The 49,648-nt window shown below is 56.2% G+C and carries 32 protein-coding genes and 2 pseudogenes (1 of these 34 running past the window's edge); 19 read left to right on the forward strand and 15 right to left on the reverse strand.

The features are described 5' to 3' along the window. Window positions 1-472 carry the 5' portion of a phosphonate ABC transporter ATP-binding protein gene (gene phnC / locus ACR0MP_RS19075; protein WP_170422930.1) on the reverse strand. The gene continues 344 nt to the left of window position 1, outside the view, so the window shows 472 of its 816 coding nt (coding positions 1-472); its start codon is at window positions 470-472; its stop codon lies off the left edge, out of view. 284 nt (window positions 473-756) lie between these two features. Here phnC and ACR0MP_RS19080 point away from each other — a divergent pair, with 284 nt between their 5' ends. Continuing rightward, window positions 757-984 carry a hypothetical protein gene (locus ACR0MP_RS19080; protein ID WP_170509507.1) on the forward strand — a complete coding sequence of 76 codons (228 nt, stop codon included), beginning with the start codon at window positions 757-759 and terminating at the stop codon, window positions 982-984. A gap of 86 nt (window positions 985-1,070) precedes the next feature. Here ACR0MP_RS19080 and ACR0MP_RS19085 read toward each other — a convergent pair whose 3' ends face one another. Together ACR0MP_RS19085 and ACR0MP_RS19090 are read right to left on the reverse strand one after the other, a co-directional pair. Further along, on the reverse strand, window positions 1,071-1,457 hold the full coding sequence (locus tag ACR0MP_RS19085; RefSeq protein WP_480436495.1) for a carboxymuconolactone decarboxylase family protein: 387 nt from the start codon (window positions 1,455-1,457) through the stop codon (window positions 1,071-1,073). A gap of 198 nt (window positions 1,458-1,655) precedes the next feature. After that, window positions 1,656-2,747: an aromatic ring-hydroxylating oxygenase subunit alpha gene (locus tag ACR0MP_RS19090; protein WP_170394282.1), complete on the reverse strand. Its 1,092-nt coding sequence runs from the start codon at window positions 2,745-2,747 to the stop codon at window positions 1,656-1,658. Window positions 2,748-2,961: 214 nt separating this feature from the next. On the opposite strand from ACR0MP_RS19090, the gene ACR0MP_RS19095 reads away from it, so the two are divergent. From ACR0MP_RS19095 to ACR0MP_RS19110, 4 genes are read left to right on the forward strand one after another with little or no spacing between them, the layout of a single operon-like run. Further along, complete coding sequence (locus tag ACR0MP_RS19095) at window positions 2,962-5,436, forward strand: FAD-dependent oxidoreductase (RefSeq protein WP_480887583.1); 2,475 nt, start codon at window positions 2,962-2,964, stop codon at window positions 5,434-5,436. A gap of 47 nt (window positions 5,437-5,483) precedes the next feature. Continuing rightward, entirely contained in the window at window positions 5,484-6,599 is a 1,116-nt protein-coding gene (locus ACR0MP_RS19100; RefSeq protein WP_170407635.1) for a mandelate racemase/muconate lactonizing enzyme family protein, read from the forward strand. A gap of 13 nt (window positions 6,600-6,612) precedes the next feature. Continuing rightward, window positions 6,613-7,716: a mandelate racemase/muconate lactonizing enzyme family protein gene (locus tag ACR0MP_RS19105; protein ID WP_170407633.1), complete on the forward strand. Its 1,104-nt coding sequence runs from the start codon at window positions 6,613-6,615 to the stop codon at window positions 7,714-7,716. A 29-nt stretch (window positions 7,717-7,745) separates the two neighbouring features. Beyond that, window positions 7,746-9,107, forward strand: a complete 1,362-nt coding sequence (locus ACR0MP_RS19110; RefSeq protein ID WP_480760872.1) for an aminotransferase class III-fold pyridoxal phosphate-dependent enzyme — start codon at window positions 7,746-7,748, stop codon at window positions 9,105-9,107. A 173-nt stretch (window positions 9,108-9,280) separates the two neighbouring features. Here the strand turns inward: ACR0MP_RS19110 and ACR0MP_RS19115 are convergent, their stop codons facing one another. The 3 genes from ACR0MP_RS19115 to ACR0MP_RS19125 are packed head-to-tail and all read right to left on the reverse strand — an operon-like array spanning window position 9,281 to window position 23,103. Beyond that, the gene (locus tag ACR0MP_RS19115; protein ID WP_170407630.1) at window positions 9,281-9,760 is read right to left on the reverse strand and encodes an invasion associated locus B family protein; all 480 of its coding nucleotides are present in this window, start codon (window positions 9,758-9,760) and stop codon (window positions 9,281-9,283) included. 18 nt (window positions 9,761-9,778) lie between these two features. Beyond that, on the reverse strand, window positions 9,779-18,205 hold the full coding sequence (locus ACR0MP_RS19120) for a hypothetical protein (protein ID WP_480887585.1): 8,427 nt from the start codon (window positions 18,203-18,205) through the stop codon (window positions 9,779-9,781). Beyond that, entirely contained in the window at window positions 18,202-23,103 is a 4,902-nt protein-coding gene (locus ACR0MP_RS19125) for a beta strand repeat-containing protein (RefSeq protein WP_480893854.1), read from the reverse strand. The genes ACR0MP_RS19120 and ACR0MP_RS19125 overlap by 4 nt, the downstream gene beginning before the upstream one ends. A gap of 271 nt (window positions 23,104-23,374) precedes the next feature. Between ACR0MP_RS19125 and ACR0MP_RS19130 the strand changes: the two genes are divergently transcribed. Further along, window positions 23,375-24,412: a zinc-dependent alcohol dehydrogenase family protein gene (locus ACR0MP_RS19130; RefSeq protein WP_480887603.1), complete on the forward strand. Its 1,038-nt coding sequence runs from the start codon at window positions 23,375-23,377 to the stop codon at window positions 24,410-24,412. A 65-nt stretch (window positions 24,413-24,477) separates the two neighbouring features. Here ACR0MP_RS19130 and ACR0MP_RS19135 read toward each other — a convergent pair whose 3' ends face one another. Next, window positions 24,478-25,281 (reverse strand): helix-turn-helix domain-containing protein, encoded by an 804-nt coding sequence (locus tag ACR0MP_RS19135; protein WP_170407624.1) that lies wholly within the window; start codon window positions 25,279-25,281, stop codon window positions 24,478-24,480. Between the two features lie 131 nt (window positions 25,282-25,412). On the opposite strand from ACR0MP_RS19135, the gene ACR0MP_RS19140 reads away from it, so the two are divergent. From ACR0MP_RS19140 to ACR0MP_RS19185, 10 genes are all read left to right on the forward strand, one after another. Beyond that, window positions 25,413-27,389 (forward strand): CocE/NonD family hydrolase, encoded by a 1,977-nt coding sequence (locus ACR0MP_RS19140; RefSeq protein WP_480887589.1) that lies wholly within the window; start codon window positions 25,413-25,415, stop codon window positions 27,387-27,389. A gap of 25 nt (window positions 27,390-27,414) precedes the next feature. Then, complete coding sequence (locus ACR0MP_RS19145) at window positions 27,415-28,980, forward strand: ABC transporter substrate-binding protein (RefSeq protein WP_480887590.1); 1,566 nt, start codon at window positions 27,415-27,417, stop codon at window positions 28,978-28,980. Window positions 28,981-29,066: 86 nt separating this feature from the next. Continuing rightward, the gene (locus ACR0MP_RS19150) at window positions 29,067-30,005 is read left to right on the forward strand and encodes an ABC transporter permease (RefSeq protein WP_480887592.1); all 939 of its coding nucleotides are present in this window, start codon (window positions 29,067-29,069) and stop codon (window positions 30,003-30,005) included. Window positions 30,006-30,016: 11 nt separating this feature from the next. Then, a complete protein-coding gene (locus tag ACR0MP_RS19155) occupies window positions 30,017-30,874 on the forward strand; it encodes an ABC transporter permease (RefSeq protein WP_170394253.1) in 858 nt (285 codons plus the stop codon). Continuing rightward, window positions 30,871-31,851, forward strand: a complete 981-nt coding sequence (locus tag ACR0MP_RS19160) for an ABC transporter ATP-binding protein (protein WP_480735386.1) — start codon at window positions 30,871-30,873, stop codon at window positions 31,849-31,851. Before ACR0MP_RS19155 ends, ACR0MP_RS19160 begins: the two co-directional genes overlap by 4 nt. Then, complete coding sequence (locus ACR0MP_RS19165; RefSeq protein WP_480887593.1) at window positions 31,848-32,792, forward strand: oligopeptide/dipeptide ABC transporter ATP-binding protein; 945 nt, start codon at window positions 31,848-31,850, stop codon at window positions 32,790-32,792. The genes ACR0MP_RS19160 and ACR0MP_RS19165 overlap by 4 nt, the downstream gene beginning before the upstream one ends. A gap of 3 nt (window positions 32,793-32,795) precedes the next feature. Continuing rightward, complete coding sequence (locus tag ACR0MP_RS19170; RefSeq protein WP_170735972.1) at window positions 32,796-34,439, forward strand: amidohydrolase; 1,644 nt, start codon at window positions 32,796-32,798, stop codon at window positions 34,437-34,439. Between the two features lies 1 nt (window position 34,440). Continuing rightward, window positions 34,441-35,946, forward strand: coding sequence for a M81 family metallopeptidase (locus tag ACR0MP_RS19175; RefSeq protein WP_170407603.1), 1,506 nt, complete (start codon window positions 34,441-34,443; stop codon window positions 35,944-35,946). A gap of 262 nt (window positions 35,947-36,208) precedes the next feature. Beyond that, the gene (locus ACR0MP_RS19180; RefSeq protein ID WP_480893856.1) at window positions 36,209-36,949 is read left to right on the forward strand and encodes an acetyltransferase; all 741 of its coding nucleotides are present in this window, start codon (window positions 36,209-36,211) and stop codon (window positions 36,947-36,949) included. 150 nt (window positions 36,950-37,099) lie between these two features. Continuing rightward, entirely contained in the window at window positions 37,100-38,806 is a 1,707-nt protein-coding gene (locus tag ACR0MP_RS19185) for a hypothetical protein (protein ID WP_480893858.1), read from the forward strand. Here the strand turns inward: ACR0MP_RS19185 and ACR0MP_RS19190 are convergent. The 6 genes and pseudogenes from ACR0MP_RS19190 to neuC form a co-directional block, all read right to left on the reverse strand. Continuing rightward, window positions 38,791-39,810, reverse strand: coding sequence for a Gfo/Idh/MocA family protein (locus ACR0MP_RS19190; protein ID WP_170407594.1), 1,020 nt, complete (start codon window positions 39,808-39,810; stop codon window positions 38,791-38,793). The genes ACR0MP_RS19185 and ACR0MP_RS19190 overlap by 16 nt on opposite strands. A 2-nt stretch (window positions 39,811-39,812) precedes the next feature. After that, a complete protein-coding gene (locus tag ACR0MP_RS19195; RefSeq protein WP_480790500.1) occupies window positions 39,813-40,604 on the reverse strand; it encodes a nucleotidyltransferase family protein in 792 nt (263 codons plus the stop codon). Between the two features lie 114 nt (window positions 40,605-40,718). Further along, a pseudogene (locus ACR0MP_RS19200) lies at window positions 40,719-40,862 on the reverse strand (CBS domain-containing protein); the annotation flags it as partial. Continuing rightward, a complete protein-coding gene (locus tag ACR0MP_RS19205; protein WP_170407588.1) occupies window positions 40,859-41,605 on the reverse strand; it encodes an acylneuraminate cytidylyltransferase family protein in 747 nt (248 codons plus the stop codon). The pseudogene ACR0MP_RS19200 and the gene ACR0MP_RS19205, both read right to left, overlap by 4 nt. Then, a complete protein-coding gene (neuB, locus tag ACR0MP_RS19210; protein WP_480887600.1) occupies window positions 41,598-42,683 on the reverse strand; it encodes an N-acetylneuraminate synthase in 1,086 nt (361 codons plus the stop codon). Before neuB ends, ACR0MP_RS19205 begins: the two co-directional genes overlap by 8 nt. Before the next feature lie 12 nt (window positions 42,684-42,695). After that, on the reverse strand, window positions 42,696-43,862 hold the full coding sequence (neuC, locus tag ACR0MP_RS19215; RefSeq protein WP_170407582.1) for a UDP-N-acetylglucosamine 2-epimerase: 1,167 nt from the start codon (window positions 43,860-43,862) through the stop codon (window positions 42,696-42,698). A 142-nt stretch (window positions 43,863-44,004) separates the two neighbouring features. Between neuC and ACR0MP_RS19220 the strand changes: the two genes are divergently transcribed. Genes ACR0MP_RS19220 through ACR0MP_RS19230 form a run of 3 tightly spaced genes read left to right on the forward strand, consistent with a single transcriptional unit; the run spans window position 44,005 to window position 47,917 of the window. Beyond that, window positions 44,005-45,237 carry a polysaccharide biosynthesis protein gene (locus ACR0MP_RS19220; RefSeq protein ID WP_170407579.1) on the forward strand — a complete coding sequence of 411 codons (1,233 nt, stop codon included), beginning with the start codon at window positions 44,005-44,007 and terminating at the stop codon, window positions 45,235-45,237. A 2-nt stretch (window positions 45,238-45,239) separates the two neighbouring features. Continuing rightward, entirely contained in the window at window positions 45,240-46,394 is a 1,155-nt protein-coding gene (locus ACR0MP_RS19225; protein ID WP_170407576.1) for an aminotransferase class I/II-fold pyridoxal phosphate-dependent enzyme, read from the forward strand. Between the two features lie 5 nt (window positions 46,395-46,399). After that, on the forward strand, window positions 46,400-47,917 hold the full coding sequence (locus tag ACR0MP_RS19230) for a hypothetical protein (RefSeq protein ID WP_170735981.1): 1,518 nt from the start codon (window positions 46,400-46,402) through the stop codon (window positions 47,915-47,917). A gap of 29 nt (window positions 47,918-47,946) precedes the next feature. Here ACR0MP_RS19230 and ACR0MP_RS19235 read toward each other — a convergent pair whose 3' ends face one another. Next, window positions 47,947-48,903, reverse strand: a complete 957-nt coding sequence (locus ACR0MP_RS19235) for a Gfo/Idh/MocA family oxidoreductase (RefSeq protein WP_170407569.1) — start codon at window positions 48,901-48,903, stop codon at window positions 47,947-47,949. Between the two features lie 153 nt (window positions 48,904-49,056). Then, a pseudogene (locus ACR0MP_RS19240) lies at window positions 49,057-49,648 on the reverse strand (IS5 family transposase); the annotation flags it as partial.

The following is a 49,648-nucleotide window of genomic DNA, read 5'->3' on the forward strand; positions in this document are numbered from 1 at the left end:
CGCGGGCGATGGCGACGCGTTGCTGCTGGCCGCCTGATAAGGCTTCGGCTCGCTTGGGTGCTTGCTCGGCAATGCCTAGCCGATCCAGAATTTCAATCGCCTTATGAATATCCGACCGCGGGTACAGGTTGAACATCGTCGAAAAGGTCGATTGCCTGTTCAGCGTGCCATGCAAAACGTTCGAGACGACATCCATGCGCGGTACAAGATTGAACTGCTGAAAGATCATCGCACAGCGCGATTGCCATTCGCGTTTGGCAGCACCGCGAAGCGCAGAAATCTCTTCGCCTTCAAAAGTAATTGTGCCGGTCGTTGCATCGCTCAGACGGTTGACCATGCGCAAAAGCGTGGATTTTCCAGCCCCGGAGCTGCCTATAATCCCGATCATGGTTGGCTTGTTGACGACGATATTCGCCGAATCCACGGCCCGTTTGTCACCAAACTTTTTGGTCAGCTTTTCAATTCTCAGCATATCGCCCCCATCGTTGCGAGGCGGATAGAACGTCAAAACAAAAGCTTCGTGACGCTTTTGAATCGTTTCGTTTACATCTACGCGAAAGATTTGTGACAGGCGCGATGATTGCCTGGTTCTGCAGTGTGTGGCGTTTCTCGCAGGACTCTGCGCGAGTTTTATCTACAGGGCGTCATAAAACTGTTACGCTTGAGCGCAGAAAGAACTAACCTTCACCTATGACCCGTCTTCATGCCAGCCTTCTTCTTCTATGCCTTGCGGTGCCTTCTACTGCGCAGTCTAAAATGGCGGATGTCAGCTGTGATGACAGCGCACGGATGGCACAGACACTGAAACAGGTTCTGGGAGCCGAACGTCAGGGCATGGGTTTGCGCGATCCCGAAACAATGCTGGAGGTTTGGGTCAAACGCACAAGCGGAGACTGGATGATCGTTCAGAACTACGCCAACGGTACTTCATGCATCGTCGCGATGGGGGACCATTGGCAAGGTGAGGTGCCAGACCCGGCTTAGGCAGGTGTCAGCAGACCGCGCGAACTGCAGACGCGCAATCTCGCTGATTGTGTCGTTCCTTCTGAAGATCTCGCGAAGGGATCAGGTCAGTCCAGCAGCCCACGTTCGGTCAGGACTTTGCGCGCGACACGGAAGCATTCAAGAGATTGCGGGACGCCACAATAAATGCCAATCACATGAATGATTGATCGGATTTCCTCTTTGGTGACACCATTGTTCAATGCGCCGTTACAGTGGATTTCCCATTCATGCATCTTGCCGAGTGCCCCAATCATAGCGAGGTTCATCATCGAACGGGTCTTGTGATCGATCGTGTCATCCCCCCAGCCGAAGCCCCAGCACCAAGCAGTCATGTTCTCTTGGAATGAGCGGGTAAAATCATCCGCCGCTGCCAGGTTCTTCTCAACATACTCGGCGCCCAGCGTCGACTTGCGCTGCTTCAGGCCATGTTCAAACAGGTTATCGTCCATCATTCTCTCCTCAGGTGAAACTACCGATCTGCAACTTAGTCGGTCCTGGCTCGATATACCGCTAAAGCCGCCGCCCCTGTCTTACAACCAGCCCCACCACCGAAGGCAAGGGGCTCGATCGCGTCGTTCTGGTCGGGTGTGCCCTTTGGCACAGCGTTGGCTTCGGTGATGTCTTATCTGGCCCATCCACAGCACGTAACGTTATTCAATCGCCTCGCGCATCCATTGTTGAAGCTTCGCAACGGAATGCTCGCTCATGACGCCACAGGCCGGATCAAGCACCAGCGGTCCCGGTTTGTACCCTTTGGATTTCAGGCCGCGGTGAACGGATTCCACTAACCGAATATCCTCGGCCACAGTTGTTTCGCGATCCTGAGTGGCAAGGCCACGGATCACGTCGCTTTCATGACCGCCTTCTGTGTACCACCCGCGCCAGACGGTACAGCTGTCCACTGTATTTGCCCGCCAATGATAGGTGTTCAGAACATTTCCCGGATAGCATTGGAACGAGAACATCGGCCACAGGAACCAGCTTTGATAGTCGCCCGCGTGCTTGTTGCTTTCCAGATCAATCGGATAGGTCATCTTTTCGAGGCTTTGGCACTCGGTCGTGTGACGCAGCACGTAACCTCCCGACACATCGGGCTGAATGTCATAGGTTTCCGGTTTGATCACGCCTTCGGCAAAGGTCGGGTGATTAGTTGGGCAGTGATAGCATTCCGAGTAATTCTCGATCGAAACCTTCCAATTGCAGTTTTCGGGAATTTCCACCCACTCTAAGGGGGCCAGAGCGTTAGTGTTCGGCACGAACTCAGACAACTCGTCCCGGACACCGGGATACCATTCGTCCATCGTTGCCGCGTTATCGTCCAAATTGACAAAGATGAACCCAAGGAAGTCTTCGGTCCGTACTTCGGTCAGACAGATTTTCGCGCGATCAAAACCGGGAACTTTCTTGATGTTCGGCCCAGACCGCAGGCCGCCGGTAAGCTCATAGGTCCACTGATGATAGGGACAAACCACTACACGGGTATTCCCAGTTCCGGTCACCATTTCATGCGCACGATGCTGGCACACGTTGTAGAAAGTCCTGACAAGATTGTCGCGTCCGCGAATGGCAAAAAGGTTCTGACCAGCGATTTCGAACGCAAAGTAATCGCCTACATTTGGGATATCTGCCGCATGACCAGCGTATTGCCAAGTTCTGCACAACAGGCCGTTCATCTCTTTGTCGAATATGTCAGGATCCGTATAGTACCGGGCCTCGAGCGAGTGGGTTGGCAGGACAGTCATATTTTTTCTCCTGATACAAGCCGAGCTGGTGTTTCAGTCAAAAAGATCGCGTCAGGATTCGTAACATCCGTACGCGTCAGAATACCACTTGAAACATCTGTACCGCACATTGCTTACCTCGGTATGTACATTTGTGCCATTTTTAATTGACAGTGGTACATATGTAGCAATAGGAAGTCCACAGAATTCCATGTCTCGGAAACAGGAAGTTGCGATGTCTAAAAAGGAACTGCCTGCACGCGCAAAGGTCGTCATTGTCGGCGGTGGCGTCATGGGTTGCGGACTGGCGTATCACCTGGGCCATGAAGGTTGGGGCGAAGACACGGTGCTGTTGGAAAAGGCCGAGTTAACTTCGGGCTCCACCTGGCATGCCGCTGGTCAGATTACTCACTCCACCAGTTCCTACGGGCTGGGCAAATTGGTCGACTATAACATTGGCCTTTATTCCAAGACACTTGAGGAAGAAACCGGTCAGGCGGTTACATGGCATGGCTGCGGTTCATTCCGTCTGGCCTATACCGAGGATGAGATGGACTGGCTGCGCCACACATTATCAGTTGGCCGAGCGCTGGGATTCAACATCGAGTTGGTAGGGCCTGATTTTATAGCTGAAAAGCACCCCTACTATAACCTCGACGGTGTCATTGGCGCGCTTTACACGCCAGATGACGGTCACGTTGATCCTTCCAACGTGACTATGGCGATGGCAGCTGGGGCCCGTCAGAAAGGTGTGAAGATTTTCCGCCACTGTCGCGCGACCAACATCACCCAGAACGATGCAGGTGAATGGGTGGTGGAAACCGAACAAGGCACCATCACCTGCGAACACGTCGTTAATGCAGGCGGCACCTATGCCCGTCAGATGGGCGAATGGTCGAACCTGCAATTACCCATGACCTCGATGACCCATCATTATTTTGTCACTGAAGATGTGCCTGAATTCAAAGACCTGAAGACCGAGCTGCCGGTGATCCGCGATGACAAGATGGTCTCGGGCTATATCCGCATGGAACAGAAGAAGGGCCTGATCGGGATCTACGAAAAAGAGAAGGCAAACTCTGTCTGGCACGATGAATGCCCTTGGGAATACGAAAACTGGCTGTTCGAGGCGGATTATGACCGTGTCATGCCATGGCTGGAAAACTCATTAGAACGGATGCCGATCTTTTCTGAACTGGGCATCACCCGCGAAGTCCATGGTGCAATCAGCCACCCGCCAGATGGCAACCCGTTGGTCGGCCCCGCGCCGGGCGTCAAGAATTACTGGTGTTCCTGTGGCACGCAGATCGGCATCGGTTGGGGGCCTGGTCTGACCCGTGAACTAGCAAAATGGATGGTACACGGTGCTGCCGATATCAACATGCGTGACTATGATCCGCGCCGCTTTGGCAGCTATGCCAAGAAAGACTGGCAGGTCATCAAGGCGCATGAGGATTACAAGTTACGGCACGAGATCCCCTTTCCGCATTTCAATCGTCTTGAAGGGCGTCCGATCAAACCCTCGCCGCTTTTTGAAATCCTCAAGGAAAAGGGCGCGGTCTATGAAGAGGTTTTCGGCCACGAACGCCCGCGATGGTTCGCGCGCAATGGTGTTGAACAGCGTGACCACTATTCGTTCCGCCGCAACGAGGTATTCGACATGGTGGCGCTGGAATGCCAGGCCGTGCGCGAGCGGGTCGGCATCATGGACGTGACCGCATTCACCAAGGTCGAGGTCTCAGGCCCGGATGCCTACGCCTATCTTGACCGCCTGACTGCCAACAGGATGCCGCAGAAAGACGGCTCGATCACGCTGACCCATTTTCTGAACCGTCGGGGCCGGATTGAGCTTGAGACGACTATCGTTCGCATGGTCGAAGATCGCTTTTACCTTGTATGTGCCGCCTTCTTTGAACAACGCCTTGTCGATCACTTGAACCAGAACCTCACGGGAGAGACAGTCTTTGTCAAAACGCTCTCCGAAGATTGGTCGGCTTTGTCCCTGAACGGGCCAAATTCCCGCGAGGTGCTGGCCAGATGCACCGACGCGGACCTGTCCAACGCCGGGTTCCGCTGGCTGTCGGCTCAGGAAATCACCATCGCGGGGCACAAGGTCTGGGCCTTTCGCATGTCCTATGCGGGCGAGTTGGGTTGGGAATTCCAAATGCCGGATGAAGCCTGCGTTGACGTCTACAACGCACTGTGGGCTGCCGGCGAGGAATTTGGCATCGAAAACTACGGCTCGTTTGCGATGAACAGCCTGCGCATGGAAAAAGCATTCCCCGGTGCTGGAGAACTGACCAACGAGGTCACGCTGCCAGAGGCCAATGTCAGCCGGTTCTTCAAGCTGGACAAAGAGTATCTGGGTGTCGAAGCAACGCGCGCCAGCGCCGCTCAGTCTGAGGCGGGCGAGATGCCTTGGATTTGCGCCTATTTGGAGATCGAACCGGATGGGGTCGAAGATGGTCATGGGGGCGAGGCTATTCGGATCAACGGCGAGGTTGTCGGTGCAACAGCCTCGGTCGCCTATGGCCACAGCGTCGGCAAAATCCTCGCCTTTGCTTACGTCAAGCCACACGTGAATGTTCCGGGCACAGAGATCGAAGTAGTTATCGCTGGTGTACCCCGCAAAGGGCGTGTCCTCGGCGAAGCAGCCTATGATCCGAAATCCGAACGCCCACGCACGGACGCAGTTCGTGAACTGGCGTGATCTGAAAACCAGAGCATCGGCCATCGCGGAAGCCCTATGGTGACGCCATGAAGATAACCCGTATCCGTGTGTTCAAAACTCCCCTGCCCTATGTCGGCGGATCATACGGCTGGGGCGCGGGCAACGCGATCACAACGTCGATGTCTTCGGTAGTGTTGATCGACACGGATGCGGGTCTACAGGGCTGCGGCGAGTTTGCCCCATGCGGCGAGAACTACATGATCGCCCATTCCGAAGGCGTCGAGGCCTTTGCCCGCCTCGTCGCCCCGCGCTTGCTGGGGGAAGATCCCCGCCAGCTGTCCAAGATCGAACGGTTGATGGATGGCACGGTCCAAGGTCACGGCTACGCCAAAGCGCCCTTTGATGCAGCGTGTTGGGATATTCTGGGACGGTCCACCGGACAACCTGTTTGGATGCTGATGGGCGGCAAACTCACCGATGGTGCGCCGATGTACCGGGTTGTGCCGCAAAGGCCTGTCTTGGAAGAAACCATCGCCGAGATGGAGCAGCACCGCGCAGCGGGATACCGGCAGTTCCAGATCAAGGTAGGTGGCGACTGGGTGACCGATATCGACCGTATCCGCGAAGGCGTGCCCCTGCTGAAACCCGGTGAAAAGGCGATGGCAGACGCCAATCAGGGTTGGCGCGTTGACAACGCCATCCGTGTGGCCCGGGCAACCCGAGATCTGGACTTTATCCTTGAACAACCCTGCCACAGCTATGACGAATGCCAGCAGGTGCGCCGCGTAGCCGAGCAACCGATGAAGCTGGATGAATGTGTGACCGGGATCGACATGGCCCGGCGTATTGTAAACGATCGGGGTGCCGAAATTTGCTGTCTGAAGATTTCAAACCTTGGTGGGCTGTCCAAAGCCCGCCGGGTGCGTGATTTCCTGATTGATCACGGTATTCCGGTTGTCTCCGAGGACACATGGGGCGGGCAGATCACCACCGCTGCGGTCGGCCATTTTGCGGCCTCAACACCCCAAGAGATGCTGATCAATTCAACCGATCTGATGAACTACAACACCCGTAACACCGGGATTGGCGGCCCCACAGTAAGGGATGGTAAACTCTATGCCACAGATACTCCGGGGCTTGGGGTGACGCCGGACTTTGACAGCCTTGGCCCACCTGTCGCAACCTACGAATCCTGCGCCTGATGGAAACCGCCTGATGAAGATAACCCGCATCACCGCCTGGGAAGTCCCGCTGACCTCGCATGACACCTATTACATGGCCGAGGGCAAGACCTGCGATACGACGGTTTCAGTGGTCGTCCGCCTGGATACCGGCACCGGCGCATCGGGCTGGGGAGAGGTTTGTCCGATCCCGCATTATTTACCCGCCTATGCCACGGGCGTGGTTCCAGCGCTTGAAGAGATGGCACCCGTTCTCATCGGCGCTAACCCGGTTGGTCCCGAAGCGCTGATGGAGCGCCTTAATAAGCATCTGATCGGGCATGGCTACGCCAAGTCAGCCATTGATACAGCGCTTTGGGATCTGACCGCACAGGCAGCGGGACTACCGCTATATGCTTTGCTCGGTGGGCGCGCCGTTGCCGATATGCCGCTGTATCATTCAATCACCTGTATCGCACCGGAAGAAATGGCGCGCATGGCGCGCAATGCCTTTGATCAGGGCATGCGACAGTTTCAGGTGAAGCTGGGTGCAGATAACAACTGGGAAGCCGACGTTGCTCGTTTGATTCAAGTGCGCGAGGCTGTTGGTGATGGCCCGTTGGTTTATGGAGACTGGAATTGCGGGTCAGATACGCTGACCGCCACACGAGTTGGCCGCGCTGTCTCGCATCTGGACATAATGCTGGAACAACCTTGCGCCACGATCGAGGAATGCGCCCATGTCCGCGCCGCGACTGGTCTGCCGATGAAGCTGGACGAAAGCGCCTGTGACATTCATTCGGTTCTGGCAGGACACCGCGCTGGCTGCATGGATGCTGCTGCGCTGAAACTGTCGAAGATGGGCGGCCTTTCGGCAATGCGCCAAATCCGCGATCTCTGCCTTTCACTAGGCACGCAGATGTGCATCGAGGATACTTGGGGCAGCGATGTTACGACGGCCGCCTCGCTGCATCTTGCGGCCTCAACCCCAGCGCACGGCATCATGAATACATGCGATCTGTCCCACTATGTCAAACCGCGTCTCGATCCGAATGCACCTAGCCGCCGGAACGGTCGCATCGCCCCACCCGAAGGCCCCGGCCTTGGCGTCACGCCTGATGCAGACGCTTTGGGCCAGCCAGTAACCATCATCGATTAATCCCAACCCCGCACGCCAAGAGGCCTGTCATGGAAGACTTCAGCAACGCCTACCCCTCACACGATCCCGAGTGGGTCAAAGACATGCATGCGGACCATTACCTGCAAAGCTGGTCAAAGCAGGGCAGCCGCCCGCGCGTCATAACAGGTGCTCAGGGCAGTTGGTTCTGGGACAGCGACGGCAAACGCTACCTCGATTTTCAAAGCCAGCTGGTGAACGCCAATATGGGTCATCAGCACCCCAAGATCGTACAAGCGATTAAGGATCAGGCGGACAAGCTTTGTTATATCGGCCCGGCCATGGGCTCGGATGTTCGATCAGAACTCGCGGCAATCATGACCGAGATCACACCTGCCAACATCTCATCAACCTTTTTTACAACAGGAGGGTCCGCCGCCAATGAAACCGCGATCCGTTTGGCGCGGCATTACACCGGTCGGACAAAGATCATTGCCCGCTACCGTTCCTACCACGGGGCAACCGGTGGCACGCTATCGCTGACTGGCGACCCGCGCCACCATCTGACCCGCGCCGATATGCCGGGCATCGTGCGGATGCTTGATCCTTACGTCTATCGGTTACCAACAGGCCACAAAGACCCGGCCCAGTGCCCGGTCGCCCAAGGCGGGCCGCATCTGGAAGAAATCCTGATGTATGAAAACCCCAACACCGTGGCCGCTGTCATTCTGGAACCTATTGTCGGCACAAACGGGATCATCGTGCCACCCAACGGATATCTGCAATCTATTAAGGCAACCTGCGAGAAATATGGCATCCTACTGATCGCGGATGAGGTCATGGCCGGGTTTGGCCGGACCGGGAAATGGTTCGCTGTGGATCACTGGGGTGTTCAACCGGACATCATCACCTCGGCCAAAGGCATTAACTCGGGCTACGTCCCGCTTGGCACAATGTCCGTCAGTACCGAATTGCATGATTGGCTGCGCGACACCCCGCTACCCGGGGGTCTGACCTATGCTGGCCATCCCCTTGCCTGCGCCTCAGGCGTCGCCGCGATCCGTGCCATGCAGGAAGAAGGCACGCTGGACCATGCCACTGCGATGGGTGAAAAGATGCGCGCAGAGCTGCGCAAGCTGGCAAAGAAACACCCCTCGATCGGGGATATTCGCGGCAAGGGCATGTTCAACGGCATCGAACTGGTCAAGAACCGCGACACTCGCGAACCGCTGGTGCCATTTGCCGCCAAAGGCGAAGACGCCAGACCCATGAGCGAGATGATGAGCTTTGCGATGAACGAAGGCCTCTACCTGTCATTCTTCTCGAACGTGATCCGCCTGACCCCACCGCTCAACATCAGTGAAGACGACCTGATTACAGGGCTGGCGATTCTGGACCGCACCCTCGACATCGCCGACCGGGAGTGTCTCTGAGAACTAGTCGGCGCGAACGCTCGCATCTCGGAAATCCAAAGCCATCACATAGCCCTACGCCGCAGCCTCCGCTCGTTGCGAGTGCAATCACAAAATGAACGCTCTGGTCAGACCCTTCTACGCGTTGCTAACCAAGAAGGCCTGTGCGGCCTTCTGGAAGGAAGGCCAGGCAATCACGGCAGCATATCGGATATTCTGCTAAATCCCGCCAGATCGAAACCAAAGGAAATCGGATCGCCGACCCGGTTTACGCTTTCAATACTCAACAGATTGCCAGCGCGCATCTTTGACATCCAGTCCTGAGAAACAGGAGAACGGGCAAAACAACCCTGTGCTTCGCAGGTTAGAAAATCCAGCCGCGCGATCTCGGCATCATCCACTTTAGCAATCAGCCCTTCAGAGAACAGCAGGCCAAATGGCAGTGTCAGCACCGCTTCGATCTCGTCTCTGCCGGCAGGTTTGACGAACGCAATCGAGGCAAGCCTTTGATTGTTCTCGGTTAAGATAATGGTCTGGGTCATTTCACAAATCAATTCAGTTCCGTTGACCTGATTGCTGCAGTTGACCGACCACAATGGCGCTTCGTTTTCCTGTGCGCCAAGTTGAGTTGTCAAACCGAACGACGCCACCAAAGCGTAGATCCAAGTTTTCATACTGCTGTTCCTCATAAACTAGAGTTGTATCCCAAGGCCAATGCCAACCTGCAGGGCTTCGGTTGAGTCTCCAAACATATGGTCCAGGCTCAGGTTGATAAAGCTGCTGTCATCCAAAGCAAACAATCCCAACCGCGCGGACACGACGCCGTGGGCGTCACCGATATAGCTGGTATTCACGAACCCTCCGTCGGCGGCGCTGGCCCCACTGAAGCCAGCGGTTACCGACACCGTGTCGTCAGACGAGAGGATGGCACCGGCGCGCAGGCTCGCACGCAGTTTCTGCGAGGCGCTCAGGATCTGCTCGGTCCCGATCTCAATCGACGGCGTCAGCGAATAGATCATCTCGTTGTCGTCCTGCAAGACGATACCTGACAAAGTGGCATCGCCATTGCTTTCCGTCGCCAACCGCGTCGCATCGATGGCCAGTTCGGGGCGCAGGTACGCTCCACCAGCGCCAAGTCTTTGATCATACGCCAGGCTGAGCCGCAGGTTCTGGTGGTTCATCTTGTGCTTGATCTCGCTGACACCAACGGTGTCCACAATTGTGCCATTGGGCAAAACGCCCCGGATCCCACCTGCACGGCTTGTATCGTAGTTTGACCAACCTGCCGACAGCATGGCCGCAAACTCCCACGCGCCTGTGTATTTGGTCAGCGATGCACCCAGATTGAACCGATCGCCAGATGCATTGTATTGCGATCCGTTCTGCAGGCTGATCTGGTCGTAGCCCAGGGCAAACCCTGCATACAACTCATCCCCCACCGGTAGACGGACACCCGCCGACCAATTGGTGTTATTGACGTTCAGATCGTTGTAAATCCCGGTCTGCTCGCGGTCGAAGAAATAGCGGCCGCCGGTAAACCAGATACAGTTACGCGGATCATCCCCGGCTTGATAATTGGTGTAGCGTTCGCAGTTTTGCAGCGTATCCGCGAATACCCGCGTGCCAAAATACGCATCCACCGCATCTGCGGCGTAGTCCGCTGTCGACAAGCTCTCAATGGCCGCGATCACATCGGCCTCGGATTGCATGTTCCCGATCAGCGCCAAAAGCTCGCCCTGTTCGGACGTTCCCCGCCCGTTCAGGACATCATTGATATAGTCACCGATCGCGGTCTGGTTGGAGTTCATCCTAGGCGTCGAATAGTCTGGTGTGATCACCAGATCGATCGAACTGCCGTCCGACGTCGCCCCGTTCAAACCAATGGAGTAATCAAGAACCACAGTGTCCTGGATGGTCGTGCCAGCATCTGCGGCCGTTCCATCGGGATTGATGATGACAAGCGGCAATGCGCGTTCGAGCGTGTTCAACCGCGGCACCAATGTACCACCAATGGTGGCATCCCCGGTGACATTGATCAGATCGCTGTCTCCACCCGATATGCCAGTGGTTCGGAAATACACGTCGAACGTTGAAGTCGCAGTGCCGCCAAAGGCCAGACTTCCGGTCACGTTCGTGGTCTGGCTGACATTTTCGGTGAAGGAAAAATCATCCGCTTGAACAGAAGCCGTCAGGCCTCCGTCGACGCCCCAATTTGCGCCCAGAACCAAGTTGCCATCCACCTGCATGAGCCCGGCGTCGCCCAGATTCACGGTATCCAATGCATAGAAGGTTGCACCATCTTCCACGGTCAGGCCATTCGTCCCGTCACCAAGGTTCAGGTTCCCAAGCGCGCGTCCGGACAGCGTGATTTGTTCATTGCCATCGCCGCCGTTCACCAGTTGGTTATTGCCCGCGATCAGCACCGTGTCTTCTGATAGGGTCAGCGTGTTGTCGGTACCTCCTTCGACAATGATCGAGGCAACCGAGTTCGCTTGCCCGGTGCCGCCCATGACAACACCATCGAACCCAAGCATAATGGCGTCTGCACCGTCACGGCCTTCGGATTGTGCAAAGACACCAATGCCACCGTCGCCGACCGACAAGACATTGCCGGTCAGGGTCATGTCGATAGCACCGCCCGACCCGGCGCCACCTGCAGCACCCCGGAATATGGAATCGACGATGCCGCCGCCGCCACCCAACGACTGCGCGGCGACACCGATCGCCTTCTCTCCACTGGTGACCGTGTTACCAGTTTGCAAGAACAGAATGTCCCCGCCGTCCCCGCCATTCGCTGCTGACAGATTTACGGTCACCTGGCTGGGGTCCAGGTCTGTCGTGACAAGACCACCGCCGCCGCCGATGCTCTGGATCACGAACGCATGCGATCCGGTACCACTTGTGTTTACGTCACCGGTATTGGTGAAATCGACGTTGCCGCCATCTCCAGTTGAATCGTCCTGAGCCCCGAGGGTCACATCGACGCCTCCAAGACCAGCAACGACAGCTTCACCACCACCCGCGCCGATGCTTTGAACGCTTTGGCCAAAGGACCGGTCACCGCTGGTGAAGACACCTCCATTCAGATCAAGATCGATATCACCGCCACTGTTGCGGAAGCTTGGATCGGACCCCAGGATTACCGAAGCAAACCTGTTGGTATCAGCCGGGCCCGTGCTGTTGAGCACCAGCTTACCGCCGCCGCCGCCAATAGATTGCGCCGTACCTGCCGAGGAAAACGCACCATCAGTGCCGACATCGCCAGTCCGGCTGCCGAACACATCGCCACCTGCTGCATCATTCGTATCAATCGCGCCCAGGCGCGCATCAATCTCGATACCGTCGCCATCCTGAAGGCTGATGTTGTTGGCCGATGTGCCACCACCGCCGCCAACACTCTGCAGCATCAGACCTGTCGAGCGGTCACTGGTGGTCGCTATGTTACCGACGTGCGACTGGGCAACCTGGCTGCCCGCCGTGCCCGAAACATCATCACCGCCCAGCGAGATGTCACTGATATAAACAGTGCCGGTTCCACCCGCGCTTGCCGTCGCGGTCGTAAAGTCGACCGATGTTTCGGAGTTGCCGCCGCCGCCATTGACGGATTGTGCGAAGATGGCCTCGCTGCCTGCACCATTCACCAGAATGTCACCGGTTGAATTGACAGTCGCGGTTCCCACCGATCCGGTGGTCCCTTCTCGCGCGCCCAACACATGAGAGATCGTGTAGTCCAGCGCCGAGACCAAGGGCGACGATACCGAATATCCCGCATTACCGCCGCCGCCACCTACGGATTGGGCATAGATACCGAACCCGTTTTCAGCGTTCACGACAATCGTACCGGTATGGTTGACCGTGACATCTCCACCATCCGCACCGTCGCCACCAGAACCGCCAATGGCGATCTTCGAGTATGACTGGCCGGTCATGGTGTTTTTGAGGTCGTTCACATCCATCGCGACGGCCAAACCACCGTTACCGCCGCCCCCACCAACGGATTGCGCGAAGATACCGTAGGCCCCTTCGCCATCAACGCGGATGTCGCCGGTATTGGTGACAACCGAGTTTCCGGCAGCATTGCCACTGCCACCCGAACCACCGATGTTCAACTGCGCGGTCGGAGAGCTGTTGTCCCCAGTCTTTAGCCGCAGCGTCCCAGTAATCGAACTCCCACCATTGCCGCCGCCGCCGCCAACGGATTGAGCAAAGATGCCATGCGCACCTGCACCAATGGTGATGATCGTGCCCGCATTTGTGACGGCCACGTTGCCTCCGGTTCCACCGGAACCACCCGAGCCACCCAGGCCAAACTGCAACGCCCGCCGAGTGCTCGCCTCGGCCCCGCCATAGCGACCATCAACCGAGATTGTCGATCCGCCATTGCCGCCGCCACCGCCGACAGACTGCGCGAAGATACCGTGGCTTTCGGCTCCGCTGGTCACGATCGTACCATCGGCTTCGTTCACAACAGTGGTTGTACTGCCAGAACCACCGGTGCCGCCGGTGCCACCAATAAGGATCGCGTTTGTCGTAGACCCCTCCGAGGACCGGCCCAGAATAATGTTTCGAACTTGCTGTGCATCACCACCGCCACCGCCGACCGATTGCGCGTAGATACCCACCGACTTGTCGCCCGTGGTTAGGATCACGTCCCGGTTGGTCACAGATACCGCCGCCGACATCGCACCCGAGCCGCCGTTGCCGCCGATGGACAAGGTCGCGGTGTTTCCAATCTCTTTACGAAGGCTGATGATGCGGTTTTCCACGACACCACCCATGCCGCCGCCGCCTCCGACGGACTGCGCAAAGATACCATGGGCCATGGTGCCTGCTGTGCTGATTATTCCGTCGCTCACAACGGTCACGATGTCCGAGGTCATACCGTCCCCACCTGTACCGCCTATGTTGATCGATGCTGTGGTGCCGACTGGGGACGGGTTGACCACAGCTTTGATGGTATCGAGGTTCGATTGTCCGGCCTGTACCATGCCGCCAGTTCCGCCTGCGCCACCGATGGATTGCGCCATCAGCCCAATCGAACGATCTCCGAACGTTGCGATCTGGGCAGTGTTGGTCACGTCCACCGTGCCACCAACGCCTCCGGTGCCACCAGTGCCACCGATGGACAAGGCAATTGAAGTGCCCTTGCCAGCCGAGTTGCTGGCCTTGCCACCATTGCCGCCGCCGCCGCCAACTGACTGCGCAAATACGCCATGTGCGTCATCGCCCTGCGTGACAACAGTGCCCGCCACCACAGAAGTCACATCGCCTGCTGCGCCACCCGTACCGCCTTCAAGCCCGACTGACAGGCTGGCTTTGTTGCCTTTGCTGTCGCCGGATTTCGGGGTGCCGATGCTGACCGAAGTTGATGACGAGTTACCCCCGCCATTGCCGATGGACTGTGCAAAGAAGCCATAAGACCGGTTGCCCGTCGTGCTGATCGCGCCGTTCGAGCTGGCATAGACGTCCCCACCGCTGCCCCCGGTTCCACCCGTGCGGCCGATCTGGATGTTTACATTGCCGCCATCGACCGACGTCGATGCCGAATTGTAGCCAGCATTGCCGCCGCCGCCGCCAACGGACTGCGCAAAGAGACCATGAGAGTCCGCGCCCGAGGTCGTGATGTCGCCTGTATTGCGCACATCCACCGAACCACCGATTCCGCCCTCACCCGTGCCGCCGCCAATAGCCAAGCCAAAGCCTTTGTTGGTCGCGTCGGAGGCAAGCTCATAGGTCATGCCGAGGTTCAAGGCGGCGTTGCCGCCGCCACCGCCGATGGATTGCCCAAACAAACCGTGGCTGCCATCTTGCAAGGTGACGATATCACCATAGTGGTCAACATCGACCTCGCCACCGTCCCCTGCCGTACCTGCATCGCCACCGATGGCAACCACCGCCGAAACTCCGGTTTTGTTGCCCGAGGAATCTGCAGGGTTCACCTTGCCTTCAAGCTCATCCAAAACCGCGTTGTAGTTGGCGATGACCGAGTCATCGACGCCGGTATTGGTCGGTGTCTTGCGATCCGTGGAATCGCCGGTGCCGCCGTTACTTTGATTGCCGGTGGTCTTGCTGATACCCACAACTGCGTTGATCCCGGCATCGCCACCGCCGCCGCCAATGCTCGACGCCTCGATACCGTGCGATCCAACGCCATCGGTCGTGATTGTCCCCGCAGCAAGGGCCGCTGTGCCACGCGCGACGGTCACGTCACCCGCATCGCCGCCACCGCCGCCAAAGCCGCCGATCCCCATCGCGATGGGTGAGCTGTCCTTGGTACCAACAAAGGTCGCATTAATGCCGCCAGTGCCACCGCCGCCGCCGATGCTCTGGGCAAAGATTCCGCGCGCGTGATAGCCATTTGTTGCGATGTTGCCGGTCTGAGTGACCGACACGTCACCCGCATCCGCACCAGTACCTCCGTGGCCGCCAAGGCCGCCCACAATGCTCAGATCCGTTTTGCCGTCCGAGTTGTTGGAGTCGCCATAGTTCAGCTGCCCGGTCACGTTCAAAGCACCGTTGCCACCGCCGCCTGCGATCGACTGGGCCAAAACTCCATGTTTCCAGTTGCCGGCGACTGACACAGTTCCCGCGTGATTGACGCCCACATTGCCCGAGACATTGCCGTCACCGCCAAAGCCTCCGACGCCAAACGTAACCGAAGGGATCTTGCCATCTTTGCTGAGCGCAATTCCACCCGAGACATTCAGACCGCCATTGCCGCCGCCGCCGCCGATGGACTGCGCCAGTAGACCCGCCGAACCGTCAGTATCCGGCTTTTCTTCGTTGAAGACACCCATGTCGATGAACAGGCGTTCCAACCCGAAGTTCGACGCCAATTCCTCGGTCTCATCTACGATTGAGTCGCCCAGGAAATCACGCAGTTTGTCTTCGAACGTCGTTGTGTTGGGGATCGATATATCGTCCGGGTTCGTTGTAACCGTAATATCCGCTTGCGAGGTGACCGTGACGTCTCCGGCCTGGCCGCCATCGCCTGCGAAACCACCGACGCCCACGATCAGAGAGCTGTCGGATACGATTCCGCCTGACACATTCAGACCACCGTTGCCACCGCCGCCGCCAACGGATTGGGCCAGCAGGCCGGATTGGCCAGTGCCGTGAGCTGTGATCGTACTGCCTGCGCCAATGTTCACATCGACATTTCCGGCGTCTCCACCGCCGCCACCAAAGCCCCCGACGCCCACGACAACCGCGTAGGATTTGCTGCTATCTGTCTGGCCTGCGCCGGGTTTGCCGCTGATCGCGAGGCCGCCCGAGACGTTCGTACCACCTTCACCGCCGCCGCCGCCAAGCGACTGAGCAATGATGCCACTGGCTCCTTTGCTTTCATCAACAGCGAATGTTCCATCCGGTTGCTCGACCATCGGAACGGCCTGCACATTGCCGGTATAGTCCAGATCGACGTCACTTGCGTCACCGCCAGCCCCGCCAAAGCCGCCAACACCCGCTGAAACCGAAAAGATCGTGTCCGATCCCGATGGTTTGGTCAGCGCCAGAGTGCCCGAAATATTCACGCCCCCGGTGCCGCCACCGCCACCAAGGCTTTGCGCAAACAGACCATGCGATCCGTCACCCGCCGTCACTACATCGCTTTGAACATCCAACGTGACCGCATCGGCATTGCCACCACCGCCACCAAAGCCACCAAGTCCCAGGGCAACCGCTGCACCGGATTTGCCGGTGAGATTGACAGCGCCAGAAACGTTCAGACCGCCGTTACCGCCGCCGCCGCCGACCGACTGGGCCATGACACCAATACTGTCTACGCCAGTGGTTACCACCGAAGTTGTGCCACTGCTGTCCGTTCTTGAGCGCAACGTGCTGTTCACTTCACCAGCGTTACCCGCCCCGCCACCGAAGCCGCCAACGCCCAGACTGACCGAGCCGCCATTTTCCTGGCTGATACCCAACGAGGCCGAGATATTAGTGCCGCCGTTGCCACCACCGCCGCCAAGGCTCTGTGTCAGGATCCCGGTGCTGCGATCACCTGTTGTGGTTACTCCACCGGTGATTGTCGATTGCACCAACGCTCCGGCATCAGCGCCGCCGCCGCCAAAACCGCCCACACCGATGCCGACCGCCGCATTGGCTGATCGGGACAGAGACAACGCTGCCGAGATGTTGGTGCCGCCGTTGCCACCACCGCCGCCGAGGCTTTGCGTCAGAATGCCGACCGAGTCATCACCGGTTGTCATGACATCTCCGGTGACCCGCTGCGTGACGTTATCTGCCGCACCACCGTCCCCGCCAAAGCCGCCGACGCCGATCCCCAAACCGCCGGAATAGTTGCTGGCTACAGAAATGGCCCCGGAAATGTTTGTGGCGCCATTGCCGCCACCTCCGCCAAGGCTTTGTGCGATAATACCTGCCGACCGCGGACCCGAGGTGCTCACATTGCCCGAGAACGTGTTGTCGACTACCCCGCTGGTCCCGCCACTGCCGCCGAAGCCGCCCACGCCGATACCTGCCGCACCCGATCCAGTGCGTGCGATGCTCAGAGCGCCCGAGATGTTGACGCCGCCATTACCACCGCCACCTCCAACGGATTGGACCAGAATGCCCGTCGCATTCTCACCACTTGTAGTGACATCGCCGGTGACCGATCCCGTCGCCGAGCTCGAAGCACCGCCATCTCCACCCGAGCCACCGATGCCAACCCCGACGGCGCCGCCCCCGGTCCCCGAGATGTTCACGGCTGCTGATACGTTCAGCCCGCCATTGCCGCCGCCACCCGCAGCAGATTGCACCAAGACGCCGCCAGAATTGTCACCGGTAGTGGTAACATTGCCAACGACCGTGCCTTCGGCCGTATCCGCGTCGCCCCCGTCACCACCGCTGCCACCAAGACCAACAGACGCACCACCGCTGCCGGTTCCTGCGACAGTGACTGTGGCGGAAACATTCATGCCTCCATTGCCCCCACCGCCGCCAAGGCTTTGCACGATCACCCCGCCGGATTCATCGCCTTGTGTCGAGACGTTTCCGTTCAATGTGGCTTCAACTGTGCCTCCGTTGCCGCCGGTGCCGGACGCGCCGCCAAGGCCTACTGACGCGCCACCTGATCCGGTGCCCGCCGCGGCCACTGCGACCGAGACGTTCATGCCACCATACCGCCGCCACCGCCGACAGATTGTGCCAAGAGACCGCTGGAGGTTTCACCTTGCGTGATCAGATTCCCGGTTACATTCGCCGTGACCGCCGAGGCGTCACCGCCGCCAGTTCCACGACCGCCCAAGCCAACTGCCGCAGCGCCAGAACCCGTACCTGCGCCACCGATGGAAGCAGAAACGTTGAACCCGCCATTGCCGCCGCCGCCGCCGATTGATTGCGCCACAACTGCGCTGGATTGCGCACCTTCGGTTTGAACACTATTGGCAACCGTCAGGCCAACAACACCCCCCGTGCCGCCACTGCCACCGGACCCACCCAGGCCAACGCTGATCGCGCCCGATCCGGTGCCGGCCCCAGCCAAAGCCGGTGAGACATTGAAGCCACCATTACCACCGCCGCCACCAACGGACTGCGCGAGTATACCCACCGAAGCATCCCCTCGGGTCACCACGTTAGCTGTTGTGCTGGCCGTCACCAAACTGCCGTCACCCCCGGCGGACCCTGAGCCGCCCAGACCAACCGAAACCGATCCCGCACCCGTTCCAGCCCCGGACACGGTGGGCGAGACATTGAACCCGCCGTTACCACCGCCACCGCCAAGCGACTGCGCAACAAACCCGCTTGAGGCGAAGCCATCCGTCAGGATGGTGCCATTCGAGGTCAGCGTGACAATGCCGCCATTGCCGCCGGTATCACCTGAACCACCCAGTCCTACACTCACCGCACCACTGGCTGTACCTGCACCCGACAGAACCGGGGCTACGTTGAACCCACCATTGCCGCCTCCGCCACCGATGGATTGCGCTACGACGCCCGAGGACTGATCCCCCCGCGTTTCAACCGCATTGTTCGATGTGGCATCGACCGTGCTGCCATCGCCTCCACCGCCGCCGTTGCCACCCAATCCGACCGAGACGCCAGCCCCTGCAGTGCCCGATCCCTGAACCGATGCGCTGACGTTAAACCCGCCGTTACCTCCGCCACCGCCGATGGACTGCGCGAGGAATGCTGTCGCCGAGTCGCCTTGCGTCAGAATTGTCCCACTGGATCTTAGCGTAACCGACCCGCCATTACCGCCACCTGCGCCCGTTCCACCAAGCCCGACGCTGACCGCACCGCTTGCAGTACCTGCACCGGCCCCGGTCCCCGAGATATTAAACCCACCATTGCCGCCACCACCGCCGATGGATTGGGCGACGACGCCTGAAGAACGGTCCCCGACAGTTACAATAGTATTTGTAGTCGTCAGATTGACTGTGCCACCCGTCGAGCCCGTACCTGCGTCGCCGCCAAGGCCAACTGAAACTGCACCGCTCGCAACCCCAGCCCCTGCAAGTGACGCGCTAACATTAAAAGCACCATTGCCACCGCCGCCGCCAACGGACTGTGCCAGAACGGCAGTTGAGTCCGCGCCACCGGTGCTTACGGTGCCTGTGACTCGACCGGTCACCGATTGACCGATTCCACCTCCTGAGCCGTCGCCACCAAGGCCTACGGTGACGGCACCGCCACCTGCCCCCGCACCAGCAACACCGGCCGTCACGTTGAAGCCACCATTGCCACCACCGCCGCCGATGGATTGGAAAACTACGCCGCCTGAACCTTCGGACACTGTTGTGACGTTTCCTGCAACCTGGCCTTCAACCACGCCGCCATTGCCGCCTGTATCGCCGTTGCCGCCGAGCCCGACGCCAATTGACCCAGCACCGGCTCCTGCCGCTGCCACTCCGGCAGTGACATTGAAACCACCATTACCACCGCCACCGCCGATGGATTGAATAACGACAGCCGTCGAGCGTGCACCTTCGGTCCGAACGTCGCCGTTGACGCGCACGCCGGTTACCGTACCGCCTATGCCGCCGCTGCCTCCGTCGCCGCCAAGTCCGACTCCAATCGTTCCGGCACCGCCACCGCCGGCCGCCAAGCCAGCAGCGACGCTGAAGCCGCCATTGCCACCGCCACCGCCGATGGATTGCACCACGACCGCACCGGCATCGTCCCCACGGGTTGTGACATCCGCATCAACTTGGGCCGTCACTGTACCGCCCGCACCTCCACCGCCAGCTTTACCGCCGAGGCCTACACTGATGGACCCGGCAGCGCCGCCCGCAATATCGGCACTGGCACCGATGGCATAACCACCATTACCACCGCCGCCGCCAACGGATTGCGCAACGACACCGCTGGAGAATGCGCCACTGGTTTCGATTGAGGTCCCACCGGCACGCAAAGTGACGTTGCCACCGATACCGGCACCACCACCATCTCCGCCGACACCGACGTTGATCCCGACCGCAGCGCCTCCGCTTGCGCTGATACCGGCCGCGATGCTTCCACCACCATTACCGCCACCGCCACCCACGGATTGGGCGATGATCGCGCTGGAGCTTGTGCCAGTCGTGGTCACGTCAGCATTGGTATAGACCTGAACAAGTCCACCATTGCCCGCACTGCCGGCCTTGCCGCCAATTCCAACTGATACGTTGCCCGAAAACAGAGCCGAGGCGCCACCGGTCGCAGCGACCGCCAAACCACCATTGCCACCACCCCCGCCGACGGACTGGAACAGCATGCCTGTCGATCGGTTTCCGGTCGTGACGACAGTGCCTTCAAACCCAGCTGCCGTTGCGACGCCGCTACCATCGAACTGGCCAACCGTGACCGGACCACCCGTGCCGCCCGTACCTCCGTCACCGCCAACCCCAACAGCCAGCGAACCCGATACCTGACCTCCAGAGGCTGCGACAGATACCGCATAGCCACCATTGCCGCCGCCACCGCCAACAGATTGCAGCATCACCCCAACCGAGTCGTCGCCTCCGGTCTGCACCGAAGCTGAACCGCTACCGCTAAGCGTGACCGTCCCACCGTTGCCACCATTGCCAGCGGACCCACCAACCGAGACCGATGCCGCGCCAAATGCGCCAACCGCAACCGAGACCGCTCCGCCACCGTTGCCGCCACCGCCGCCGACGGATTGTGCAAATACACCTGCCGAGCGCGCGCCCGAAGTCCGGATAGCCGACGGCTGGCTGCCATCGGTGTTGGATAAGGTTACGTTGACATTGCCACCGGTCCCTCCGGCCCCGCCATCACCACCGATGGCTACCCCGACAAACGCACCTACCGAACCGGACGAACCACCATTGCCGCCACCGCCACCAATCGACTGGGCCAGAATACCCATCGCATCATCACCCGAGGTGGTGATGATCCCGTCATTCACGATCGTCACAGTGGACCCGCTGCCACCGCCGCTGCCATTGCCACCGACCGAGACCATTCCACCGGACGAGCCGCCGTCACCGCCACCGCCGCCGATGGATTGCGCGATAATCCCGCGGGCGTTGTCGTCTTCGGTTACAATACGCCCGTAGTTGCTGACGCTCACCGCAGCGCCCGTTCCGCCCCGAGATCCTGTGCCACCAATCGCAACAAGCCCATATGAATTTGCACCGGTTCCGCCGCTGCCGCCGATGGATTGCGCCATGACGCCGTCAGCCCCAATGCCCGAAGTCAGGATGCTTCCCGAACCTTGCACAGTGACATTCACCGCGTCCCCGCTACCGCCGTTCGAGCCCACGCCACCAAGAGAAAGTGATACCAGGCCGCCTGCAGTTCCGCCCGAACCACCGCCGCCACCGATGGACTGGGCAACGATACCGCGCGCGAAATCACCTTGTGTTTCAATCGCGCCACTATGCGAGACGTTAACCCTGCCTCCATTTCCGCCATTATCGGCCCCGCCAATGAGCGAAACCAACAAGTTGCCACTTGTCCCCGCTGACCCCCCCGAACCGCCGATGGATTGGGCGTAAATCCCGTTCGCATAGTCGCCGGTCGTCAAGATGCTACCGCTTGAGGTCGTGTTTACCGTTACGGTGCCACCGCTACCGCCATAGCCTCCGTTACCGGACGAGCCAACCAGCCCCCATTGTGAGCCACCATTACCGCCGTTGTTCGAAACGCTCAGTGCATAGATGCCATCAGCCGAGTCGCCGGACGTAGAAATGTCACCCCGCTGCGTAACGGTTACATCGCCACCATCTGCCGAGTGGCCACCGGTGCCCCCACCCGGAGCCGCGAAGCCGCTGCCACCATCACCAGCCTCGCCGCTGCGGCTGAACGCAAATATACCGTCATAGCCGTCGCCCGATGTCTGGATCGTGCTGCTGGAGGATTGTGTTGCGTTTACCGTGCCGCCTTCCCCGCCGTCGCCGCCATCGCGCCCGTCCCAAAAGCTCAGATACGAGTCGCCGCCCTGACCACCGTCACCGCCAACGCTACCCACTTGCCAACCAACATTGCTGGTTGCGTTGACATTCCCGCTCAGGGTTTGTGTCTGGGTTGGGCCATCGGCACCGTTTCCACCTGAACTTGGTGGCACAACAAGCGCACCATCGCGCCCATTGCTGCCATCTCGCCCGTAAACGACCTGGCTCACACCGTTAGGTCCGGAGACGTTCACCGGCGGGGTGACAGAGCCAGGAGTACCCGAACTGTTGAAGTTGCTGTTGTACTGAGACAGGGTCAGCTGAGTGGACAAGCTGGCCGTTCCGGTCGCACCAGAATTACTGATCTGAGCCGTTGTTCCCGTTATGGATACAATCTCAAATGCCAGTGGGGGATTGTCGGAGTTGTAAATTGTATCGCCGGCATCTTTGACGAGAAACACATAGCCATCCGCCGTCTCAACAAAAGCCGTCGTCCCGGCTGTAGGTGTTGAAGCGGGATCCACGATCAGTGCGGTGACTGTCGTATCCAGACCAGTCACAGGGTTGTTAACAGTGTCTCCAACAATTGAATCTGCGGTCGGCGCGGCAAGCAAAGGTGTTGAATTAAATAGAAAAATAGAAAGCGCAAACAGCAGGTTTGAAAACTTTGACACCTTGAGACCCTACAACCCAATTCACCAGCACAGAAGGCAAAGAAGAGCTGCACCCAAAAGCAACACATTGCTTTTGGGAATTTCCCCATCACCACCTAAAGAAAGATATGCGCAAGTTTAAGGAGAGTGGATTTCTTAAATTTGTCTAAAACTGGATTTGGCTAAAATAGTGCTAAAATGCCACAACCTGGGTTCATCCCTAAGGCTGGATCAGTTCGGCTGAGTTGGTTTAGGTTCACACAACTTTTCGAAAAAAATGAAAGAGCACACTATGAAGGCTGTCCTGTTCGAGAAGTTCCAACAAACCCCCAAGGTTGTCACAGTCGACGACCCTGCACCCGATACTCATGGCGTTGTTCTGAAGGTCGAAGCCACCGGCGTTTGTCGTAGCGATTGGCACGGGTGGATGGGGCATGACAGTGATATCGAGCTGCCTCACATACCCGGTCATGAGTTGGCTGGCGTGGTCGAAGCCGTCGGACGGGATGTAAAGAACTGGAAAGTTGGCGACAAGGTAACCGTGCCTTTCGTCTGCGGCTGTGGAACGTGCAGCGAATGTCACGCAGGGCATCAGCAAGTCTGTCTGTATCAAGAGCAACCCGGCTTTACCCATTGGGGCAGTTTCGCGGAATATGTGCCAATTCATCAGGCTGACCTTAATTTGGGCGCGCTGCCTGAAACCATGGAATTTGCAACCGCCGCCAGCCTTGGCTGCAGGTTTGCCACTTCATTCCGCGCGATCGTCGATCAAGGAAGGGTCTCGGCCGGTCAATGGGTTGCCGTACATGGCTGCGGTGGGGTCGGTCTGTCAGCCGTTATGATTGCTGCCGCCGTCGGGGCCAATGTCATCGGGGTTGATCTAGACGAAGCCAGACTCGAACTTGCGCAAGAACTGGGTGCAGTTGCGACCATTAACGGTACAGATGCTGATGTTCCCGAAGCGATCCGCGAAATCACCAAAGGCGGCTCCCATGTGTCAATCGACGCTTTGGGTCATCCCGTCACTATGACCAACTCAATCCTCTGCCTGCGTCCGCGCGGCAAGCACATTCAGGTCGGTCTGATGCTGGGTGATCACGCTTCGCCAGCAGTACCCATGCCAAAGATCGTAGGACAAGAGATCGAATTGCTTGGTTCGCACGGGATGCAGGCGCATCGCTATGGCGCGATGCTCGACATGATTAAAAATGGCAAGTTGGATCCGGCGCGATTGGTGGGGGAAAAAATCAGCCTGGAAGACGCACCCAAGGCCTTGATAGGGATGGATAAGTTTACCTCAATCGGTGCGACGGTCATCACAAGGTTCTGAGTCACAAACTGGATCCGCCCCGTGCGAAAATGGCGCCACTAAACGGCGATTTCAAAATGCATCACTCAATTGGCAAGTTCTGTCGGTATCGCAGAAAAATGGGCATCGCCTGATCCCAAAAGGTACTTTCGGACCGCCAGGTCGATTGATTTACTCTGTTCTGAATAGACACCGCAGGCAGTGAGCGCTTCACGGGCGGTAATGCGCTCATCAAGCCGTTTCCAGATTGTTTTCGCCGCATAAGGGTGTGGAAACGGCCGCCAAGCCACACCCATTGTCATGCCACGCAAGTATTTTAGCTGTTGGCGATGCGCGGAATAAAGGATGGTCTGCGCAATGCTTCCTTCCTTGCCGCATTCATGTTCCGTGGCGAAGATCCTGTTACCGCGCAGGGCAACCAGCCCTTCGTAGCGCGAAATCTGCCGAACGCTTTTGTCCGGGGACGTGGCGTTTTCGTGCGAGCGGATCGTCACCACGCCATCCACCTCCTTAAGTCGGATCAGAGAACAAAAAATGCGCCCCTGCCAAGACGGGGTGCAAAAGAAAGAATGATAGAAGCCCACATAGCGTCTGAGATTCTTCACCTGATCACTGTACGGCTTAACAAACAAGCTGGCAGGAGTTTCTTTCCGACGGACGATCGAGTCTTTCAATGTTTCTTCGAAATCCGTCCGAGGCGCAAAAAGCTGCGCCTCAGGCAGATCGAAATACCGAGCGATACGGCGCAGGTTGTGGGCTGATGGCAAGCTTTCGCCATTGAGGTAGCGATTAAACTGCTGCCTGTTCAGGCCGATTTCTCGACAGACTTGCGAGATATTGCCTCGCTCGGCGCACAAAGACCGTAAATTTGCGGAAAAACTTTCGGACATAAGCGTCATTTCTTTCGCGTTTTGACGCTATAATGCTAAAGATTGAATAAAAGCGCGTAAAGTAGCTCAGTTCAATAATTTTCGGAATGCGGGTTGGCTGTACCAAACGCAACAACGGGACCTCGCTCCGAATGTCCACAAAAATCATCGAAAACAACTGGATCCCCCTGCCGGATGGTCGGAAACTGGCTGCACGAATTTGGTTGCCCGAAACCTGGCCGTCACCCGCCATTCTGGAATACCTCCCCTATCGCAAACGGGATGGAACTGCGCCGCGAGATGCAACCACTCATCCAGTATTTGCCGACGCAGGATACGCCTGCATCCGCGTCGACATTGCCGGAACCGGTGATAGCGAGGGGCAGTTCGACGACGAGTATTCGGAACAAGAACTCCGCGATGGTGAAGCCGTTCTGAGTTGGATCGCCGCACAAAACTGGTGCGACGGAAACATTGGGATGATCGGTATCTCCTGGGGAGGATTCAATGGGCTGCAGCTGGCCTTTCGCCATCCGCCCGAGCTCAAGGCGGTGGTTAGTGTTGCCTCGACCGTGGATCGGTACGCCGATGACATACACTTCATGGGCGGCTGCCTGTTAAGCGACAATATCAACTGGGGCAGTCAGATGTTCGCCTATTTGACACGGCCCGCAGACCCCGAGCTGCGATCTGATTGGCGAGAAGACTGGCTTGCCCGACTTGAGAATGTACCATTCTCAGCAGCCGATTGGCTACTTCATCCAACGCGCAGCGCGTTCTGGAAACATGGCTCGGTTTGCGAGGATTGGTCGGCGATTCAAGCTCCGGTTCTTGCGATAACGGGTTGGTCGGATGCATATGTCAACGCTCCGCCAGCGCTGGCAGCAAATCTGGCCGTGCCGTCAAAAGCGCTGATCGGACCGTGGGAGCACCGCTATCCGCATATCTCGAAACTAGAGGCTGGGGATTTCCACTCCGAGGTGATCGGCTGGTTTGATCGCTGGCTGAAGGGGCAGCAGAATGGCGCCGAAGACCTGCCCGCCTACCGAACCTATATGCAGGATCATTTTGGCCCGAGCAAAAAGAACAAACCCAGGCAGGGCCGCTGGATCGCCGAGACAGAATGGCCGTCGCCCAATGTCAGCGATGAAGTCTGGCATTTGGGATTGGGTGGGTTCTCTGACGTCGCCACTACGGCCGAGACAACCGTATCGAATCCGGCCCATATCGGACAGGCTGGCGGGTATTTCTGCCCGGGCATGCGGATCGACAATGAGTTGGCCGAAGATCAAGCAGCCGATGACGCACTGTCGCTTTGTTTCGATACGGCACCGCTGGACAAGCCGCTTGAACTGCTTGGACGGGCGCGACTGAAACTATCCTTCACCGTGGACAGACCGGTAGCCCAACTGATTGCGCGATTGTGTGATGTCGCCCCGGATGGGGTTTCTCAGCGGATCACCTATCGGGCGCTGAACCTGACGCACTACAAGAGCCACGAGACCCCTGAAGCGTTGGTTCCCGGTCAGGTCTACAGTGCGGAAATTGCACTAAATGAGTGCGCGCATCGCGTGAAACCCGGTCATATCCTGCGTCTTGCGCTGTCTACCGCTTACTGGCCAATCGTTTGGCCTGCGCCAGAAGCGGCAGAGGTGACGTTGCAACTGCAAGGTTCGGCGCTGTATTTGCCGGTTCGGACGATGTCTGAGGAAGCTGATCCTGCACATCCCGGACCAGCGCAGGATTATCCGACTTTGCAAAGCACCGAGCTGCGCGCGCCGTCGGGCCGATCCGAACGGCGCATCGAAGCGGACGGAACCGTCGTACTTGAGACATTCGACGACTACGGCAAAGCACAGGACCCCGGCCACGGCCTGATCGTCGGAAGCCACGTCGCCATGCGCTATGCGATCCATCCCGATGACCCAGCGACCGCGCAATTCACGGCGGGCTGGCGTTTCACGTTCGAGAGGGACGAATGGCAGGTCGAGATCAGCACCGAAAACGCGATGACCTGTGACGTCGAGAATTTCTATCTGCATCGAAAACTGCGCGCCACCGAAGGCGCGGACAAAACAGAAGTTCTGACAAAGGAATGGAACGAAACCATCCCGCGCAGGCTTCTGTAAACGATCTGACCCAAGGGAGAACATCATGAAAATCGAATGGACAAAAGCAAATGTCGGGCGCAGGGGCTTCTTGAAAGGGGCAACTGCGCTTGGGGCGGCATCCGCGCTGCCTGCAAGCTGGGCCAATCGCGCCTTCGCCGCTGATGACGGGGTGTTGCGGGTGCGCGCCTACGGTGATGCCCAGAACATGGACCCCGCACATTCCGTCGGTGTTGTCGAAGAAGAAGTGCATGCCTCGATTTACAACAAGCTGATCCAATACAAGCCCGGCGAGGAATGGGGTTGGCAGCTGGATGCGGCGGCGATGATCGAGCAGGTTGATCCGACCCATATCAAGTTCGCCTTACGCGATGATATCGGTTTCACCAATGGCTTCGGTGCGATGACCGCTGAAGACGTGAAATTCAGCATGGAGCGCATCGTGGACGATGCGACCGAAAGCCCAAACAAGCCCGATTTGGGTCCGTTCAGCCATGTCGAAGTGAGCAGCGAACGCGAAGGTACCATCGTTCTGAACGAGCCGTTTGCTCCGATTTGGTCGATCGCCCTGCCCTACATCACCGGCAACATCGTCTCGAAAGCTGCGGTCGAGGCCGCAGGGGGCCGCATCGGGGCTGATCCGGTCGCTGAATCCGGCCCTTATCTGCGGGACAGCTGGTCACCCAAAGAAAAAACCGTGCTTAAGCGCAACCCGGATTGGAAGGGTGACGCACCAACATGGGACACAATCGAAATCCTGCCGATCGACGACGAAAACACCGCCGAGATCGCCTTTGAGGCGGGCGAACTGGACATGACTCGGGTTTCGCTGGGATCGGTCGAACGCTATCGGGCCGGTGTTCCGAATGGCGGATCTTTGGTCGAGAAACCCTCACTGTTCTATGTCTGGTTGGGCATGAATCTGGATCACCGCAAGCTTCAGAACCCAAAACTGCGTCAGGCGATTCAACATGCAGTCGACGTACCAAGCATCCTAGAGGCGGCCTATTTTGGAGCCGCTGAACCCTCGACAGGCATCATCGCACCTGGCCTTGCGGGCCACCGCCCGCAATCTCTGGTCCCTCCGGCGGCAAACTTCGAGAAAGCGGCGCAATTGCTGGCGGAATCTGGCGAGACCAATGTGACGCTTACGTTGGACACGCTGAACAAGACCACTTTCACCACGACGGCTCAGATCATTCAGGCAACTCTGGCGCAGATCGGGATCACGGTCGAAGTCAACGTACTGGAATCCGGTGCATTCTGGGCAAGCGGAGACAACGAGAACCTGCAACTGGTTCTGAACCGCTTCTCGATGACCCCCGATCCATATTATGCGACGGCCTGGTTCACCACCGAACAGGTCGGCATCTGGAACTGGGAGCGGTTCAGCAACGCTGAATTTGACGAAATTCACAACTCGGCATTCAAGGAAGCGGATGTGGCCAAACGCGCTGAGATGTATCAGCGGGCGCAGGATCTGATGGAAGAAAGTGGTGCCTACCGCTTTATCACCCACGAGGCGACACCGGTGATTCATTCGGCGCGTGTCACCCCCGCGCTAAGACCCGACGGTCTGGCACTGCTGCGGTACTTCAGCAAGGCGACCTGACCTCCCCAAGGTCGGCTATGTCCGGCGGGGTTTGACGCCCGCCGGACAAAACAGCTCGCCACCCATCCAAAAGGAGCCAGCTTTTCATGTTGAAGTTTGCAACCCGCCGCTTCGGGCTAGCGCTGCTTATCCTGTTCGTGGCGGTTACCGTCATGTTCCTGATGATCCGCGCCGTCCCCGGGGACCCGGTCCAGATCATGTTGGGGCCACGCGCAACACCTGAGCTTCAGGCCCAGCTCACCGCTGCGTTGGCGCTGGATCAACCAATCTGGAAACAGCTGGTCATATTCTATGGAAACCTGGTCCGTGGCGATCTGGGAATCGACGTATTCTCGGGCCGGTCCGTGACAGATATCGTGTTTCAGCAGCTACCCTACACTCTGGAACTGATCATTGCGTCGATCCTGTGGTCCGCCACTTTGGGAATTGCGCTTGGGGCATATGCCGCCGCCCATCCGAACACTCTGATCGACCGAATTGCGGCGGCGATTTCGGTCAGTTTTGTTGCAGCGCCCGCCTTTGTCGTAGCACTTCTGTCGCTATTGGTCTTCGCCGTGCATCTTCAGTGGTTTCCAGCCATCGGCGCGGGCGAAGGCTTCGGGGGTCGCATTGATCACCTCGTTTTACCCGCCTTTGCCATCGGGCTAAGCTGGGTGGGCTACATCGCGCGGTTGGTGCGCGCCTCGATGTTGGAAGTCTTAGGCGAAAACCACGTTCGGACCGCACGTGCCTTCGGTATCGCAGAGCGCCGCGTGGTGATGGTTTATGCCTTGCGTATCGCCATTCTTCCGGTTGTCACGGTGATCGGCGTCGGCATGGGTTTCCTGCTGAGCTCGGCCGTATTCGCCGAAATAGTGTTCGCGCGCCCGGGTCTGGGCAAGCTGGTGATCGACAGCATAACCACCCGCAATTACCCGATTGTCATGGGCTCGGTTCTGATCTCAACCGGTTTGTTCGTCGTGTCGACCGCACTGGCGGATCTGATCAATGCGTGGCTCGACCCACGCGCTAGACAAGCGCATTGAGGAAAGCCGAAATGGAAAAATCTCGTTCTGAACTTGGTCAGATCATTGTCGGCGTCGCCCGCGACCCTCTGGGTCTGATTGGTTTGGTCATTGTCGGCACCATCGTCTTCTGTGCGATTTTCGCCTATTGGATTGTGCCCTATGATCCTGTGGCCATGGATATCAAAGCCCGGTTGCAAGGCCCGTCTGCCGAGCACCTTCTGGGTACGGACCAACTTGGCCGCGATACGTTTTCCCGCGTGATTGCCGGCGGTCAGGTTGCGTTGAAAGTCGCCTTGCCTGCGGTCTTTGGTGCGATGGTAATTGGCCTAACCTTGGGAATGATTGCGGGGTATGGGCCAAAATGGCTCGACAACCTGTTGATGTTGTTCTTTGACACCATCCGATCCTTCCCAACCGTGATGTTCGCGCTGGCCGTTGTGGCCCTGGTCGGTCCCAGTTTGCAAACGGTTGTGTTCGTGGTGATGGCGACTTCGATCCCAACCTATGGCCGTGTGGCGCGAACGCAGACCCTGACGTTGCGCAATTCCGAGTTCATTCTGGCCGAGCGGTCGATGGGGGCCAGCATGGCCCGCATCTTGGGTGTGCACATGCTACCAAATATCGTGGGGGTTCTGGCCGTCCTGGCTGCTATGGACATCCCGACGGTGATCGCGCTTGAGGCGGGGCTGTCCTTTCTCGGGCTTGGCGTGAAGCCCCCAACCCCCAGTTGGGGCGCACTTCTGAAGGACGGGTATTCCCTGATCCGACAGACACCTTGGCTGGTGGTGGGCGGCGGTCTGCCGATCATTCTGGCAACCCTGGGCTTTACGTTTTTAGGGGAATCCCTGCGCGACGTGGTTGATCCCAAACTGAGGAAACAGCGATGACCGAAACTCTTCTGGAAATCGAGAACCTCAGCGTCGATTATGAAACGGCACGCGGAGATCTCAAGGCATTGCGGGATATCACCTTTGACATCCGCAAAGGTGAGATCGTGGGTATTGTCGGTGAGTCTGGTTGCGGAAAATCAACCTTGATCTCGTCGATCCTGCGGCTGACCGCACCGAACACGCGGTTCCGGCAAGGCGAAATACGCTTTAAGGGGCAAGACCTGTTGCAAGTGCCTGAACGCAGGATGCGGGATCTGCGCGGGGCCGATATCTCGATCATCTTTCAGGACCCGATGCAGACCCACAATCCGGTTCTGACCATTGGCCAGCAGATGGTCGATATTCAGCACCGGTCCAAGGCTAGTAAGCAGGAAAAACTGGCCAATGCGGCAAAGATGCTGGGGGCTGTCGGAATTCCGGACCCAGAGGCACGGCTAAAGCAGTTCCCGCATGAGTTTTCAGGCGGAATGCGACAGCGGATCGCGATCGCCATGGCGTTGATGTCAGAACCCGACCTGCTGATCGCGGATGAGCCGACCACCGCGCTGGACGCCACGCTTGAGGTGCAGATCATCGAACGCCTGCAAGAGCTGCAGCGCGAATTCCATTGCGCCATCCTATTTATCTCGCACCATCTGGGTGTGATCGCGGAACTGTGCGACCGAGTGGTTGTGATGTACGCAGGCGCCGTTGTCGAAAGCGGTGAAGTGCGCGAGATTTTTCACAATCCCAAGCACCCTTACACACGCCGTCTAATCGACTGTGACCCGGGCCATATCAAGGAACGCGCACGGGTCCTGCCAACCATTCCGGGCGAAGTACCCGATCTGGCCAATCTGCCTGGTGGATGTATCTTCCGCGACCGCTGCAACCAGGCGATGCCGCGCTGTGCAATGGACGTTCCCCCCTTGGATCTTCTGAAAGAAGGGCATCACGCCGCCTGCTGGCTGAACCATGAGGAGGCCGCGAAATGAGCCTGCTGAACGTCCACGACCTGCAAACCAGCTATGGCCCTGTCAACGTGCTGGCTGGCGTCAGTTTTGAGGTCGAAGCTGGCGAAACCTATGCGCTTGTCGGCGAGAGCGGTTCGGGCAAGACAACTGTCATCCGTGCGATTGCGGGCCTGGCCCCGGCGCAGGCCGGTTCGGTCGTGTTTGACACGCAAGAGATACGAGGCGCGCCGGAACGGGTAATGCGTCCGCTGCGCAAGGACATGGCGATGATGTTTCAGGACCCTGTGGGCAGCTTGTCACCACGCCTGACAATTCGAAGCCTGATCACGGAACCCTATCGCATTCAGGGCATGAAAGATCGCGATCTGGATGCCGAAGCCAAGCGTCTGCTGGAAATGGTGAACCTGCCGGTGCATTTCGCGGACCGCTACCCCTATCAATTGTCCGGTGGCCAGGCACGACGGGTTGGTGTTGCCCGCGCTTTGGCGCTGGAGCCGAAACTGATCCTGGCGGATGAACCAACGGCAGGGTTGGATGTTTCGGTACAGGGTGAGCTGCTGAACCTGCTCAACGACCTGCGGGAACGCCTGGGCCTGGCGATGGTGATCATCACCCACAACCTGAACGTGGTGCGCCACGTGGCAGACCGCATGGGCATTATGTATCTGGGTCGACTGGTCGAGGAAGGCACGACAGAGGCGATCTTCGACGATCCGCGCCACCCCTATACCCGCTGCCTGCTCAGCGCCAACCCCGAGCCGGACCCCGATGCGCGCCTTGAACGGATCGCGCTCAAAGGTGAGCCGCCCAGCCTCTTGCAACGCCTGTCGGGCTGTGAGTTCCGCGAAAGATGCCCGTTTGCTAAAGACATCTGCACACAGACACCGCAATGGGAGGTTGCGGCGGGCCACGGGCTGCGCTGTCTCGCACCCTTGTCGGGTGCGCCTGCTCCGGGTCACTAAAGGATGAGGGAAACACTCTATTTCGGCGGTCCCATCCTGACGATGGACGCCGACAATTCCCGACCCGAGGCGGTGTTGGTGCGGGACGAAGTCATCAATGCGGTGGGGGACGAAGCAACGCTGCGGCGGCAGATGTCATCCGATGCGGGTGCTTGTGACCTGGCGGGCCAGACCCTGATCCCGGCCTTCATCGACTCGCACGGCCACTTCCCCGATCCCGGCTTCATCCAGCTGTTTCGGGTTGATCTTGCATCACCTCCGCGCGGCGCGTGTATGGATATGGCGCAAGCTTTGGAAAAGCTGCGCTGCCGGGCCGAAGAGACGCCCGAGGGCGATTGGGTGATGGGCGTTTTGTTCGACAACACCGCCATTTCAGAAGGCCGCATGCCCTCCCGGGCCGAACTGGATGATGTCTCAACGGCGCATCCAATCTGGGTTCTGCATGCTTCGGGTCACAACGGCGCGGCCAATTCGATGGCGCTGAAGCTGCATGGCGTCAATCGCGACACCCCGGACCCGGCCGGAGGGCGTTATGGCCGCGACCCCGATACCGGTGCCCTGACGGGACTTGTCGAAGGGCTGTCGGCCATGGGCGAAATGGGCGACACTGATTTTCTGATCGACCGGGACAGGTTCTGGCAAGGGTTCAACGCCTGCCGTGATGAGTATTTGTCCCGCGGTGTAACTTATGCACAGAACGCTTGGGCATCGCAGGTTATGCTCGACCACTTTGCCAGCCTTCCTGCCGATCAGGATCCCGGCATTGATTTGGAATTGTTGCCAATTGCCGATCTGGAACCGGCTCTGAGCCAGGGCTGGATCGACAATAACTGGCCCGGCAACCCACATTTTACGCTGGGTGCGCGCAAGCTGTTTACCGATGGTGCATTCCAGTTACAGACTGCCTATCTGTCTGCGCCCTACCACAAGTCGCTGGACCCCGATCACCCCTGTGGCATGATCTATGCCACGCAGGTCGACATGGATTCCGAGGTTCTCCGCCTACACGCTATGGGGTTTCAGATCCATTGCCATTGCAACGGGGATGCCGGGGCCGAGATGTTCATCGATGCGGTGGACAAGGCCTTGCTAGCGCATCCGCGAGACGATCACCGCCATACAATCATCCACGGCCAGGTTCTGCGCGACGATCAACTGGACCGCATGGCGCGGCTTGGAATAACTGTCAGCTTCTTTTCAGCACATGTGCATTTCTGGGGGGACCGACATTACGATACCTTCCTCGGCCCGGAACGCGCTGAACGGATTTCGCCAGCCGCAACTGCGGAACGATACGGTGTACGCTATACTATCCACAATGACGCGTCGGTTACGCCAACGCGGCCAATCCATCTGGCGCATTGCGCGGTGAATCGACTGACTGCATCCGGCCGGCAACTGGGTGAAAAGGAAAAGGTCAGCGTACTGTCTGCGCTACGGGCACAAACCATCGATGCGGCGTGGCAAGTGTTCAAAGAAGATCAGCGCGGTTCGATTGAGCCCGGAAAACTGGCAGATTTCGCCATCCTTTCTCGCAATCCCCTAGATGATCCTGAACGGCTACTCGACACATCGATTGTTGCAACCATCCGGCGAGGTCAGATTGTGTTTGGCACCACCAAATCCAGAAAAGAACTGGAATTTTAGAATGACAGCCAAACGCATTGCCATTGCCGGATTTCAACACGAAACCAACTGCTTCGGAGCGACCAAAGCGGGTCTGCCCGAGTTCGAGATGGCAGATTCCTGGCCCGAAATGTTGCATGGCGCGCGTGTCATCGCAGACACCAAAGGCATGAACCTACCCATCGCCGGGTTTTCTTCCGCCGCGAACCAGGCAGGTTTCGAGCTTTTCCCAATCCTGTGGTGTGCGGCAGAACCTAGCGCTCATGTCACGGATCACGCGTTCGAGAAGATATGTACTATGATCTTGGATGGCCTTCGCGGCGCGGGACCGCTGGACGGAGTGTATCTCGACCTGCACGGTGCCATGGTGACTGAAAGCCTTGCCGATGGTGAGGGAGAGCTGTTGCGCCGAGTACGTGATCTGGTAGGGCAGGACGTTCCGGTCGTGGCGAGCCTGGACCTGCATGCCAATATCTCTGACCAGATGATCTCGCAGGCGGACTATCTGGCAATTTTCCGCACGTACCCGCACCTCGATATGGGCGAAACCGGTGCACGATGCGTACCGGTTCTGCAAAGGCTACTGGCCGGAGAGAAACTGCACAAAGCCTTCCGGCAGGTGCCCTATCTGATCCCATTGCATGCGCAATACACCTGGGCCGCACCGTTTGATGAGATTTATCAGTTGCCCACCCGGTTCGAACAGGCCCATGTCTATGCAGAAATCGCGCTGGGTTTTACAGCGGCCGACTATCCCGACACTGGTCCGTCCTGCGTTGCCTACGCGACCAGTGCCGCGCAAGCGACCGCCGCAGTAGATCAAATTGTCGACCTTTTTCTGGCCCGAGAACCTGATGTGGACTGCTCTATGTTGTCGTTGGACGAAGCCGTTCTGGCCTGTCGTTGGCATCGCGACAAACCGCTCGTGTTAGCGGATGTACAGGACAACGCAGGCGCAGGCGGCACATCCGATACCACCGGACTTCTGGCCGCTTTGATAGAGGGGGACGCGCAGAAGGTGTTGATGGGTCTCTTCCACGACGCCGAAAGCGCAGAGAAAGCGCATCGTGCAGGCCAAGGCGCAAAATTGAACCTGGCCATCGGCGGAAAATCAGGTCTGCCCGGACACCACCCCGTTGTGGCAAAGTTCGAAGTTCTGGCGATCGGAGATGGCATCTGCCGATACTCAGGTGAGATGTACGGAGGCGGCATCGCGACGCTTGGCAAAACGGCCGCTCTGAGGATGATAGAGTCTGGCGCGAAGATAGACTTGGTCGTCACCAGTGTGCGGAACCAATGCCTAGACCGCGCTCATTTCACCCATATCGGCCTGAATCCCACATCCTATTCAGTGATCTGTGTCAAAAGCACCACACATTTCCGGGCGGATTTCCAACCCATCGCAAGCGACGTGAAAGCCGTTGCCGCTCCAGGCACATTTCTCTGCGATCTGGACCAGATCCCCTATTACAACATCGGAGGCAAACGCCGCATCGAAACAAGTGGACCCAAAACCAGAAACCATTGATTTCCAACCCGCATCGCAGCTCGCAATCGACATAGCAGGCGCAGAAACTGCATCGAGATCCCGCTCGTAAACTAAGAGATTGGAAACTTCTCGCTTCACGTTTTGACAATGCTGCGTCATCATTCGCTTCAAACCTACAGAAGATTGGGCTTAAACCGCTTCTGTTCGGCAGAAACCCAAACCCGTCATGACCAAGCTTTGATGGAGCAACCTTGTGGGGCATCCCGACCCAGCGAACGGACCCTGCTAGCGACACACCATTATGGAAGCGGTTGCGCACGTTGATCGTATAAGCCATCGTTTGGACGAGTTCGAAGTCTCAACCTTGCGCCTCTGGCAATCAGAAAAAATGTTTGGATCAGAAAAAATGCAGCGATTAGTTATTCTTGGCGCGGGGGGAAATGGGCGCGTTGCCGCTGAAATTGCGGAGCTGTCAGGATGGAAACAAGTTGTGTTTCTTGACCCCAATTGGGAAAGCCAACGCCAAAGTGGTATTTGGCCAGTAGTCGATGATGATCGCACGGATGTGCTGATGAGTCAGCCTCATGACAGCTTTTTCTTTGTTGGAGTAGGTGACAATAAGAAACGTGCATTTTTACAAGAACGACTAGAAGATCTTAATCTGCCTATCGCCACTTTGGTGCACCCCAAAGCAATCGTGTCTCGTTATGCAGACGTTGCACCAGGCTGTTTGATTTCAGCCGGTGCCGTTGTGAATATCGGCTGCAAGATTGAACGCGGGACAATCGTAAACACAAATGCCATTATCGACCATGACAGCAGCGTCGGCGCATTTTGCCATGTAGCGCCCGGTTCTCAGATCGCAGCAGATGTTACTTTGGGTGAGCGGGTATTCATAGGCGTCGGGGCAAGCGTGCGAAATGGAATTACAATCCTGGCCGGAGCGGTTGTTGGCGCAGGCGCTACGGTGATCAAAACGGTCGCGGCGGAGCAGTTAGTCGCTGGCACTCCGGCCCGCCCACTAAACCGCACTGATCGCTAACACTCTCATAAAAAGGATTATTTAAACCGGAAATGGTAAATGCGTAAACTATCTTGCACAATATGGTTTCAATCTTCATCGCGGGCAACATTGTCTCGGACGAAACTAAGAAAGTTTGCCTTTCGATTGCGTGCACGGCGTAGGATATTGGTGTTCTTTCAAACCCAGATACCGAAGGAGCATGCAAAACAGATCAAACGGTACAAGCGTTTGGGATTGATCGAAGTTTTCCAGGTTGACGGTCTGGCGGGTTTCTACTCCGAAACGGACTTTCAGATCGCCATCCAGACTCAATTTTTGGCAAAGTACATCGTGTCAAAAATTGCCCCGTCAATGCTATCGAAATCCGGGTTCAGTTTTGACAGAATAGACATATCCAATATGTCTGCAGGTTTAGAGTTACAGCTGGCCGATAACCTCTATTCGAGAATCAGACAGTTTCTTGCGATATTTGATGAGTGCAAGGTCGATAAGAACGATCTTTGGGAAGACTTTGGGAATTCACTTTTGACAAATCTCAATGCCCAGAGCCTTTGTTATCCAGGGCGTTATCAGGAATGGCCGGCCCACGTTAATCTAGTAGCAAAGGAACCAAACTTCTTTAGACCTGACATTGAAACTTCAGGGTTTGGGCATTTCCCAGATTCACGGCCTCAGACACTCCTTTTAGGGAACCCAGGGCAGCCGACATATCTTCGATCCGCTGAAGCGATCGGCTACGCCGAACTAAAGATGGGAAAGCGTTTTGACGCGATTTTCGAAGTTCGACACCCTAATAAGATAGCTCCTTTGCATTGGGGTGATGAGTTTGTCTGTCACTCTTCGGAGTTCTATCTGAATTCACCGGAACCGGCCCTTGGTGACGCAAAACTAAGACTGGCACTACCCGAACAGAATACCTGCAAAACGGTACATGCGCAGTTGTCCAAATCCGACCCGCTTTTGGTACAAAGATTTGGGTTTAACCCAGAGAATTGGTTTGCTCTGTTGTTAAATGAAACACTCGCAGCAACGAATAGCAGACTGCCCAGGATAGCAGGGTTCTATTACTGCCTCATGAACCATCCGCAGTTTCAGAATATCGAAACGCTCGTTTGCTCACCCAGCCGTTCCGCAGTTTTTGTCCCCGTCGCCTTGGGCCTGAAGCTAAAAGGCGTCAAGACCATAGAATATCAGGCTTTTTTCTGGAGCGCCCATCCCAGGTATCAAGTCCTTGATATGGATCTCTTTGTCTGCTCGGATGCAGCAACAATGAAGGTTATCGAAGAGAAAATCGACCGCGTTGGCCACGAGACTAAAGTTGTGCTTGGACCATCTTTTGGCATGGCAAATTTCATGAAAGACTACGCGGTTTCTTTGTCAAAAGAACCCGAGGAAGAATCACCTAAACCAATAGGTATTGCCCTGCAACCGATCAATGATAAGGAATTCGAAGCCGCGTGCCGTCTAATTAGGGACGCCGGGTACGATATTCTGTGTCGACCACATCCAAGGTTAGACCGGGCTCGGGTCAAAGCCCAGTTTGGGAGGTACGGCCAAATCGATGACGGCACACTTGTGGACTTCATCCGAAACACTTCTCTGGTTGTAACCGGGTTTTCAAACGTTGCATTGCAAACTGCTTTGGTGGGTAAAACCGCTGTCTGCCTACCCGTGCCAAATCTTTTGGGATTGAACCTGTCAGATGCTTCGCAACACATTCACCTGTGTAATGACTTGGAAGATCTTCACAGATTTCTGGGTACAAGTGAACATATCAACGAAACCCCAGGTTTTCACGATCCTATCAGCCATTGGTGCGAGATCAGGCGGGCAGATACGCCTGACCAGATATCGACATTTCAGGCTAATGGATAAACGCTTGCGCGATCAACGTCACTTAACGGCAACGCAATGACTGAAGTCGTCTCGATTGCCTTGCGAGCTGCAATCATAACTTCCAGAGCTAATGTCGCGTCGATCAACGAAGCGCCGCCTTCGCTGCGGTCATTTAACAGATCAAGAAACACGTCACGCGTATGATTGACTACATCGCCGGGAACAAAATCCTTCCACGGAATCTCCTGTAAGGCAGCACCATAGAAATGCTTCGGGAGGTCTTGTGTTTCTGGTTTACGTACAAAGACTTGAGGAGGTTCCGAAGTGAATGGCATCAGCACGCGCCCGCGTTCAAATCGGAACTCATATCCGCCGATGACACCGATATCATCACCGATCTCCAACAGCAAACGTCGTTGTTTGGGATAACTTACAAGAACGGCACCTCCCACGTCTTTGAATTGCGGGCCACGTGGGTTTGTTGACTCTGGCTGAGTACCAACCGCTGAAACGTAAAGGGGAGTATCGGAGAACATCCAATTTGCGAGATCAAAATAATGTGTGCCTAGGTTTCCCAATCCACCAGCACCTTGTGTGATTACAAAGGATTGCAATTTCCCGAATTGAGAATCCCCATCAAACTGGCGTATTGTTCGAAGCACATTCCAGCACCGGTGATTGTGATTGACCAACGCATTGATACTATTTTCCTTAGCGATCCGCACCATCTCCAAACCGTCAGCAACTGAACAAGCGACCGGTTTTTCTACCAGAACCATTTTCACGCCTGCATCGACCAAAGCGCGGAACAAATCAGCGTGGCTATCGGCAGTCGTCGAAATTGCTACGATGTCTGGAACGTTAGCGAGAAAGGCATCCATCGAATTAACTAGAACCGACACTAGCGTCGCGTCTTGTGTCACGCCCCACGGCTCATCAGAACTGTCCAGAACCGTAGCAAGTTCAAGGCCAGCTGCGCGCCCAGCAAGCACAGTGCGATAGCCCATGCGCCCCAGGCCAATTACTCCAAAGCTCTTTGTCATCTTTATCCTTCGCTATCTGTCACGATCTTGCGCGCGCGCTGCAAATCCTCGGGCCTACCGATATCGATCCAATCTCCGCTTGTCGGAAAAATGCGCGTATTGATTTTTTGCTCGCGCAAAACATCGAACAATGAGGGCAGATCGAAGAATGTTCCGCTTGGAACGTGATCAATGGCAGTGCGATCTAGCACATAATACCCGGCATTTATGAAGTACTTATAGGTGGGTTTCTCGCTCAGAGACTTTATTTCGAAACCTTCGGTCTCCACGACTCCGAAGGGAATTTCGATTTCATGTTCTCGCACTGCCATCGTCGCACAGGATTTCTGATCCAAGTGGAATTCAAGCATCTCGCGGTAGTTTGTCGAACACAAGATATCCGCGTTGGTGACAAAGAACTGATCAAAGACACCGGCATCGACCAAGGAAAGTGCACCACCGGTCCCAAGGCGTTCTTGCTCTTCTACGTATTCGATGCGTACACCCAGTTTGTCGCCGGATCCGAAGTGATTACGGATCATCTCAGCCTTGTAGTTGACGCAGAAGATGAAGTTTTCCAAACCGTTGTTTCTGAACCGCTTGATAATTTTCTCAAGGATGGGTTCGCCATCAACTTCCAGAAGCGGCTTCGGTTTGTCTTTGGTCAATTCCCCAAGGCGCGAGCCAAGGCCACCAGCCATGACTACAACAGCTACATTGTCCAGTGTACTACCTGGCAAATGTGGGGAAACAGCAACCGACACGACCGATCCTGTCTGATCAACGATCGGAGCAAAAGTGATTTTGTTGCGCATTAAGAACTTTTGCTGATCCGAGCGAGTTACCCCAGCGTCAATTGTTCGCGGCGATTTATTCATCAAATCTTCTGCAGTCTTGTCGACCAATGGACCTTGAATCATCGCCCGTCGAAGATCTCCGTCGGTCACGGTACCCAGCAGTTTGTTTTCGGGCCCGACTACGAGGGCAAACCCCACGGCTGAGTTATCTATGATCTTAAGAACTTGGCGAAAATCATCCGTCGGAGAGACAAGAATTGAAGCAATTTCTTTCAATGCTCATTTACCTCTTTATTCTCGGGATTTTGCAAATCTTGCTTTGCCAGAAGATCGAATGCCAACTCGGCAAAGCTCCAATCGTCTTCCGTGTCAATATCTAGCGAGTATAAGCTGTCCATCTCGTATATATCTGTTTTATGGCAAATTGCCCTTTGCTGAATAGTCAATGCCTCCCTTGACCACGCATAGATAGACCCATTCAACTGAAAGACTTCTGGTGCATCTTGCCGTCTCTTGACATCGCCGCAAAGAGGCTTGGACAGCGAGTAAGTTCCTTGGTCGGCGTCAAATTCAAGAAGATTGAAATACGGAGAATTCTTGGCGCGCGCTACACTGAGCACACTATCGAGCTTATCGTCTTCGAGCCTAGATACCGCCTCCTGAATATGTCGGCTTTGCCGTAATGGAGATGTTGCCTGCAAAAGCACGACGGTAGTGTATTTCTTGGCAGACAGGGCTTCGCATTCGGAAAGTGCGTGCAATACAACATCCATCGATCCAGCCAAATCTGATGCCAGCTCATCTGGTCGTTTGATACATCTGGTTGCGCCTGTTTCCTTTGCGATCGCTAGATAGGTGTCGCTATCACTGGAAACCGCGACTTCCGTAAATATGCCAGCGGCGACCGCATGTTGGACGCTATGGGCCAACAAAGGTTGGCCACGAAAATCCCGGATGTTCTTGTGTGGAACACCTTTGGACCCCGCCCTAACCGGGATGATGCACAACCTCTCAGTCATTAATCGGGTCACCTTCACGATAGTCTTTTGAAGCTGATGTACCAAGCATCTCCCAAAACAACAGCGGGTCCTTGCCAGACGCCGCACGCTTTGTTGATAGATTTTCCAGCGTGAAAGGATTTCCTTTGGAAATGTCCGCCTTTGCTACCAGACGTTTTCGTGCCGCATTCATCGTGCTGCGCTCTTCTGGCGTACAGCATTTGACAGAAGAGCCGAGCATTGCTTCGACTTCTCTGACGCTAGAAAAAATAGCGGCAATTTCATCGGGCTCAGCTGAAGCCGCGTGATCAGGACCCTCTAGCGAATTGTCGAGTGTAAGGTGTTTTTCTATGCAGCACGCACCAAGCGCGGCAGCCGCAATTGAAGCGGTTCCACCCAGCGTATGGTCAGAATAGCCGACACGCAAACCAAACGCTGAGCGGATGGTGTTGATTGTATGCAAATTTGTAGCTTCTGGGCTGGATGGATAATTTGAAACGCAGTGCAGGATGGTCACTTTGTCTTGCAGACCTGCGCGCAGTTCCGGATCCGCCCACGCCATACTCATATCGTGCCTACTGGGGGCAGCAGGTGGTGCCAGACAATATCCTAACGCTAGAAGACCCAGAGCGCGCTCAATTTCCCCCAAGTCGGACATTCCGGTCGATAGAATAATATCGCATCCGGTCTGTGCCGCAGCATAAAGCAATGGCCCGTTATTAAGATCACCCGAACCAATTTTTAACAGGCGTTGCCCAAGCCCCTTGGTCAATAATTCGAGGCTCACAATATCAAAAGGTGTCGATAGGAAACCAATTCCGCGTTCCGAACACTTCTGAATGAGGGTGTGATGCGCAGCTTCGTTCAATTCCAGATCGATGAGCATTTCAAGCTGCGTTTTACTGGAACCGATCTGTTGCTCTTGATAGTCGGCCAACGCAGCAGACTTTGATACCATCGCTTTGGCAGAGAAGGTTTGAAACTTGATCAGGTCAGCCCCGGCATCGGCGGCTGCATCGACCAACGCAAGGGCTTTGTCCAGCTCCCCGTTATGGTTTACACCGGCTTCGGCAATGAGGGTTATTTTGCTATTCAGCATGATTACGACTTTCTATCGCAGACTGTGGAAGCGCTTCGCCAGTATTTCGTGGCGCGAGCGATTGCGGGATACTGATCGCAAAGCGTCAACGATTTTCGCCGCACTGTGTCCATCCCCATACGGATTGACCACGTCTTTGTCCGAATACTCCGTTGTTGCGTGAATAGATGCCAGGATCTCATCTTTTGTACCGGCGCAATCGAAGACACTTGTTGCGCGCAATCGGCCTTTTTGTCGGTCCCCAATATTGATTGTTGGGACCGACAAGCTAGGGATTTCGTAGAGGCCGCTGGACGAATTGCCGATGACGGCCTGCACTTGACGAACAGTGTTGAAGTAGAGGGTCTGACCCAAGCTTTTTTTGAAAATGGAACTTGGCCGCTGAGCAACATAGGCTTGTAAAGCGGCATTGAATTCTGCCCCGCCTGTATCGGCATTGGCACCAGTGAAAATTAGCTGCGCGTCTGGAAGCTCGTCCAATGCCGCCAATAATGCCTGCAATTCTGAGCGACCGAAATCTTCTTTCAAAGTAGTGGGATGCAACGTGATCAGGTAAGTAGAGACACCATCAGATAAGCCCAATGCTGCAAAAACATCGGCTCGCGACATCTGTGGTATGTTGTGCAACGCATCAAGCCCCGGGCTGCCCACATTTACTACGCGCCAGGGTTCTTCTCCCATCTGAAGCACATTCTGCGCCGCATCATCGGTCGACGTACAATGCAGATGGCTTAGTTTTGTAATCGCATGCCTGAAGGCGTCGTCATAGGCTTCTTCGGTGACATCACCACCGCACAAATGGCAAACGGGAAATCGATGAAGGGCCGCGGCTGTGGCAGCCCCTAGAACCTCGAACCGATCGCCCAGAAGCACGACCCAATCGGGCGCCAACCGCCCGAGAGCCTGAGCTACGCCCATGGTTGCAAGCCCTGCACTGACTGCCGGGCCAGTTGCAGTGCTGCTATCAAGGTACATCTCAACTGTCTGATCGACTCGAAATCCGTCTTGTTCAATTTCTGAAATCGTGGCGCCTTGTGACGTTGCGAGGTGCCCTCCCCCTGCGATAATACTCAACCTCAGCCCATCACAGTCAGCAATTTTGTACATAGGCCAACGTAGTAGTGAATAATCCGCACGACCTGTCGTGATGCAGGTCACATGGAGGTCTGAATCTTGCACCTGTCGCTCCTGAAAATGTCTTGTTTCTGCTCGGTTTCTATTTCATTCGCTCGTGCCATGCCACCTGTTTGCAGACTTTTTTGCTGCTTGACCAGAGGCCAAAATTACCGGAAAAGCCGCATCATTAGAAATGGAGTGTCCTATGGAGCAGAAGGATTTATCACCCCTTGCAACGGGGCGAGTTGAAAGCCTTTTCCAAAGTGATCTCTGGGCTAAACGCGACGAGATTCATCGTGTTATGAATGGCGCGCGCGTTCTAGTAATCGGCGGTGCTGGCTCAATCGGCAGTTCCACAGTCAACGAGATTTTGCCGTTTCGGCCGGCCGCACTGCATGTCATCGATCAGAATGAAAACGAATTGGCAGAATTGGTGCGCAATCTACGGTCGGCGGAATCGCCAATAGACGTAAATGACTTCCGCACGCTGCCACTTGACTATGGTTCGCCCGCATTTCGAGCGTTTGTGAGAAATGAAGGACCCTATAACTTTGTTCTGAATTTTGCTGCCATTAAACATGTAAGATCCGAGAAGGACGGCTACTCAACGCTTCAGATGTTTGAAACAAACATCCTGAAGCAGGCGCGCCTCGTAGAGCTGTTAAAACATGTCGGATTTGACGGAAGATATTTCAGTGTCTCCACGGATAAAGCTGCAAATCCAACATCTTTGATGGGCGCCTCAAAGCGAGTCATGGAACATGTGATGTTCGATGACGGATTGATCGACGGTCTTAACTGCACGATCACTTCTGCCCGTTTCGCAAATGTCGCCTTCTCCAATGGATCTCTACTTCAGAGCTTTGAGAAGCGCCTACAAAAAGACCAACCTTTGGCCGCACCTAAAGGCACGCGGCGTTACTTTGTGTCGCTGAAGGAAAGCGGCCAGCTATGCCTATTGGCCGCGACAACCGCCCCGCACAAGCATATTATGGTACCAGATCTCGACCCAGAAACTGCGCTTGTAGAAATGCAATCCGTTGCCGAAAATGTTCTGATGGCGAACGGTTATCAGCCAAAGCACTACACTGATGAGGCGCAGGCCTGCGTTACGGTATTAGCCGACAAAGCAACAGGGCATTGGCCTTTACTTCTAACTCCATTGTCGACTTCGGGCGAGAAGCCTTACGAGGAATTCGTCGCCAACGGCGAGACCTGCGTTGAGCTAGGATACGATGCTCTTTTAGGCGTTCAATACCTACCGCTCGAAGACGCGGGCGTCATGAGGCAACTTCTTGCTGAAATGCAAGAAATATTCAAGAGGGCTGAATCCGAGGCGATCTCTAAGGAATCCCTGAAAGCTCTGATCGCCCTTGCGGAGCCAGCATTCCTCGACAGCCACAAGGAAACTGGCATGAACCTTGATCAAAGGGTATAGCTATGATCCCCCTGTGCATTCCGAATATTTCTGGCAACGAAGGCAAATATCTCGCCGAGTGCGTGTCCTCGACTTTCGTGTCATCCGTAGGCCCATTTGTGGACCAGTTCGAAGCGAGAACCAAAGAGGTAACCGGCGCAGCCTGGGCAGTCGCAACCTCGGCAGGCACGACGGCTTTGCACACCGCCTTGCATTCGTTGGGTGTAGGCCCCGGAGATCATGTGATCATTCCTTCACTGACATTTATTGCTACGGCAAACGCAGTCTCGCACTGCCATGCGGCGCCGATCATCATTGATGTCGACGAAGAACGTTGGGGTATGGATGCAAGCCTCTTGTCTGAGTTGTTGGCACGCGAATGTACCCGCGATGCGAGTGGAGTTTTGCGTTATTCTAAGACAGGTGGGGCAGTCAAAGCAGTCATGCCTGTTTTCGCAATGGGGCTGCCCGCAGATATGGATGCGATTGTTACTGTAGCTAAGTCTCATAAACTGCCCATCGTCGCCGATGCTGCCGCTGCTATTGGCGCCACTTACAAAGACCGACCTCTTGCGCAGATGGGTGCGGATCTGACGGCATTGTCCTTCAACGGAAACAAGCTGGTGACATCAGGAGGAGGAGGTGCGATCGTCTCGGGAAAAGACGTCGGTGGAGCGGAGATCAAACACCTGACGTCGACTGCGCGTGTCGGTGCCGCATATGATCACGACATCATCGGCTTCAATTACCGAATGACAAATGTACAAGCCGCAGTGGGTGTCGCCCAGCTTGAACGTCTTGATGAGTTTCTTCGAAACAAGGCCAAGATCGCCGCAACTTATGCCAGCCAATTTGAGGACTTGAATGGAGTTCTTTCGTTTCCCTCGCCCGATGACAGCAACGGTTCAAATTGGCTGTCGGGTATTTATCTTCCGGATGCGTCGCTTGCGTTAATGTCTCAGTTGCGAGAAGCGCTTTCGCACAATGGGATCGAAGGCAGGGCCTTCTGGAAGCCCATTCACATGCAAGCCCCATATAAGAGCTGTCCGCATATGTTGAGCGGAAGATCAGAAGCCATCTGGGAACGTGTTCAACCATTGCCCTGCTCCACCCATCTCGAGGATCTTGAACAAGAACGCGTGATTGAAGCCGTGCGGTCTGTTCTGGGGCGGATCTAGTCTAAGTGCCACCAATATCTGATAAAAACCTTGAGCTTTTCATCAGCGCGATAGAGAAGATAGAAGACTTCGAAAAGCAAGGTGTAGTAACGCGCTGGCGCTATCGTGGCTTTCATGTCTGGCCAATCGTCAAGTATGTAATTGTGAAACAGATGGTTTTTGCGATGAACCGCAACTACTCATCTTCCGACCGGTACAAGCGATATCCGAATTTCGCCAAGCGCAACCGGCTTCGACCCGCTTATTCGAGGCTATTAAGTAGAAAGCCAGCCGATAGTCTTCGGTCCGTTGACACTCTGCCGATCGAACAGTTGAAGAACCACAAATACTGGTGTCTTGGTTCGGGATCAGGTTTTTATGATTTGGATGGTGAAAAGGCAAGCCAGCATCACCACGCGCTTCGCGTCGCGTTGATGGAAAATGGGCACCGGAGCATCGGGCTGTACTCAGGGTTCGATCCCGATGCTATGCCAGCTCGCTCGGAATATGGACCTCATGCTTCGCTAGACCCGTTTATTAAAAATGTAGCGCTAACAGCACGAGTACCGAAACTTTCGCACGCGTTTTTGTATAAGCACTTCAAATCACTAGAGTCGGTTGTCAGTCTGACCGGCCATGGTGACACCGAACTGTGTGCTTTCGTCGACACAGTAATTGGGAGAGTTGATCACGCGGCAAACTGCTTTACTTACCTTTTCCGTTCCATGCGGCCGGATGCAATAATTACCAGCAATTATGCGTCGTTTTATGGTTGGGCACTGGCACACGTTTGTCGGCTATACGATATTCCGTACATTGACATCCAGCACGGCATCGAGGGACGTTTCAACGGGTCCTACTATTTCAAAAAAACGCCAAAAATGGATTGGTCGACTTGTCCTACAGCGCATATGTGCTGGACTGAGTCAGACGCCGAAAGCTTCATGAGGCAGAACGCCAAACGCCGTGCTGCGGTCGTTGGTCCGACATGGGAACAGTTTGCCAAGTTTTTGCCTGATCAATCTGACCGCAACCGCAGAACCCTTTCCGACTTTCAATCGCGTAACGGGCCATTAGTGCTATTTGCAGCGCAACAATCTGATGACATTCTGTTGGCCCAAAAATTGCACCAATCCGGCCTCAACATATTATTTCGTTGTCATCCTCTACGAAAAGACGAAACCGAAAAACTTGTGGATGCGACGCAACTAGCGGCGCTGGGATGCTCCTTGGCATTTGAGACACCGCTTCCGTCACTTCTTGATGCAGTTGACGGTGTTATAACGGGATACTCTGCCGTAATCCTCGAAGCATGCCTCAAAGGCGTGGCGGTGTTGGCAACCGGCAGTTATGCTAGCCTTCTGGAGGCAGACTACGCGCGTGAGCTCGACGGACTCCTCACCATCAAATCCGGCATAGCGGGTGATGAAAAGATTTACGCAGTACTAGAATGGGCACGACGAATAGAGCGTGAGAGATCTAGAAAAGTGCAGTCAAGGAAATCGTACTCGGACGCATTGGAAGCTCTGGGAATCACCCAATAGGAAAACGACCCTTCAAAAGTGTGGAGACACTAGTGGTCACGCGACAGTATTTTGGCAAATACCTTCATGCGCGATACCTGATTGCGCATGCTGGGAAGTCGGTGACCATCATGGTAGATAAAGTTGGAAACCATATCAGGCAACCCGGGTTTTAGTCCTTCTGGATCCGCCGCAATCTCGATTGGATTCACTTGGAATGATTCCCGACATTGCTCTGTAAGCGTTTCAAGTGGCTTTAATCGCAGCCGCCTGTTGGCAGTAGCTATTTCGACATTCCAGTTTCCACCAGACCGCCAATCTGCAAAACAACTAAAGAGCGATTGATCTCCGACTAACCCGCAGCTAGCGAACCGTGATCCGTCCGGATGCCAGGGGATTTCACCTTGCCTTACTGCCCCGGAAATTAAGACCTCACCTAAATTCTCGGAGGCCTGACCGAGATAGAAGGCCATGTCAAAAACATGTGACGAATTTGCGTAAGGAAGATTCGCCAAAACCTCAGGTGGGTGCACACCCAAAGATTCGAGCCTGTCTGGTAGTTCTGTGAACTCGAAGTGGATCAATTGCGCACCGCCATCTTCATTGATGAGATCTAATGCATGCTGGGTTGATTTGAAGAATCTTCGGTTGTACGCAACGCGAATGCAGTCTTGCCTATCAAGCTCTGCCAAGGCTTGCATATCCTCAAGGTCTATGCCTCCGGGTTTCTCGACAAGGATTGACTTTATGCCCGCGTCAAGAAGTGAGGCGCAAACCGCAGACAATTGGTTCAAATTTACCGCCACAATTGCTGACGCGCCGCGCACATCCGTTTTCTTGAGCTGCTCTGTAAGCAGGCCTGTTCCGGCTATTATACCGGTTTCCGCTTCAAACCGTTTTGCAGAGTCAACACCTCGCCCCAAACAACGAAAGGAGATGCCCAGATATCTTAGAGTCTTGGCGTAGGCGATTGCCATGTTGCCTGCGCCAACTAGTACGATGTCCACAATACACCTCCGATTACTGAGTGTTCGTTTCACATCAGTCTCTTCAGATGAGGTCAACTACAATCTGAAGGCAAAGAGTGATAATGGTCTTACGGTCGGATTCGAATACCAATGATCAAGCTACAATTTGATGCATAGCGTCAGGTTTCCCAACTATTGGATTACGGTTTCCGCGAGAGCGATGGCTGCGAGGCAGACCTTTGGACAGCAGTCAAAGCGCGTCGCAACGCGCCTCCGGCCCTAGAGCGTGCCGAACATGATCTCGATGCGGTTTCGCCGCTTGAATCGGCGCTTGTCATATTTGAACGGGGTCTTGCGCTACTTTCGGACCAGATTGCAAGCACGTATCCCTTTGTCTCGCAGTGCTTCCCGGAACCTGTCGGCATCGTAGCCGCGTTCCCCAAGCAATCTTTTGACATTTGGAAGGCTGCCAGGCAGCGTGTGTGCGCCAATTTCGTCGCTCACCTGTCCAGCGGTGACAAGCAGGTTGAACGGGCGCCCTTAGCTATCGCAGATGGTGTGCGATTTGGAGTTCATGTCGCCCTTGGCTCGACCATTCAGACGATCACGCCACCTTTTTGGCAACCACTCTGGTCGCGGTACAGTGTGCTTTTAGATAGGCCGCGTCGATCATAACAACCTTTTGCGCGCCGTATTCGGCACCAAGCTCAGCCATTATCCGCGCAAGACCTTGTACAGCCGATGGAAGTGCTGGAGCAGGAAACGTTCTTGCGCGAATAATGGC

This window comes from Ruegeria sp. K3 (assembly GCF_056531845.1).

Bases quoted from the DNA above. Each gene is read 5' to 3' on its own strand.
- ACR0MP_RS19080 (WP_170509507.1), top strand. From the start codon at position 757: ATGGCGGATGTCAGCTGTGATGACAGCGCACGGATGGCACAGACACTG.
- ACR0MP_RS19085 (WP_480436495.1), bottom strand. From the start codon at position 1,457: ATGATGGACGATAACCTGTTTGAACATGGCCTGAAGCAGCGCAAGTCG.
- ACR0MP_RS19090 (WP_170394282.1), bottom strand. From the start codon at position 2,747: ATGACTGTCCTGCCAACCCACTCGCTCGAGGCCCGGTACTATACGGAT.
- ACR0MP_RS19095 (WP_480887583.1), top strand. From the start codon at position 2,962: ATGTCTAAAAAGGAACTGCCTGCACGCGCAAAGGTCGTCATTGTCGGC.
- ACR0MP_RS19100 (WP_170407635.1), top strand. From the start codon at position 5,484: ATGAAGATAACCCGTATCCGTGTGTTCAAAACTCCCCTGCCCTATGTC.
- ACR0MP_RS19105 (WP_170407633.1), top strand. From the start codon at position 6,613: ATGAAGATAACCCGCATCACCGCCTGGGAAGTCCCGCTGACCTCGCAT.
- ACR0MP_RS19110 (WP_480760872.1), top strand. From the start codon at position 7,746: ATGGAAGACTTCAGCAACGCCTACCCCTCACACGATCCCGAGTGGGTC.
- ACR0MP_RS19115 (WP_170407630.1), bottom strand. From the start codon at position 9,760: ATGAAAACTTGGATCTACGCTTTGGTGGCGTCGTTCGGTTTGACAACT.
- ACR0MP_RS19120 (WP_480887585.1), bottom strand. From the start codon at position 18,205: ATGAACGTCTCGGTCGCAGTGGCCGCGGCGGGCACCGGATCAGGTGGC.
- ACR0MP_RS19130 (WP_480887603.1), top strand. From the start codon at position 23,375: ATGAAGGCTGTCCTGTTCGAGAAGTTCCAACAAACCCCCAAGGTTGTC.
- ACR0MP_RS19135 (WP_170407624.1), bottom strand. From the start codon at position 25,281: ATGTCCGAAAGTTTTTCCGCAAATTTACGGTCTTTGTGCGCCGAGCGA.
- ACR0MP_RS19140 (WP_480887589.1), top strand. From the start codon at position 25,413: ATGTCCACAAAAATCATCGAAAACAACTGGATCCCCCTGCCGGATGGT.
- ACR0MP_RS19145 (WP_480887590.1), top strand. From the start codon at position 27,415: ATGAAAATCGAATGGACAAAAGCAAATGTCGGGCGCAGGGGCTTCTTG.
- ACR0MP_RS19150 (WP_480887592.1), top strand. From the start codon at position 29,067: ATGTTGAAGTTTGCAACCCGCCGCTTCGGGCTAGCGCTGCTTATCCTG.
- ACR0MP_RS19155 (WP_170394253.1), top strand. From the start codon at position 30,017: ATGGAAAAATCTCGTTCTGAACTTGGTCAGATCATTGTCGGCGTCGCC.
- ACR0MP_RS19160 (WP_480735386.1), top strand. From the start codon at position 30,871: ATGACCGAAACTCTTCTGGAAATCGAGAACCTCAGCGTCGATTATGAA.
- ACR0MP_RS19165 (WP_480887593.1), top strand. From the start codon at position 31,848: ATGAGCCTGCTGAACGTCCACGACCTGCAAACCAGCTATGGCCCTGTC.
- ACR0MP_RS19170 (WP_170735972.1), top strand. From the start codon at position 32,796: ATGAGGGAAACACTCTATTTCGGCGGTCCCATCCTGACGATGGACGCC.
- ACR0MP_RS19175 (WP_170407603.1), top strand. From the start codon at position 34,441: ATGACAGCCAAACGCATTGCCATTGCCGGATTTCAACACGAAACCAAC.
- ACR0MP_RS19180 (WP_480893856.1), top strand. From the start codon at position 36,209: ATGGAAGCGGTTGCGCACGTTGATCGTATAAGCCATCGTTTGGACGAG.
- ACR0MP_RS19190 (WP_170407594.1), bottom strand. From the start codon at position 39,810: ATGACAAAGAGCTTTGGAGTAATTGGCCTGGGGCGCATGGGCTATCGC.
- ACR0MP_RS19195 (WP_480790500.1), bottom strand. From the start codon at position 40,604: ATGCGCAACAAAATCACTTTTGCTCCGATCGTTGATCAGACAGGATCG.
- ACR0MP_RS19205 (WP_170407588.1), bottom strand. From the start codon at position 41,605: ATGACTGAGAGGTTGTGCATCATCCCGGTTAGGGCGGGGTCCAAAGGT.
- neuB (WP_480887600.1), bottom strand. From the start codon at position 42,683: ATGCTGAATAGCAAAATAACCCTCATTGCCGAAGCCGGTGTAAACCAT.
- ACR0MP_RS19220 (WP_170407579.1), top strand. From the start codon at position 44,005: ATGGAGCAGAAGGATTTATCACCCCTTGCAACGGGGCGAGTTGAAAGC.
- ACR0MP_RS19225 (WP_170407576.1), top strand. From the start codon at position 45,240: ATGATCCCCCTGTGCATTCCGAATATTTCTGGCAACGAAGGCAAATAT.